The sequence below is a fragment of the Kribbella sp. NPDC104740 genome, from assembly GCF_055583505.1.
This window is the reverse complement of sequence record NZ_JBVJNV010000006.1, coordinates 462237-517391: the sequence shown is the minus strand read 5'-3', so window position 1 is coordinate 517391 and position 55155 is coordinate 462237. Positions and strand designations below refer to the sequence as shown.

The 55155-nt window shown below is 69.5% G+C and carries 54 protein-coding genes (2 of these 54 running past the window's edge); 27 read left to right on the top strand and 27 right to left on the bottom strand.

What is annotated here, in order from left to right; genetic code table 11:
• Positions 1-137, top strand: the 3' portion of a protein-coding gene (locus ACZ6Z4_RS30450) for a hypothetical protein (protein ID WP_465571816.1). The gene continues 433 nt to the left of window position 1, outside the view; the window shows 137 of its 570 coding nt (coding positions 434-570); its start codon lies off the left edge, out of view; it ends in the stop codon at positions 135-137.
• 85 nt (positions 138-222) lie between these two features.
• On the opposite strand, the gene ACZ6Z4_RS30445 is transcribed toward ACZ6Z4_RS30450, so the two are convergent.
• Together ACZ6Z4_RS30445 and ACZ6Z4_RS30440 are read right to left on the bottom strand one after the other, a co-directional pair.
• A complete protein-coding gene (locus ACZ6Z4_RS30445; protein ID WP_465571813.1) occupies positions 223-429 on the bottom strand; it encodes a hypothetical protein in 207 nt (68 codons plus the stop codon).
• A gap of 317 nt (positions 430-746) precedes the next feature.
• Positions 747-1508, bottom strand: coding sequence for a hypothetical protein (locus ACZ6Z4_RS30440; protein WP_465571810.1), 762 nt, complete (start codon positions 1506-1508; stop codon positions 747-749).
• Between the two features lie 7 nt (positions 1509-1515).
• Between ACZ6Z4_RS30440 and ACZ6Z4_RS30435 the strand changes: the two genes are divergently transcribed.
• The 5 genes from ACZ6Z4_RS30435 to ACZ6Z4_RS30415 all read left to right on the top strand — a co-directional run bounded on the left by ACZ6Z4_RS30435 (position 1516) and on the right by ACZ6Z4_RS30415 (position 7739).
• Positions 1516-3465, top strand: a complete 1950-nt coding sequence (locus ACZ6Z4_RS30435; RefSeq protein WP_465571806.1) for a DEAD/DEAH box helicase — start codon at positions 1516-1518, stop codon at positions 3463-3465.
• Positions 3466-3992: 527 nt separating this feature from the next.
• A complete protein-coding gene (locus ACZ6Z4_RS30430; protein ID WP_465571803.1) occupies positions 3993-5294 on the top strand; it encodes a globin domain-containing protein in 1302 nt (433 codons plus the stop codon).
• Entirely contained in the window at positions 5242-5745 is a 504-nt protein-coding gene (locus ACZ6Z4_RS30425; protein WP_465571800.1) for a DivIVA domain-containing protein, read from the top strand. Before ACZ6Z4_RS30430 ends, ACZ6Z4_RS30425 begins: the two co-directional genes overlap by 53 nt.
• Positions 5746-5748: 3 nt before the next feature.
• The gene (locus tag ACZ6Z4_RS30420) at positions 5749-7317 is read left to right on the top strand and encodes a nitric oxide synthase oxygenase (RefSeq protein ID WP_465571797.1); all 1569 of its coding nucleotides are present in this window, start codon (positions 5749-5751) and stop codon (positions 7315-7317) included.
• Between the two features lie 41 nt (positions 7318-7358).
• On the top strand, positions 7359-7739 hold the full coding sequence (locus ACZ6Z4_RS30415; protein WP_465571793.1) for a RidA family protein: 381 nt from the start codon (positions 7359-7361) through the stop codon (positions 7737-7739).
• A 3-nt stretch (positions 7740-7742) separates the two neighbouring features.
• Here ACZ6Z4_RS30415 and ACZ6Z4_RS30410 read toward each other — a convergent pair whose 3' ends face one another.
• Entirely contained in the window at positions 7743-8192 is a 450-nt protein-coding gene (locus tag ACZ6Z4_RS30410) for a DUF6326 family protein (RefSeq protein WP_465571790.1), read from the bottom strand.
• Between the two features lie 163 nt (positions 8193-8355).
• Between ACZ6Z4_RS30410 and ACZ6Z4_RS30405 the strand changes: the two genes are divergently transcribed.
• The 3 genes from ACZ6Z4_RS30405 to ACZ6Z4_RS30395 are packed head-to-tail and all read left to right on the top strand — an operon-like array spanning position 8356 to position 10950.
• Entirely contained in the window at positions 8356-9495 is a 1140-nt protein-coding gene (locus ACZ6Z4_RS30405; protein WP_465571787.1) for a sensor histidine kinase, read from the top strand.
• Complete coding sequence (locus ACZ6Z4_RS30400) at positions 9492-10148, top strand: response regulator (RefSeq protein WP_465571782.1); 657 nt, start codon at positions 9492-9494, stop codon at positions 10146-10148. Before ACZ6Z4_RS30405 ends, ACZ6Z4_RS30400 begins: the two co-directional genes overlap by 4 nt.
• A gap of 52 nt (positions 10149-10200) precedes the next feature.
• Positions 10201-10950, top strand: coding sequence for a DUF7669 domain-containing protein (locus tag ACZ6Z4_RS30395; RefSeq protein ID WP_465571776.1), 750 nt, complete (start codon positions 10201-10203; stop codon positions 10948-10950).
• A 127-nt stretch (positions 10951-11077) separates the two neighbouring features.
• Here the strand turns inward: ACZ6Z4_RS30395 and ACZ6Z4_RS30390 are convergent, their stop codons facing one another.
• Positions 11078-12400 (bottom strand): acyl-CoA dehydrogenase family protein, encoded by a 1323-nt coding sequence (locus ACZ6Z4_RS30390; RefSeq protein WP_465571773.1) that lies wholly within the window; start codon positions 12398-12400, stop codon positions 11078-11080.
• Positions 12401-12510: 110 nt separating this feature from the next.
• Between ACZ6Z4_RS30390 and ACZ6Z4_RS30385 the strand changes: the two genes are divergently transcribed.
• Genes ACZ6Z4_RS30385 through ACZ6Z4_RS30370 form a run of 4 tightly spaced genes read left to right on the top strand, consistent with a single transcriptional unit; the run spans position 12511 to position 16817 of the window.
• A complete protein-coding gene (locus ACZ6Z4_RS30385) occupies positions 12511-13323 on the top strand; it encodes a TetR/AcrR family transcriptional regulator (protein WP_465571771.1) in 813 nt (270 codons plus the stop codon).
• Entirely contained in the window at positions 13320-14597 is a 1278-nt protein-coding gene (locus tag ACZ6Z4_RS30380) for an acetyl-CoA C-acetyltransferase (RefSeq protein WP_465571768.1), read from the top strand. The genes ACZ6Z4_RS30385 and ACZ6Z4_RS30380 overlap by 4 nt, the downstream gene beginning before the upstream one ends.
• A 14-nt stretch (positions 14598-14611) precedes the next feature.
• Positions 14612-15958, top strand: a complete 1347-nt coding sequence (locus ACZ6Z4_RS30375) for a 3-oxoacyl-ACP reductase (protein ID WP_465571765.1) — start codon at positions 14612-14614, stop codon at positions 15956-15958.
• 1 nt (position 15959) lies between these two features.
• Positions 15960-16817 (top strand): MaoC/PaaZ C-terminal domain-containing protein, encoded by an 858-nt coding sequence (locus ACZ6Z4_RS30370; RefSeq protein WP_465571762.1) that lies wholly within the window; start codon positions 15960-15962, stop codon positions 16815-16817.
• Here the strand turns inward: ACZ6Z4_RS30370 and ACZ6Z4_RS30365 are convergent.
• The 5 genes from ACZ6Z4_RS30365 to ACZ6Z4_RS30345 form a co-directional block, all read right to left on the bottom strand.
• Positions 16804-17670 (bottom strand): DUF998 domain-containing protein, encoded by an 867-nt coding sequence (locus ACZ6Z4_RS30365; protein WP_465571759.1) that lies wholly within the window; start codon positions 17668-17670, stop codon positions 16804-16806. The two genes, ACZ6Z4_RS30370 and ACZ6Z4_RS30365, sit on opposite strands and share 14 nt — an antisense overlap.
• 66 nt (positions 17671-17736) lie before the next feature.
• Entirely contained in the window at positions 17737-18507 is a 771-nt protein-coding gene (locus ACZ6Z4_RS30360; RefSeq protein WP_465571755.1) for an energy-coupling factor ABC transporter ATP-binding protein, read from the bottom strand.
• Positions 18504-19262 (bottom strand): cobalt ECF transporter T component CbiQ, encoded by a 759-nt coding sequence (cbiQ, locus tag ACZ6Z4_RS30355; RefSeq protein ID WP_465571752.1) that lies wholly within the window; start codon positions 19260-19262, stop codon positions 18504-18506. The genes ACZ6Z4_RS30360 and cbiQ overlap by 4 nt, the downstream gene beginning before the upstream one ends.
• A gap of 28 nt (positions 19263-19290) precedes the next feature.
• Positions 19291-20325 (bottom strand): energy-coupling factor ABC transporter permease, encoded by a 1035-nt coding sequence (locus ACZ6Z4_RS30350; protein ID WP_465571749.1) that lies wholly within the window; start codon positions 20323-20325, stop codon positions 19291-19293.
• Between the two features lie 56 nt (positions 20326-20381).
• Positions 20382-21737 carry a dihydrolipoyl dehydrogenase family protein gene (locus tag ACZ6Z4_RS30345; RefSeq protein WP_465571746.1) on the bottom strand — a complete coding sequence of 452 codons (1356 nt, stop codon included), beginning with the start codon at positions 21735-21737 and terminating at the stop codon, positions 20382-20384.
• A 120-nt stretch (positions 21738-21857) separates the two neighbouring features.
• On the opposite strand from ACZ6Z4_RS30345, the gene ACZ6Z4_RS30340 reads away from it, so the two are divergent.
• From ACZ6Z4_RS30340 to ACZ6Z4_RS30325, 4 genes are all read left to right on the top strand, one after another.
• Entirely contained in the window at positions 21858-23363 is a 1506-nt protein-coding gene (locus tag ACZ6Z4_RS30340; RefSeq protein WP_465571741.1) for a PstS family phosphate ABC transporter substrate-binding protein, read from the top strand.
• A 30-nt stretch (positions 23364-23393) separates the two neighbouring features.
• Positions 23394-24152: a metallophosphoesterase gene (locus ACZ6Z4_RS30335; protein ID WP_465571735.1), complete on the top strand. Its 759-nt coding sequence runs from the start codon at positions 23394-23396 to the stop codon at positions 24150-24152.
• A complete protein-coding gene (gene tsaA / locus ACZ6Z4_RS30330; protein ID WP_465571733.1) occupies positions 24149-24553 on the top strand; it encodes a tRNA (N6-threonylcarbamoyladenosine(37)-N6)-methyltransferase TrmO in 405 nt (134 codons plus the stop codon). Before ACZ6Z4_RS30335 ends, tsaA begins: the two co-directional genes overlap by 4 nt.
• 84 nt (positions 24554-24637) lie before the next feature.
• Positions 24638-24910, top strand: coding sequence for a YggT family protein (locus tag ACZ6Z4_RS30325; RefSeq protein ID WP_465571729.1), 273 nt, complete (start codon positions 24638-24640; stop codon positions 24908-24910).
• Here the strand turns inward: ACZ6Z4_RS30325 and ACZ6Z4_RS30320 are convergent.
• Together ACZ6Z4_RS30320 and lpdA are read right to left on the bottom strand one after the other, a co-directional pair.
• Positions 24900-25346 (bottom strand): group II truncated hemoglobin, encoded by a 447-nt coding sequence (locus ACZ6Z4_RS30320; protein WP_465571726.1) that lies wholly within the window; start codon positions 25344-25346, stop codon positions 24900-24902. The two genes, ACZ6Z4_RS30325 and ACZ6Z4_RS30320, sit on opposite strands and share 11 nt — an antisense overlap.
• A 67-nt stretch (positions 25347-25413) precedes the next feature.
• On the bottom strand, positions 25414-26811 hold the full coding sequence (lpdA, locus tag ACZ6Z4_RS30315) for a dihydrolipoyl dehydrogenase (protein WP_465571723.1): 1398 nt from the start codon (positions 26809-26811) through the stop codon (positions 25414-25416).
• A 172-nt stretch (positions 26812-26983) separates the two neighbouring features.
• Here lpdA and ACZ6Z4_RS30310 point away from each other — a divergent pair, with 172 nt between their 5' ends.
• Both ACZ6Z4_RS30310 and ACZ6Z4_RS30305 read left to right on the top strand, forming a co-directional pair.
• Positions 26984-29110 carry a peptidoglycan DD-metalloendopeptidase family protein gene (locus tag ACZ6Z4_RS30310; RefSeq protein ID WP_465571719.1) on the top strand — a complete coding sequence of 709 codons (2127 nt, stop codon included), beginning with the start codon at positions 26984-26986 and terminating at the stop codon, positions 29108-29110.
• A gap of 150 nt (positions 29111-29260) precedes the next feature.
• The gene (locus tag ACZ6Z4_RS30305; protein WP_363677466.1) at positions 29261-29719 is read left to right on the top strand and encodes a PGPGW domain-containing protein; all 459 of its coding nucleotides are present in this window, start codon (positions 29261-29263) and stop codon (positions 29717-29719) included.
• Here the strand turns inward: ACZ6Z4_RS30305 and ACZ6Z4_RS30300 are convergent.
• Positions 29712-30290 (bottom strand): TetR/AcrR family transcriptional regulator, encoded by a 579-nt coding sequence (locus tag ACZ6Z4_RS30300; RefSeq protein WP_465571712.1) that lies wholly within the window; start codon positions 30288-30290, stop codon positions 29712-29714. The genes ACZ6Z4_RS30305 and ACZ6Z4_RS30300 overlap by 8 nt on opposite strands.
• A 74-nt stretch (positions 30291-30364) precedes the next feature.
• Here ACZ6Z4_RS30300 and ACZ6Z4_RS30295 point away from each other — a divergent pair, with 74 nt between their 5' ends.
• A complete protein-coding gene (locus ACZ6Z4_RS30295) occupies positions 30365-30979 on the top strand; it encodes a DUF2867 domain-containing protein (RefSeq protein ID WP_465571709.1) in 615 nt (204 codons plus the stop codon).
• Here the strand turns inward: ACZ6Z4_RS30295 and ACZ6Z4_RS30290 are convergent.
• Positions 30898-31833 (bottom strand): helix-turn-helix transcriptional regulator, encoded by a 936-nt coding sequence (locus tag ACZ6Z4_RS30290; protein ID WP_465571704.1) that lies wholly within the window; start codon positions 31831-31833, stop codon positions 30898-30900. The two genes, ACZ6Z4_RS30295 and ACZ6Z4_RS30290, sit on opposite strands and share 82 nt — an antisense overlap.
• Positions 31834-31957: 124 nt before the next feature.
• On the opposite strand from ACZ6Z4_RS30290, the gene ACZ6Z4_RS30285 reads away from it, so the two are divergent.
• The 4 genes from ACZ6Z4_RS30285 (at position 31958) to ACZ6Z4_RS30270 (ending at position 37995) form a co-directional block, all read left to right on the top strand.
• Positions 31958-34750 (top strand): family 78 glycoside hydrolase catalytic domain, encoded by a 2793-nt coding sequence (locus ACZ6Z4_RS30285; RefSeq protein WP_465571700.1) that lies wholly within the window; start codon positions 31958-31960, stop codon positions 34748-34750.
• A gap of 20 nt (positions 34751-34770) precedes the next feature.
• The gene (locus ACZ6Z4_RS30280; RefSeq protein WP_363677473.1) at positions 34771-36096 is read left to right on the top strand and encodes an ABC transporter substrate-binding protein; all 1326 of its coding nucleotides are present in this window, start codon (positions 34771-34773) and stop codon (positions 36094-36096) included.
• A gap of 5 nt (positions 36097-36101) precedes the next feature.
• Positions 36102-37028, top strand: a complete 927-nt coding sequence (locus tag ACZ6Z4_RS30275; protein ID WP_465571695.1) for a carbohydrate ABC transporter permease — start codon at positions 36102-36104, stop codon at positions 37026-37028.
• A gap of 118 nt (positions 37029-37146) precedes the next feature.
• Positions 37147-37995, top strand: a complete 849-nt coding sequence (locus tag ACZ6Z4_RS30270; protein ID WP_465571692.1) for a carbohydrate ABC transporter permease — start codon at positions 37147-37149, stop codon at positions 37993-37995.
• Here the strand turns inward: ACZ6Z4_RS30270 and ACZ6Z4_RS30265 are convergent.
• From ACZ6Z4_RS30265 to ACZ6Z4_RS30225, 9 genes are read right to left on the bottom strand one after another with little or no spacing between them, the layout of a single operon-like run.
• Positions 37992-38627 carry a class I SAM-dependent methyltransferase gene (locus ACZ6Z4_RS30265; RefSeq protein ID WP_465571689.1) on the bottom strand — a complete coding sequence of 212 codons (636 nt, stop codon included), beginning with the start codon at positions 38625-38627 and terminating at the stop codon, positions 37992-37994. The genes ACZ6Z4_RS30270 and ACZ6Z4_RS30265 overlap by 4 nt on opposite strands.
• A gap of 34 nt (positions 38628-38661) precedes the next feature.
• Complete coding sequence (locus tag ACZ6Z4_RS30260; RefSeq protein ID WP_363677481.1) at positions 38662-39405, bottom strand: RraA family protein; 744 nt, start codon at positions 39403-39405, stop codon at positions 38662-38664.
• Positions 39406-39417: 12 nt separating this feature from the next.
• Entirely contained in the window at positions 39418-40323 is a 906-nt protein-coding gene (locus ACZ6Z4_RS30255; protein ID WP_465571685.1) for an amidohydrolase family protein, read from the bottom strand.
• Complete coding sequence (locus ACZ6Z4_RS30250; protein WP_465571682.1) at positions 40320-41093, bottom strand: enoyl-CoA hydratase; 774 nt, start codon at positions 41091-41093, stop codon at positions 40320-40322. Before ACZ6Z4_RS30250 ends, ACZ6Z4_RS30255 begins: the two co-directional genes overlap by 4 nt.
• Positions 41090-42310 carry a CaiB/BaiF CoA transferase family protein gene (locus tag ACZ6Z4_RS30245; protein ID WP_465571677.1) on the bottom strand — a complete coding sequence of 407 codons (1221 nt, stop codon included), beginning with the start codon at positions 42308-42310 and terminating at the stop codon, positions 41090-41092. The genes ACZ6Z4_RS30250 and ACZ6Z4_RS30245 overlap by 4 nt, the downstream gene beginning before the upstream one ends.
• Before the next feature lie 44 nt (positions 42311-42354).
• Positions 42355-43689 carry an ABC transporter substrate-binding protein gene (locus ACZ6Z4_RS30240; protein WP_465571673.1) on the bottom strand — a complete coding sequence of 445 codons (1335 nt, stop codon included), beginning with the start codon at positions 43687-43689 and terminating at the stop codon, positions 42355-42357.
• Between the two features lie 13 nt (positions 43690-43702).
• On the bottom strand, positions 43703-44584 hold the full coding sequence (locus ACZ6Z4_RS30235) for a carbohydrate ABC transporter permease (RefSeq protein WP_363677487.1): 882 nt from the start codon (positions 44582-44584) through the stop codon (positions 43703-43705).
• Positions 44581-45477 carry a carbohydrate ABC transporter permease gene (locus ACZ6Z4_RS30230; RefSeq protein ID WP_465571669.1) on the bottom strand — a complete coding sequence of 299 codons (897 nt, stop codon included), beginning with the start codon at positions 45475-45477 and terminating at the stop codon, positions 44581-44583. The genes ACZ6Z4_RS30235 and ACZ6Z4_RS30230 overlap by 4 nt, the downstream gene beginning before the upstream one ends.
• Positions 45474-46322 carry an NAD(P)-dependent oxidoreductase gene (locus ACZ6Z4_RS30225; RefSeq protein WP_465571664.1) on the bottom strand — a complete coding sequence of 283 codons (849 nt, stop codon included), beginning with the start codon at positions 46320-46322 and terminating at the stop codon, positions 45474-45476. Before ACZ6Z4_RS30225 ends, ACZ6Z4_RS30230 begins: the two co-directional genes overlap by 4 nt.
• A gap of 94 nt (positions 46323-46416) precedes the next feature.
• On the opposite strand from ACZ6Z4_RS30225, the gene ACZ6Z4_RS30220 reads away from it, so the two are divergent.
• Positions 46417-47103, top strand: coding sequence for a GntR family transcriptional regulator (locus tag ACZ6Z4_RS30220; protein WP_465571661.1), 687 nt, complete (start codon positions 46417-46419; stop codon positions 47101-47103).
• On the opposite strand, the gene ACZ6Z4_RS30215 is transcribed toward ACZ6Z4_RS30220, so the two are convergent.
• Positions 47064-48197 carry an aminotransferase class V-fold PLP-dependent enzyme gene (locus ACZ6Z4_RS30215; RefSeq protein ID WP_465571658.1) on the bottom strand — a complete coding sequence of 378 codons (1134 nt, stop codon included), beginning with the start codon at positions 48195-48197 and terminating at the stop codon, positions 47064-47066. The two genes, ACZ6Z4_RS30220 and ACZ6Z4_RS30215, sit on opposite strands and share 40 nt — an antisense overlap.
• A gap of 26 nt (positions 48198-48223) precedes the next feature.
• Here ACZ6Z4_RS30215 and ACZ6Z4_RS30210 point away from each other — a divergent pair, with 26 nt between their 5' ends.
• Positions 48224-48976, top strand: a complete 753-nt coding sequence (locus tag ACZ6Z4_RS30210) for a glycerophosphodiester phosphodiesterase (RefSeq protein ID WP_465571655.1) — start codon at positions 48224-48226, stop codon at positions 48974-48976.
• 53 nt (positions 48977-49029) lie between these two features.
• Positions 49030-50403: an MFS transporter gene (locus ACZ6Z4_RS30205; protein ID WP_465571648.1), complete on the top strand. Its 1374-nt coding sequence runs from the start codon at positions 49030-49032 to the stop codon at positions 50401-50403.
• On the opposite strand, the gene ACZ6Z4_RS30200 is transcribed toward ACZ6Z4_RS30205, so the two are convergent.
• The 4 genes in view from ACZ6Z4_RS30200 to ACZ6Z4_RS30185 are tightly spaced (at most 12 nt apart) and all read right to left on the bottom strand, a layout consistent with a single transcriptional unit that may run on beyond the window.
• Positions 50400-51809: a polysaccharide lyase 6 family protein gene (locus ACZ6Z4_RS30200; RefSeq protein ID WP_465571644.1), complete on the bottom strand. Its 1410-nt coding sequence runs from the start codon at positions 51807-51809 to the stop codon at positions 50400-50402. The genes ACZ6Z4_RS30205 and ACZ6Z4_RS30200 overlap by 4 nt on opposite strands.
• Positions 51810-51820: 11 nt before the next feature.
• On the bottom strand, positions 51821-52663 hold the full coding sequence (locus ACZ6Z4_RS30195) for an AraC family transcriptional regulator (protein ID WP_465571639.1): 843 nt from the start codon (positions 52661-52663) through the stop codon (positions 51821-51823).
• The gene (locus tag ACZ6Z4_RS30190; protein ID WP_465571636.1) at positions 52660-54063 is read right to left on the bottom strand and encodes a polysaccharide lyase 6 family protein; all 1404 of its coding nucleotides are present in this window, start codon (positions 54061-54063) and stop codon (positions 52660-52662) included. Before ACZ6Z4_RS30190 ends, ACZ6Z4_RS30195 begins: the two co-directional genes overlap by 4 nt.
• A 12-nt stretch (positions 54064-54075) precedes the next feature.
• Positions 54076-55155, bottom strand: partial view of an alpha-L-fucosidase gene (locus tag ACZ6Z4_RS30185; protein ID WP_465571633.1) — the 3' portion only. 144 nt of this gene lie beyond the right edge of the window; the window shows 1080 of its 1224 coding nt (coding positions 145-1224); its start codon lies off the right edge, out of view; its stop codon occupies positions 54076-54078.

Below are 55155 nucleotides of genomic sequence, written 5' to 3'. Positions count from 1 at the left end.
TGGTCGCCAGCGCGGTCGGCGACGTCCCGCTGCTCGCGGCGCACGAGTTCGGCCACGACTGGTACGGGCACTCCGGCACCGGCTGCGCCAACTGGAACAGCCCCGCCGACGTGATGCGAACCTCCATCTGCGGCTAGCCCCCAGACCTGCGGTATCCGTCGGGCGCAGGGTCCCGACGGATACCGCAGCCTCACGTCGTACGGCGTACTCCAGCCGCCGGCCTCAGCCCGTCTGGTCGGGCGGCGTGGTGTCCACGTGCCGCGACTTCGTCCGCTCGTCGGTGTGCGCGGCCGTCTCACCGGTGGTCTCACCCTTGGCCGACTTCGCCGCCGCGGTGGCACCGAGCCCGGCGCCGAACAGCGCCCAGAGCACGCCGCCGATCGCGAGCAGCACGATCAGCATCACCGGGATCCACAGAACTGCACCCATCATCGCCTCCTGGCTCGAAGACCGCCCGGTACCCGGCCCGCGGCAGCGCAGACATGGACGGTTCAGCACAGATGTTGCAGCATCTGCCCGATCCCCGTTACAGGTTGTCCACAACCATCCACAGATTGTGCATCGAGCCTCCCGGGGCCTGTGGACAAAGCAACCGACAGGCCTCGGTGACCGGCCGGACAGATAACCTCTCTGTACCGGTGACACAGACCGGGGGCGGGGAACTAGTATTGAGGGTGTGGGCTTGACGCCCCCGCACCGCTGATCCCGCCGCGACCACTTCGCCCGGGGCTGGAACTCACGGCCATCTACCCGTCGTCCCGCACGACAGCCAGTTCCGCCGGAGGGTCCTCGGCCGCTCGACGAGTCGATGAACCGTGCTCGCACGCCGGTTCACCGGACCGCCGACGGCGTACGGCGTCGCTGTTGTGCCGCGGCACCGTGCCGCGGTGGCTCTGAGGAGGATTCTTGGCCAACCGAGGTCGTCGCCAGCCCGGCACCGACGCACCCAGCACCGACCGCGGCGCGTCCGCCGGAGACCCGCGCGGCAGCGCCGGTACGACGAGCAGCTCCGCTCGTGACGCGAGCGCCTCGCGCGGCAGCTCCGCCGGTACGGCGACGGCGAGCACCCGCGGCGGGTCGAGCACCGGCTCGCGCAGCGCGGCCGGCTCGCGCTCGGCGGCGGGCTCCGGCTCGCGTGGTACCGACGGTGGGTCGCGCGGTGGGTCCGGGGACTCCCGGGGCGGATCGGGCTCGCGCAGCGCCTCGGGCGGTGGCTCACGTGCCTCGGCCGCCGCGGGGTCGCGCGGCGGAGGCGGCGGTTCGCGCAGCGGGTCCGGCGGGGGCCGCGGCGGGTCCTCGCGCTCCGGCGGCTCGGGTGGATCGTCCCGCGGCAGCTCCGGCGGCTCTTCCCGGGGCGGCGCTTCGCGCGGCGGCTCCGGTGGCGGCGGGACGCGGCGGAAGCGGCGTACCGACGACGCGGACGGCCTGATCCCGGTCCTCGCGCGCGCCGTCCGGGAGGTCGAAGCCGCCGTCGAGCGTGGTGCGATCGCCCCCTCAATCCGGACCAAGTTCCAGGTGATCGGCCTGCTCGTTCGCCAGGAGCGCGCCCAGGTGAACGGCGACGCGACCGCGACCGACGCGTACCGCGCCGAGCAGCTCCGCCGGCTCGACGGGGTCGCGACCATCCTCGCCAAGACCGCCGCCCGCGAGCCCTCGCTGCTCGCCCTGCTCGCCGAGGACGCGGTGATGTCCGAAGCCGCCGTCGCGCTGCAGCGCGAGATGCTGCTCGCGGCCGGCCTCGAAGCGCCTGTGGAAAAGCCGAAGCCGGTCGAGCAGCCCACCGAGACCGCTCCCCCGCCGCGGCAGGTCGTGCCGCAGTCGGTCGTCTCGCGCCAGCTCGCGAACCCGTTCCTCGCGCCCGACTTCTCGGCCGCGCCGCAGAAGGAGGCCAAGCCGCGCCGCCTGGCCGGGTGGGAACTGATCGGTCCCCTGCTCCGCTCCTTCGAGCAGGCCGGCGCCTCGGCGAGCATGTCGCTCCCCGACCCGGCCTCGCTGCAGGCCGCCGGCGGCCGCGAGCTGATGCTGCACCAGGCGCAGCTGATCGCCTCGGCGTCCGACGGTCACCGCACGTTCCTGCTCGCCGACGAGCCCGGCCTCGGCAAGACCGCTCAGGCCCTGCTCGCCGCCCAGGCCGCGAACGCGTACCCGCTGCTGGTCGTCGTACCGAACGTCGTCAAGACGAACTGGGCCCGCGAGGCCGACCTGTGGACGCCGAAGCGCAAGGCGACCGTGATCCAGGGCGACGGCGACTCGATCGACGGCTTCGCCGACATCGTCGTGGTGAACTACGAGGTGCTCGACCGGCACGTCGGCTGGCTGGTCGACTTCGGCTTCCGCGGCATGGTGGTCGACGAGGCGCACTTCATCAAGAACAAGAAGTCGCACCGCTCCCGCAACGTGCTGCACCTGTCCGAGCGGATCCGCTCCCGGACGGCGCGACCGTTGCTGATGGCACTGACCGGTACGCCGCTGATCAACGACATCGAGGACTTCACCGCGATCTGGCAGTACCTGGGCTGGATCGAGGAGCGCTCCCCGGGCGCGGTCCTGATGGAGAAGCTGGAGGAGACCGACCTGACGCCGGCCGACCCGGCGTTCTACCCGGCGGCCCGGACCAGCGTGATCGACATGGGCATCGTGCGCCGCCGCAAGGTCGACGTCGCGGCCGACATCCCCGCCCGCCGGATCGCGAACCTGCCGGTCGAGCTGGACGGTTCGGTCGGCCGCTCGATCCGCGAGGCCGAGCGCGAGCTCGCCGCGCGGCTGGTCTCCCGGTACCACGCGGCGCTCGAGCTGCGGACGTCCGGAGTGGTTGTCGACGGCATCGACCACACGCTGGTCCGCCAGGTCGCGGAGTGGGAGCGTACCGAGACCTCGACCGCGAAGACCGGCGAGAACGTCTTCACGCTCGTACGCCGAATCGGCAAGGCCAAGGCGACGCTGGCCGCCGACTACGCGGCCCAGCTGGCGCACAACGTCGGCAAGGTCGTGTACTTCGCCCGCCACATCGAGGCGATGGACACCGCCGAGCAGCTGTTCGCCGACCGGGGCATCAGCTACGCCTCGATCCGCGGCGACCAGTCGCCGACCACGCGGCAGAAGAACATCGACGCGTTCGTCAACGACCCGGACGTCTCGATCGTCGTCTGCTCGCTGCTCACCGCAGGCGTCGGGCTGAACCTGCAGGTCGCGTCGAACGTCGTACTGGCCGAGCTGTCCTGGACGAACGCCGAGCAGACCCAGGCGATCGACCGGGTGCACCGGATCGGCCAGCAGGAGCCGGTCACGGCCTGGCGCGTGATCGCGGCCCAGACCATCGACACCCGGATCGCCGACCTGATCGACAGCAAGGCCGGCCTGGCCGCTGTCGCCCTGGACGGCGCCGACCCCGAGGACCAGGCGACCATCGACATCCAGGTCGAGGCCCTCGCGACGCTGCTGACGAACGCGCTCGAAGCCGGATAGATCCGGTTCGGCCGCCACGCCGCCGTCCTGCTCACCGCGACGCCGGGCACCTGCTTTACCAAAGCGGGCGGCCCGGCGTCAACGGCGGACGTCACAACCGATTAATCGAAGATTATATGGGCCGACGGCCCGTTAATTCCGGGACATACCAGAAGGCATTTCCCGGTGTAGACCAGTTGTGTTCCGGGCGGTGAATTCCGGCTCTGACCTGCGGATTTCCCTGTGGTTGCCTCAGGCCCCTTTCCGGCCGCTCGCCGGGGCGGCAAGTCGTCCACATCTCAACCACCCGTTGGGTTCCAGAATTTCGAGACCTTTGAGTCCTTTCAACGGTTTACCCTCGTCGAGCACGGGTAGATCGGGAAAGTCGAAGCACCGGAGACGACTCGGGGACTGGAATTGGGAGGGCACCCTTGTCCACGGAACACCTGCCGGCACGCGCCGCCGGCGAACGGGAACACGTGTGTCCCAGGAACGAAACGTTCGCTTTTCTCGACGACCTGACGAATCGAGACAGATAGCGATCTCCGATGGATGCACAGGCCCTGCAACGCAGTTGGGACCAGGTCACCGAGCACGGCGAACAGGTCCCGTTGTACTTCTACTCGCACCTGTTCGTGTCGTACCCCGAGGTGCGGTCGATGTTCCCGCTGTCGATGGCGAACCAGCGCGACAAGTTCGTCGGCGCCCTCGGCCGGATCGTCAGCCACGCCGACCAGATCGAGCACGACGCCGCGTTCCTGCAGCATCTGGGGCGCGACCACCGCAAGTACGCCGTACTGGCCGAGCACTACAACGCGGTCGGCGCCTCGCTGTGCGCGACCCTCGCCCACTTCCTGGGGCCGGAGTGGGACGAGGACCTGGCCGCGCACTGGACGGCGGCGTACCAGGTGGTGGCGCGGATCATGGTCGAGGCGGCGGAGGACGCGTCGGAGTCCACGCCGGACTGGTGGGACGCCGACGTGATGTCGGCCGAGCGACGCACGATGGATCTCACGCTGCTGACCGTGCGGCCGCGGCGCCCGTTCGCGTTCCGGCCCGGCCAGTCGATCTCGATGGAGATCCCGCAGCGCCCCCGCCAGTGGCGGTACTTCAGCCCGGCCAACGCGCCGCGGGCGGACGGCTCGATCGACCTGCACGTCCAGCAGATCGACGGCGGTCAGGTCAGCCCGAGCGTCGTCCGGTCGCTGAAGGCCGGCGACACCGTGAAGCTGGGCGCGCCGGTCGGTGAGCGGCTGACCCTGCGCGACACCTCTCCGCGGGAGCTGCTGCTGGTCGCCGGCGGGACCGGTCTGGCTCCGCTGCTCGCGCTGCTCGAGCAGATCGACGGCGCGTGGCACCGGTCGGGCAGCGGTCCCTCGGTGCACCTGCTGCACGGCGTACGGATGCCTTGGCATCTGTACGACCGGCCGCGGCTGCGGCAGCTCGCCGAGACGCGGTCGTGGTTCGAGTACACCGAGGTCGTGTCGGACGACCCGTCGTACCCGGGAACTCGCGGAAAGGTCGGCACCGTCGCCGCCCGCCAGGTGCAGCCCGGCCGGACGGCGATGGTCTGCGGCGGTCCGCAGATGGTCGCGCACACGCTCGAACGGCTCGCCGCCGCCGGCATGCCGCCCGAGCACATCAAGTACGAGCACTTCTACTACGCGGCCGCGGACGACCACACCGCCGGGCCACCGCTACTACGGCAGGAGACACCCAGTGAGGACCAGCAAGCACCGTCACGGTTCGCCACGGCAGACGGCTCGGTCGATCCGGGACGAGACCTTCCCGAAGCGGATGCGTGGACTCGACGCCGCCGAGGTCTACGCCTACCTCGATCGGCTCGCTGACCAGATGCACGCGATGGAGGGCGAGCTGGCCGCGAGCCGGTCGAACGGCGAGCGGCTCCAGGCCGAGCTGCAGCGCGTACAGGCCGAGCTCGACCAGTACGAGCAGGCCGGCGACCGCGTCAACGAGCAGGTCGTCCAGATGTTCAGCCAGGCCCAGCTGGTGGTCGAGGAGATGGTCAGCGACGTCAGCCGCGACGCGCGCGAGCGGATCGGCCAGGCGCGCGAGCACGAGCGCCGCATCGTCGCGGAGGCGATGGACACCGCCGGGCAGCAGGTCCGTTCGTACGCCGAGACCGCGCAGGCGCAGATGCAGTCGATCGTGAGCACGTTCGCCTCGGAGGTCGGGCACCTCGGCACGGTGACGCCGACCGAACCCGCGGCCGACGCGTTCTTCACCGACGACCCGCATCCCCGCTCCCGCAACGGGCACGCACCGGGCACTCCGGGATAGACCGTGGGACCCGCACAGCACCGCCCTGTTGTGATCGTCCTCGCCGCATCGGCCGCCGCCTTGATCGGCTGGACCGTGCCGACCAGCTTCCCGACGAGCGTCGTACTGATGCTCGTGCTGCTGTTCGCCGCCCTGCGGATCTGCACGCCGCAGCTGGTCGGTGGCGAGCAACTGCTCCAGATCGGCGACCGGCCGTGGCACAAGGCTCCGCGGGGTGGGCGGCGGGCGTCGCCCGGTCCTGGGAGAGTGCAGGCTCGGCCGACACATCCGGTACGGCGACCCGAGCTTGATCCGCCTCACACCGTACGGCGACCTGAGGTCGAGCAGCCACCGGAAGCTGGTCCAGCGCGTTATCCCGCGAACGGCTCAGCCGCTCCGGCGGGCTGCCCGGCTCACGGCGTATCGCCTCCCGCCCCGGTCGCGGCTCCGGCTTGGACCGGCCACGACACCGACGCCGTACGAGCCGCTGCCGAGGAGTTCCTCGAGCTCTACGCCGCCGAGAACCCCCGCTCCGGCCGCATCGGCCCCCGCATCGCCGCGGCCCACCGCGAGATCGAACTCACCGGCACCTACTGGCACACCCCCGAAGAGCTCGCGTTCGGCGCAAGAGTTGCCTGGCGCAACAACGCCCGCTGCATCGGCCGCCTCTACTGGCGCAGCCTCCAGGTTCGCGACCTACGCACCGTCGGCGACGCTTCCGGCGTAGCTGGTCACTGCTTCGACCACCTCCGCGCCGCCCACAACGGCGGCAAGATCCGCCCGATGATCAGCATCTTCGCCCCCGAGACCCCCACCAGACCGGCGCCGAGGATCTGGAACGAACAACTCATCCGGTACGCCGGCTACGCCCAGCCCGACGGCGGCATCCTCGGCGACCCCCGGTACCGCCCGTTCACCACCGAGCTCATCCGCCGCGGCTGGCAACCCCCGGCTCGCCGGAGCGCCTTCGACGTCCTCCCCCTCGTCGTGGAGACCGCCGACGAAGGCCCCCTGCTCTTCCAGCTGCCTCAGCACTCGATCCACGAGGTCCCCCTGGAACACCCCGACCTCCCCTGGTTCGCCGACCTGAACCTGCGCTGGCACGCCGTACCGGTGATCAGCAACAACCGCCTCGACATCGGCGGCGTCTCCTACCCCGCCGCCCCCTTCAACGGCTGGTACATGGGCACCGAGATCGGCGCCCGCAACCTGGCCGACGAGGACCGCTACGCCCTCGTCCCCGAGGTCGCCCAACGCCTCGGCCTCGACACCTCCACCGAAGCGTCTCTGTGGCGCGACCGGGCCCTCGTCGAGCTCAACCGAGCCGTCCTCCACTCCTTCAAGTCGCAGGGCGTCTCCATCACCGACCACCACACCGAGTCCCGCCGCTTCCTCGTCCACCTCGACCGCGAAGAACGCGCCGGCCGCCAGTGCCCCACCGACTGGACCTGGATCGTCCCACCCATGTCCGGCTCCCAGACCCCCGTCTTCCACCGCCTGTACGACGCCGAGGAGCAGTCCCCCAACTTCTTCACCGACCCCGAAACCACGTCCCGCGCCCTCCAGGGCACTCCCCCGGCTTTCCGCGTCTGACGCGTTGTGAAACGTCAGCCGCGAGAGTAGGAAGGTCGGCTATGGGACGACACATCATCACGACGGCGAACGCGCCGAGTTCGCCGTACTACAGCCAGGGCGTCAGGGCCGGATCCCAGCTGCTCGTCTCGGGGACCACCGGGGTCGACCCGCAGACCGGGAAGTTCGCGGGAGACAGCATCGAAGCCCAGACCAGGCAGGCGCTGCAGAACTGCCGTGCGATTCTCCGGGCCGGCGACGCCGACCTCGACGACGTCGTCGAGGTCGGCATCCTGCTCACCGACCCCGCCGACTTCGCCGGTCTCAACGCCGAGTACGCCCGCTGGTTCCCGGTCGATCCCCCGACCCGGTACGTCGCCAAGCTCGGCGTCGACGTACCGGGTCTGCTGGTCTCGATCCGCATGACCGCGTTCGTCGAGTGACGGTCACGCCTGCTGGTGCGCGCGCACGGCTTCGCGGCTCGCCGTGGTCGTCGACGGCCAGGTCCAGGCGCTGCGCAGGATGAAGGCGAGCAGGATCAGCTCCAGCGCGACGCCGAGGCCGTAGAAGTACCGCCAGTCCTCGCCCACCAGGTTGAAGGCCGTGACCGGGACGTAGAGCGCGGCCACGACGAGGTTCGTCGTACGGTTCGCCCTCGCGGGCAGCATCATCGAGAGCGCGATCATCAGGGCCGGGATGGACACGAGGGCCAGCGCCGAGGTCGAGAAGGTCTGGGACAGGTCGAACTCGAAGACCTTGCCGGCGAGAATGTCGCCGACGACGCCGGGGGTGAAGAAGTTGAGGATGTCGACGTAGGCGTAGAGGAACATGAAGCTCGTCCACGTCGCCGCGAGCTTGGCGCGGACCGGGATCGGCTGGTCTATCAGTGTTGTCATCGTGGGCTCCGTTGTCGTGGTGCGGATCAGTGGCTCCACGATCGCCTCGGGCCGGCGGTGAGCGCCTCCGCCCAGGGGCCGGAGTTCGGCTGGCCGATGGCACGACCTGTCTCTAGTTCTTTCGGCTGGTACGCCGACCTGCGCCGGACCCTAGTCTGGAGCCGTGGTCACTCTCCGGCGCAGCATCTGGCACGAGCCGCGGCCCGCTGACGCTCCGGCCGTCGGCCGGCTCGACTGGCTGGTGGCCGGAGTGCTCGCGGTCGCCGTACTGGTCGAGGGCATCGCTCGCCCGAGCCTCGCCTGGCGACCCGTGGTCACGCTGCTCGCCCTGGCGCTGATTCCTGCCGTACTCCTGCGGCGGAGCCGCCCGCTGGTCGCCGCCCTGATCGGGTGGGGCGTCGCCGGGCTGCTGACCGTCCTCCAACTGACCGTCCACACCGGCAATCTCGGCCTCGACTCCATGATCGCCACCTTGATCCTGCTCTACTCCCTCGTGCGGTGGGGCTCGGGCCGCGAGATCGTCGTCGGTACGGCATTCGTGGCATTCGTCGTCCTCCTGGGCATGTACGCCGCCTCAACGGGCTGGGCCGACACCTTCGGCGGGGGCGTCCTGGTCCTGCTCTGCGCCGCCCTCGCGGTGGTGTTCCGCTACCGCGCCGACCTCTGGCACCGCCGGCAGCGCGAGATCCGCAACCAGGAACGAGTGGCGCTGGCGCGCGAACTGCACGACACGGTGGCCCACCACGTCTCGGCCATCGCCGTACAGGCCCAGGCCGGCGGCGTCGTCGCCGGCCTCCAACCCGAGAAGGCCGCCGAGGTCCTGGCCGCGATCGAGAACGAAGCCTCACAAACCCTGGCGGAGATGCGATCCATGGTGCGGATGCTGCGCGACGACGAAGCCGTCGCCTACGCGCCGCCGATGGGCGTCGCGGACCTGCCCGCGCTGGCGCGCCCTAGTGCAACACCCACCGTCGAGGTCTCCCTGAACGGCTCGGTGACCCGGCTGCCCCGCCCCGTCGACGCCGCGCTCTACCGCCTCGCCCAGGAGTCCCTGACCAACGCCGTACGACACGCCCGGAGTGCGACCCGCGTAGAGATCGCCGTACGCCGCGAAGGCAACGCCGTACGGCTCCGCGTCACCGACAACGGCCGTACCGACTCAGGCCCCACCCCGGCCCCTGGCTTCGGCCTCCAGGGCATGGCCGAACGCGCCCACCTCCTCGGCGGATCGTTCTCCGCCGGTCCCAGCCCCGAGGGTGGCTGGGTGGTCGACGCCGTGCTGCCCGTGGAGGCTGCGAGATGACCATCCGCGTCCTCGTCGCCGACGACCAAGACCTGGTCCGAACCGGCCTGGTCATGATCCTCAACGCCCAGCCCGACATCGAGGTCATCGGCGAAGCACCAGATGGCCTGACAGCCCTAGATCTGGCCACCCGCCTACGCCCCGACGTCCTCCTCTGCGACATCCGCATGCCCGGCCTCGACGGCGTAGAAGTAACCCGCCGCCTAGCCGGCCCGGATGTCCAAGACCCGTTGGCGGTAGTCGTCATCACCACCTTCGACCTCGACGAGTACGTCCTAGGCGCCCTCCGAGCCGGCGCCCGAGGCTTCCTCCTCAAAGACGCCGGCCCCCAACTCCTGGTCCAAGCCATCCACGCAGCCGCCAACGGCGACGCCCTCATCGCCCCCAACATCACCAGCCGCCTCCTGGCAACCTTCGCCGCCCAGTCCCCCGCCGTACCGATCCAACCCCTGGACCCCCTCACCGACCGCGAGGAGGAAGTCCTAGCCCTCGTCGCCCGAGGCCGAACCAACGCAGAAATCGCCACCGACCTCTACGTAGGCCTGAGCACAGTCAAGTCCCACGTAGCCGCCCTGATGACCAAACTCAACGCCCGAAACCGCGTAGAAATAGCCATCTGGGCCCACGACACCAAACGCATCCGACCCAACTAACCGTCAACGCTATGGGCTCTGTGATGCCCGGAGCGTCTGGCAGTCTGGGCTCATGACCGAGTCGCTGACCGTCTGGGACCGATTGCGGGACTACGCAGCGATCCAGCATGGACCTTTCACGTCTCAAGAGGCGATCTCGTGGTTTCAACGTCACGCGCCTTCGCAAGCCAATGACCACACAGTGCGAACGCATATCCGGGGTGCATGCTGGAACGTTGTCAACCGTTCCCAGTTCTCGAAGAAGGAACCGTTCCTCACCCGGCTCGATCGCGGACTCTTTCGGCGCGCCACCTCCGACGAAATCGCGGACTGGCGCCGCAGCCACAGCAGCGAAGTTCGCACCCAGCAACCTCCACTGAGGACGACACCACCGGCAGACGAGTGGCACACGGAAGCCAACATTCAATCCCTGCTGGTCACTGCTCTCGCAACCGACGGCTGGCGCATTCTGTCCGTCGCCAACACTGCCTCGAAGGAGCACGGGATCGATGTGATCGCCACTCAACACGGACAGACTGTAGGTATCGAAGTGAAGGGATACCCCAGCCGCGCGTACGCGGACCCCGCCCGCGCAGGCGAGCAGAAGCGCACTACACCAAGCACCCAAGCTGGGCACTGGTATGCCCAAGCCGTGCTCGCCGCCATGCGACTGCGGGGCAAGGAGCCGTCTTGGCGCAGTGTGATTGCCCTCCCCGACTTCCCGCGATACCGGAACTTGCATTCCGAAACGGCTGGGTCTCTGGATGCTGCAGGAATCGAGGTGTGGTGGATCGACCGAACCGGCGCGCTCCACTGCCCGTAGTCTGACTCGCAGCAAAATCTCGGACAACCGAGCACCCAGCCGCACGTTCATGCCGGCAGCAACCAGGCAACTCCCATTCTGATCTTTCTCTTCTTTTGTTGTTTCTTTGACTTTGCCTGTAGCTCTTCTACCTGATGCGCATCCCCGAGATCGCGCGGGAGATGACCAGGCGCTGGATCTCGGAGGTCCCCTCGAAGATGGTGTAGATCTTCGCGTCGCGGTGCATGCGTTCGACCGGGTACTCGCGGGTGTAGCCGTTCCCCCCGAGGATCTGGATCGCTTCTTCCGTCACCTTGACGGCGACTTCGCCGGCCTTGAGTTTGGCCATGGAGCCTTCGCCGTGGCGGTAGTCGGGGGTTTCGCCTCGCATCAGGGCTGAGGACATGTTGGCGGCTCGCCAGACCAGTAGGCGGGCGGCGTCGATTTCCAAAGCCATGTCGGCGAGTTTGAAGGCGATGCCCTGGTTGTCGATGATCGGGCGGCCGAACTGTTCGCGGGTCTTGGCGTAGTCGAGGGCGACCTCGTACGCCGCGCGGGCGATGCCGATGGCCTGGGCGCCGACGATGTGGCGGGTCATCTCGAAGGTGGCCATGGAGGCGTTGCGGGCGCCGCCGGAGGTGGCTTCGCGGGCTTTGGCGAGGCGGGTGTCGAGTTTCTCCTTGCCGCCGAGGACGTTGGCGGCGGGGATGCGGACGTTGTCGAAGAAGACGTCGGCGGTGTGGGAGGCGCGGAGGCCGTGCTTCTTGAGTTTGGTGCCCTGCTCCAGGCCGACCACCTCGGACTTGGGTACGACGAAGGCTGCCTGGCCCTTGGTGCCCAGCGTCGGGTCGACCGTGGCGACGACGACGTGGACGTCGGCGATGCCGCCGTTGGTGGCCCAGGCCTTCTGGCCGTTGATGACCCACTCGTCCGTCTTCTCGTCGTACGTCGCCCGCGTGCGGATCGCGGAGACGTCGGAGCCGGCGCCGGGCTCGGAGGAGCAGAAGGCGGCGACCTGTACGTCGTCCGGCGTGCCGTAGCAGCGCGGGAGCCACTGGGCCCACTGTTCGGGGGTGCCGTTGGAGAAGATCGCGGACGACGCCAGGCCGGTGCCGACCAGGGACATGCCGATGCCGGCGTCACCCCAGAACAGTTCCTCCTGGACCAGCGGCATCAGCAGGCCGGACGGGTCGATGAACAGGTTGATGCTCGCCTCGAGCCCGTACAGGCCGATCTTCGCGGCCTCCTGGATCACCGGCCACGGGGTTTCCTCGCGCTCGTCCCACTCCGAGGCGGCGGGGCGGATCACGTCGGCGGCGAAGGTGTGCGCCCAGTCGCGCAGCTCGCGCTGGTCGTCGTTGATGGCCAGCGAGAACGCGCTCCAGCCCGGTTTCGCCCGCTCGGCGCCGAGCTCGCCGGCGAGGGCCATCACGTCGGCGGAGACGGCGGGCTTCGGGTCGGTCATGGTCATCGAGTCCTCCGGGCGAGCAGGGCAGGGGAAGAACGCATTCGGGAGCAATGTTACCCGCGAGTGTAACCGGCGTTTGCACCGGGCGGCACCCCTGTGACTAAGATCGGTGCATGAGCTCCGCGTTGCTCGCGATCGGACGCCGCCGCACCACGGCGGAGCGCCGTCGCGACCGGGAGCGGGACATCATCCGCTGCACTCGCGAACTGTTCGACGAGCGCGGCACGATCGACGCCCAGATCGACGAGGTCGCCAAGCGGGTCGGCATCAACAAGGCCCTGATCTACCGGCACTTCGCGGGCAAGGAGGAGCTGTTCGCGCTCACCCTGATCGACTACCTCGGCGAGCTGGACGAGCGGCTCGAAGCAGTCGACATGCCCCGCCGTACGCCGATGAACCGGCTGAAGGCGCTCAGCGAGGTCTTCGTCGACTTCTGCCTGGAGTACCCGGCCTTCGCCGACTGCGCGATGAGCCTGCTCCGGCGGACCGGCGACGAACTGTTCGGCGAGATCACCGAGCCGGTGATGGTCAAGCTCGGTACGGCGATGGGGAGCGCTCTCTCGAGGATCTCGACGATCCTCGAAGCCGGCCAGCGGACCGGGGTGTTCGACGAGGTCGACACCGACTACCTGGCCAACCACCTCTACACCCAGACGCTCGGCTCGCTGCACATGGCCCGGATGGGCCTGATCGTGTCGGCAACGCAACCGGGCCACCCGGTGGTGCACCAGGCCGACATCGCCACCGTCCGGGAGACTGCCATCACGGCGACGCTCGCGACCGCGGTCGGCCGCCGTGCCCTCGGCAACAACACCCGGGCCTCAGGCAACAAAACACCAGGCACCAAAACACCAGGCAGCAAGACCCCAGTCAGCAGGAAACCGACCAAGGCGCCCGCCGGCCGTAGTACAGGAGAATCCTCGTGACCGAACCCCGCAAGGTTGCCGTTGTCGCAGGCAACCGGATCCCGTTCGCCCGGCAGGACAAGAACTACCGGCACGCCTCGAACTCCGACATGCTCACCGCCGCCCTGAACGGTCTGGTCGACCGCACCGGCCTCGGCGGCGCCGAGCTCGGCGAGGTCGTCGCGGGCGCCGTCCTCAAGCACGCCCGGGACTGGAACATGGTCCGCGAGGTCGTGCTCGGTTCGAAGCTGGCCGCGACCACCCCGGCGTACGACCTGCAGCAGGCCTGCGGCACCGGGCTCGAGGCGGCGATCCTGGTCGGCAACAAGATCGCGCTCGGCCAGATCGACGCCGGGGTCGCCGGTGGTGTCGACACGGCCTCGGACGCGCCGATCGCGGTCAACGACAAGCTCCGCCAGATCCTGCTCGACCTCAACCGGGCCAAGAGCGCACCGGACCGGCTGAAGGTGCTCGCCCGGGTCCGCCCGAAGGACATCGTCCCGGAGATCCCGCGCAACGCCGAGCCGCGGACCCGCAAGTCGATGGGCGAGCACGCCGCGCTCACCGCGCTGGAGTGGGGTGTCACCCGTGAGGCGCAGGACGAGCTGGCCTACCGCTCGCACATCAACCTGGCGGCGTCGTACGACCGCGGATTCCACGACGACCTGATCACGCCGTACCTGGGCCTGGACAAGGACCAGAACCTGCGTCCCGACACCACGCTCGAGAAGCTGGCCAAGCTCAAGACCGTGTACGGCAAGGGCGAGACCGCGACGATGACCGCGGGCAACTCGACTCCGCTCACCGACGGCGCCTCGACCGTGCTGCTGTCGACCGACGAGTGGGCCGTCGAGCACGGCCTGCGCCCGCTGGCCTACCTCACCCACGCGCAGACCGCCGCGGTCGACTACGTGAAGGGCGCCGAGGGGCTGCTGATGGCCCCCGCGTACGCCGTACCGAAGATGCTCGCGCGGGCCGGCCTGACCCTGCAGGACTTCGACTACTACGAGATCCACGAGGCGTTCGCGTCCCAGGTGCTGGCGACGCTGAAGGCCTGGGAGGACCCGATCTTCTGCAAGGAACGGCTCGGCCTGGACGCACCGCTCGGCGAGGTCGACCGCGCCAAGCTGAACGTCAACGGCAGCTCGCTGGCCGCCGGTCACCCGTTCGCCGCGACCGGCGGGCGGATCGTGGCCGCGCTGGCCAAGCAGCTGGACGAGAACGGTGGCGGCCGCGGCCTGATCTCGATCTGCGCCGCCGGTGGCCAGGGCGTCGTCGCCATCCTCGAGAAGTAGTGGGAGCCTGACAGATGACGGATCGCTACCAGACCTTCACCCGGACGCCGCTCGGCCAGGCCCTGGTCAAGAACCTCGGCCTGCCCGACCCGACGCCGCTGCCGCGCTGGCGCGACGGCGCCAAGGTGATCGACGGCCCGGTCGTCTTCGGCTCGATCGGCGAGACCGACACCGGCAAGGCCATCCAGGCGCTGCTGCGCGACATCGGCGCGCAGTTCACCACGGCGGCCGAAGGCGTCTCGTCGAGCGAGCTGCGCCCGAAAGCACTCGTGTTCGACGCGACCGGCGCAGCCAGTACGGCGGAGCTCAGCTCGCTGCAGCGCTTCTTCTCCCCCGTGATCCGCCAGCTCGGCGCGGCCGGCCGCGTCATCGTCGTCGGCCGGACGCCCGAGCTCGCCGCGACGCCGGAGCAGCAGATCGCGCAGCGCGCGCTCGAGGGCTTCACCCGCTCGCTCGGCAAGGAGGTCAAGCGCGGCGCCACCGTCAACCTCGTGTACGTCGCCCCCGACGCGCACGACCAGCTCGAGTCGACGCTGCGCTTCTTCCTGTCGCCCAAGTCGGCGTACGTCGACGGCCAGGTCGCCCGGATCGGCACCGGCCCGCTGGTCGCCAACGACCCGGCCCGGCCGCTCGCCGGGAAGGTGGCGCTGGTCACCGGCGCCGCCCGCGGGATCGGTGCCGCGATTGCTGACACGCTGGCCCGCGACGGCGCCACCGTGATCGGCGTCGACGTACCGCAGAACGCCAACGACCTGCGCAAGGTGATCTCGGCGATCGGCGGCAGCGAACTGCTGCTCGACGTCACCGCGATCGACGCGCCGCAGCGGATCGCGGCGTACGCCGAAGAGCACCACGGCGGCCTCGACATCGTCGTCCACAACGCCGGGATCACCCGCGACAAGCGGCTCGCGAACATGCGCACCGACGCCTGGGAGGCCGTGCTCGACGTCAACCTGCGCGCGCCGGAGCGGATCACCGCGCACCTGCTCGAGTCCGGCGCGCTGCACGACGGCGGCTCGGTGATCGGCGTCTCGTCGATCGCCGGCATCGCGGGCAACAACGGGCAGACCAACTACGCGACCTCCAAGGCCGGCGTGATCGGGCTCGTCCAGGCGTACGCGCCCAAGCTCGCCGAGCGGCAGATCCGGATCAACGCGGTCGCGCCCGGGTTCATCGAGACCGAGATGACCGCGCGGGTGCCGTTCGCGATCCGCGAGGTCGGCCGCCGGATCAACTCGCTGCAGCAGGGCGGGCAGCCGGTCGACGTCGCCGAGACGATCGCGTGGTTCGCCGACCCGGCCTCCGCGGGCGTCACCGGGAACGTCGTCCGGGTCTGCGGCCAGAGCATGCTGGGCGCCTGAGATGCCGACACGCCGGTACGACGACTCGCCGGGACTCGGCTCGCTCTACGCGCGGACGGTGAAGGCGACGCTGCGGCGGGCGGAGTACGAGCCGGACGCCGACGGGCTCCGGCTGGAGCTGCCCGAGGTGGTGGTCGACCAGGACCACCTGGCGACGTACCGGGAAGTCACGGGATTCGCCGCGGCGCCGGTTCTGCCGGTCACGTACCCGCACGTGCTCGCGTTCCCGCTGCATCTGGACCTGATGTCGGACCCGTCGTTCCCGTACAAGCCGATGGGGATCGTGCACCTGTCGAACACGATCACCCAGTACCGGCCGATCCCGCTGCACGCCGATCTCGCGATCACCGTGCACAGCGGGCCGGAACGGGCGCACCCGAAGGGGACGGTGTTCGACGTCCTCAGCGAGGTGCGGGTGTTCGGCGAGCTGGTCTGGACGGACTCGACGACGCTGCTCAGTCGTTCGAGTGGCGATCCGTCGGCTCATGCTTCGCTGCTGGACGATCCGGGGCTGGACGGGGCCGCGTGGTGGGATCTGCGCGGGAACCTCGGACGGCGCTACGCGGCGGCGTCCGGGGACCGGAACCCGATCCACCTGTTCAAGCTGTCGGCGCAGGCGTTCGGCTTCCCCCGGCAGATCGCCCACGGGATGTGGGCGAAGGCTGCCGCTCTGGCGTCCATCGAGCGGGGCGCCGGGCTGTCGGAGGCGTTCGAGGTGCGGGTCGACTTCCGCAAACCGCTGCTGCTGCCGTCGCGGGTGCAGTTCGGGTACGAGTCGCGCGACGCCGGGGTCGATTTCGCGCTGTACGACGAACGGCACGAGCTGACGCACCTGGTCGGGCGGCTCACCGAGCGGTGAGCCGGAAGCGGTTCAGGGTGGCGGTCAGCCAGATCCAGGCGATGATGATCGCCGCCCAGAACGCGAGCGTCGTCGTCTCGCCGGCCGAGCCGGAGGCGATCCCCACGAACGCGGCGAGGAAGGCTGCGCCGGTCGCGTAGGAGGCTGCCGCCCACGCGCGGTTCGCGGTACGCCGGAAGTGGTTCCCGACGACGACGCAGCAGGCGATGAACGCGAGGAACCCGATCCCACCCGCCGCGAAGTGGGCTGCGCCGTGCCAGGACATGGTCGCGGTCTCGGGGGCGCCGGTCGGGAATCCGAGCGCCGGGTCAGGAAGGAAGAACCCACCGGCGGCCGTACCCAGCCCGAAGACGGTGAGCAGTCGGGCGGCGCGCTTTCCCACCACGCGGCCCAGCCCGACTGCGCCGAGAACGACCAGCAGGCCGGTGATCACGAAGTTCGCGCTCTGGATCCACCCGTGGTCGCCGAGCGTCAGCATGCTGCCCGCGTGCTTCCGGATGTCGAATCCGTCGCGGGTGAACGTCTGGGTCAGCACCAGCACGAGGTTGAACGGGCCGGCCAGGGCGCCCAGTCCTAACAACAGCTTGGTTGACCTGCGGCCGACCCGGCCGCCTGTGGCTGATGCCGCGGCGGCCAGAGAAATGCGGTGGGCGTTCGGTGCAGGCACAGCGTCGGCGGCGGTGGCCGGTGAGCGGAGCTCGAACGAGTCCGCCGGGGAGCTGAGGCGGGAAGAGGTGGCCGAGTCTGCCGACGGCCCTGCCTGTTTGTTCCCGGCCGGTGCTGCATCAGCCACAGGCTGCAGGGTCGGCCGCATGGGCGCCAGGCTGTTGTTCGGGGTCGGGTTCGTGCTCATGATCTGCGTCCTTCCGAAGCGGTTGATTACCAACGCGTCGGATGACGGACCCGCAGATCGACACCCCTAGTTTTCAGGCCCCGGGACGGACAGCGGGTTGAAGCCGTACGGGAGCTCCAGCCGGTGCGCCGACATCAGCGCAGGATCGGCGAGCAGGTCACGAGTCTTGCCGTCGGCGACGATGCGGCCCTTGTCCATCAGGAGGCTGCGTTCGCAGAGCTGGAGGGCGTACGGGAGGTCGTGGGTGATCATCAGCAGGGTGACGTCCAAGGCGGACAGGATGTCGGCGAGCTCGCGGCGGCTGGCGGGGTCGAGGTTGCTGGACGGCTCGTCCAGGACGAGGACTTCCGGGCGCATCGCGAGGACCGTGGCGACGGCGACTCGGCGGCGTTGGCCGTACGAGAGGTGGTGCGGCGCGACGTCGGCGTGGTCCTGCATGCCGACCTGGACGAGGGCTTCCTGGACGCGTTCGTCGAGGTCGGCGCCGCGGAGGCCGAGGTTGGCGGGGCCGAAGGCGACGTCGTCGCGGACGGTGGGCATGAAGAGCTGGTCGTCGGGGTCCTGGAAGACGAGGCCGACCTTACGGCGTACTTCGGGCAGGTGATCCCGGTGCAGATCCGTGCCGCCGATCTGAATGCGGCCGCTGCCGGTGCCGCCGGCGACCGAGCCGAGGATGCCGTTCAGGTGCAGCACCAGCGTGGTCTTGCCGGCGCCGTTCGGGCCGAGCAGGGCGACGCGTTCGCCGCGTTCGATGGTGAAGTCGACGCCGAACAACGCCTGCCGGCCGTCCGGGTAGGCGAACACCAGGCGCTCGACGTGGATCGAAGGGCTGCTCACAAGCCGACCACCCTAGCCGCCACCGCGACGGCGATCGCGGCCAGGGACACCGTGAGGCCGGTCAGCCACTGGCGGCGGTCGGCGCCGGTGACGGACAGCAGCGGCATCCTCCCGGTGTACCCGCGCGACTGCATCGCCAGGTGCACCCGCTCGCCGCGCTCGAAGCTTCGCACGAACAGCGCCCCTACTCCCCCGGCGACCGCCCGCAGATGCCCGGCCCGCCCACCGGCGTACCCCCGGGACTCGCGCGCGATCCGCATCCGGTGCAGGTCGTCCGACACGACGCTCAGGTAGCGAACCATGAACGACAAGATCGCCACCAACGTCGAGGGCAGCCGCAGCCGCTCCAGTCCAGCGAGCAGATCCCGCGGCCCGGTCGACGCCGACAACACGATCGCCGCGACGGCCCCGAGCGTCCCCTTGGCGAGCACGTTCCACGCCCCGAGCACCCCGGCCGACGACAGCGACACACCCAGTACGTCGACCCGCGGCCCGGTCGCTACGAACGGCAGCAGCAGCGCGAACACGATGAACGGCGTCTCCACCGCCAGCCGCTTCAGGACCGTTGCGGCAGGCAACTGAGCGAGTACGACGCAGCCGACGATCAGTACGGCGTACAGGCCGAACGCCCAGAACACCGCCGCCGGCGTCGACACCACGGCGAGCACGAACAGCAGCAGCCCGACGATCTTCACCTGCGCCGGGAGCCGGTGGATCAGGCTCCCGGTCGGGACCAGCAGCCCGTCGCCGCTCATCGACCGCCGGCCCGCGCGAGGACGGGCATCACGCGCTCGTGTCGGCGTTGGCCCGAGCCGACCGCAGCGACGCGATCTTGGCGACCAGCAGCCCGACGGCGATCGTCACCAGTACGCCGATGATACCGGCCAGCGCGCCCGAGACGTGACTGTTCCCGATGCCGCTCACGCCGTAGTCCGCGAGCGGGCTGCCCGCGACCGCCGAGTCCTTCGCGGCGCTCTCGAAGCCGAGCTTCGCGCCGACGAACTCCAGGCCGTCGGGGTGCGCACTCGCGAACAGGCTGACCACCCCGGCGACGACCAGCGTCACCGCGACGCCGACGCCGAGCGAGCGCCCGGCCGGGCGCGCGGCGATCGGCCGGTCCGGCGAGACCGTCGACGAGTTGCCGTCGGCATCGACCAGGACGAGGTCGGCCTGCAGGTGCCGAGCGGCGTAGACCAGATCGGGGCGGGTCGCGACGACCGCGCTCAGCACGGCGGCGGTGATCACCGCCTCGCCGAGCCCGACCAGGATGTGCCAGCCGACCATCGCCGTCGCGAGCTTGCCGAGCGGGATGTCGACGGCGCCGCCGACGGCGTACAGGCCGGTGAAGCAGAGCGCGGCGACCGGCACGGAGACCAGCGCACCGACCGTGGTCGCCGGGACGACGCTGCCGACGCGCTTCGGCAGCACCTGGAGCAGCGCGCGGGTGACGAAGAAGCCGACCAGGACCGTGATCAGGCCCATCAGCGTGATGTTGGTGCCGAGCGCGGTCAGCCCGCCGTCGGCGAACAGCAGCCCCTGCACGAGCAGCACCGTCGACATCACCAGCACCGCGCTCCACGGCCCGACCAGCGCCGCGGCGAGCGCGCCGCCGAGCAGGTGACCGCTGGTCCCGGCCCCGACCGGGAAGTTCACCATCTGGACGGCGAACACGAACGCCGCGGTCAGTCCGGCCAGCGCCGGACCGGTCTCGCGGATCTCGCGGCTGGCGCGCTGGAGGCTGATGCCGACGGCACCGGCCGCGATCAGTCCGGTCGCGATCGAGGTCGGGGCGTCGAAGAATCCGTCAGGGACATGCATAGATCCATTGTTGATCTAGTTGCGACCCGATCGCAACAAAGGTCACTCAGGGTTCGTCAGAGATTCTTCAGCGCCTCGCCGTACGCGCGGTGGAAGGTCGGGTAGGCGAGGATCATCTGCTGCAGCTCCTTGACCGGTACGCCGGCGTGCACGGCGACCGCGAGCCCGCTCAGCACCTCGCCACCGACCGGTCCGGCGCTGGTCGCGCCGACGAGCACTCCGCGTGAGACGTCCATCACGAGTTTCACGAACCCCTCGTTGCCCGCCTTGTGGATCCAGCCGCGGGTCGAGTACGGGATCTGCGTGATCGCGGTCCGGATGTCCAGCCCCTGCGCGACCGCCTGCTGCTCGGTCAGCCCGACCGCGCCGATCTCCGGGTCGGTGAAGGTGACCCGCGGCATCGCGTGGTACCGGGCCGGCGGAGCATCGGGGGTGCCGAGGATGTCGTGCACCGCGATGTTCGCCTGGTACATGGCGTTGTGCGTGAACACGCCCTCCCCGGTCACGTCGCCGACCGCCCAGACGTTGTCCGCGGCCCGCACATGCTCGTCGACGGCAACGAACCGCGTCGCCGGGTCGATGCCGACGGCATCCAGCCCGAGCGCCCGGATGTCGGTCCGGCGTCCTGTTGCCACGAGCAACTTCTCGCCGGTGACCGACGACCCGTCGCCCAGCCGTACCGTGAATCCGTTGTCATAGGCAACCGCTTCGGCGCGGACGCCGACCCGGAAGGTGACACCGTCGCGCTCCATCGCCTCCTGCGCCAGGGCGCTCGACTCCGGCTCCTCCAGCGCGAGAATCCGGTCGGTCGCCTCGACCACGGTCACCGCGACACCGAACCGGGCGAACACCTGGGCCAGCTCCAGCCCGATCGCACCACCGCCGAGGACCACGATCGTCTCCGGCAGCGTGTCCGCCTCGATCGCCTCGTGGTTCGTCCAGTACGGCGTACCGGCCAGCCCTTCGATCGGCGGCACCACCGGCACCGTCCCGGTCGCGACCACGATCCCGCGGGCGGCCTCGAACGTCCGGTCGCCCGCCTGGACCGTGCCCGGACCGGTGATCGTGCCGCGCTCGCGCAGGAACGTGACGCCCTTGCCGACCAGCCGGTCGACGGCGACCTGGTCGTTCCAGGTGTCGGTGGCCTCCTCGCGGATCCGCCGCGCGACCGGCGCCCAGTCCGGCTCGATCGTCGCGTGCCCGGCCATCCCGTCGACCCGCCGCGTCTCGGCGATCAGGTTCGCGGCCCGGATCATCATCTTGCTCGGGATGCAGCCCCAGTACGGGCACTCGCCACCGACCAGCCGCGGGTCCACACCGACGACGTTCAGCCCGGCCTGGGCCAGCCGCCCGGCGGTCTCCTCGCCACCCACGCCGAGCCCGATCACGACCACGTCCACCTGTTCAGCCATGCGGCCAAATCTCGCAGACCGCGGCAGCCCGGCCAAGCTCCCGCACCGCCGGGACAACGGTCACCGCAGTGTCAGCAACCGTTCACCAACGCTCCGTAGCCTGCAGGTCTTGGAGGGGGAATGGGACTGGCAGTGGATTTCTCCGGGCTCGGAGACATCAATCTCGAAACCGTGATCGCGGCGGTCGCCCTGATCAGTACGGCGGTCGCCTGGCTGGTCGACCGGTACTTCCTGCGCCGCAAACGCCTGGTCTACCGCGTCCAGGTCGACGCCCCGATCGGGGTGTTCCCGAGCTCGCACATGGTCGACGTCGAGGTCCGGCACCAGGGCGACGTGGTCGAGGAACCGAGCGTCGTGCTGCTGCGCGTCGACAACGCCGGCGGGATGGACATCGAACCGCACCACATGCACGAGAAGGTGTCGTTCGCGTTCCCGGACCGCACGATCGTCGGGCTGGAAGTGACCGAGGCCAAGCCGGAGGCGCTCGGCGAGATGCTGCAGCGGCAGCTCGACTCGGAGAACTTCGTCGACACCAGCCGGCTGGTGATCCCGCGGATGGCGATCAACCGCGGCGACAGCTTCAAGTTCCTGCTCGTGCTGAGCGGGCGCGGCGACGGGGTCACGCACTCGGGGTATCTCGCGGGTGGATCGGCGGGTGGTGGCGTCTACCACGAGCCGCGGCCGCGTGGGCCGGGTCGCCGTACGCTCATCTTTGGTGCGTTGTCGCTGGTGCTCGTCGGCGCGCTGGTCGCGCTGTTCCTGGTTGACGTACTGCAGCCGCCGGACAACTGCGCGGCCGGCCCGTTGCGCGTCGTCGGGTCGACGGCCGTGGAGCCGACGGTGATGGAGGTGCGCAGCGCGTACGTCGCCGAGTGCACGCAGGCCGACATCACGATCGCCGCCAGCGGCAGCCGGAGCGGCACGCGGCTGCTCGCCGACACCGGCAAGAAGGACCCGGCGGCCGCGGAGAAACTGATCGCGATGTCCGACGGACCCGCCGAAGAGGCGGCCGAGCTGCAGAGCCGGCCGATCGCGGTCGTCGTGTTCGCCGTCGTGGTGAACCGGACGAGCGACGTCAGCGCGCTCACCACGAATCAGCTGCGCGACATCTACGCGGGCCGGCTGACGAACTGGAAGCAGCTCGGCGGACGCGACCTGCCGATCCGGATGGTCAGCCGGGTCGGGCCGGACTCCGGATCGCGGCGGACGTTCCGCGAGAAGGTGCTGGCCGGAGACCAGGAGCTCGGCATCACCTCCGACGACTGCAAGACCAAGGACGACCCGGTCGCCAAGCAGCAGCGCTGCGAGGTCGGGACGACCGAGGAGCTGCTGAGTCGCGTGGCCGACATCGACGGCGCGATCGGGTACGCCGAGCTCGGCGGGTCGCGCAAGTACCCGACGATCACGCCGATCGCGATCGACGGGGTGGTGCCGGCGACCGAGAAGGTGAGCGACCGGACGTACCGGTTCTGGGAGGTCGAGCACGCCTACACGGCGGCGGTCCCGAAGCCGGACTCGCTGCAGGACGCGTTCCTCGACTACCTGACGTCGGACCAGGCCAAGCCGATCCTGGCCCGCGATGGGCTGGTGCCGTGCGGCGACCTCGCGGGGGACTTCTGCGGATAACCTGCTGACCTACGACGAGGAGGTCTGCTGGTGACAGTCATCGCGCACCTGAGTGATCCCCACCTGGACGGGACAGCGGAGGCGCGCGATCGCCTGCGCCGCGTCACGGCGTACCTGCTGGCGTTCAGCCGGCCCGTCGACGTCGTGCTGGTCACCGGCGATCTCGCCGACCACGGCACCGAGTACGCCGAGGTGGCGGCCGAGCTGGCCGCGTTCGGCGAGCTGCCGGTGCTCGTGCTGCCGGGCAACCACGACGTCCGCGCGAACTTCCGCGCCGGGCTGACGGCGTACGTCGAATCGGTGACCGGCGGGGAGGACCCCGTGCACCAGGTCCGTGACGTCGCCGGCGCGCGTTTCGTGCTGCTCGACACGACCGTGCCCGGCGAGGACCACGGACACCTCAGCTCCGACTCCCTCGACTGGCTCGACGCCGCGCTCGCCGAGCCGCACGACGGGCCGGTGTTCATCGCGTTCCACCACCCGCCGGTCGGCCTCGAGCACCCGACGATGGACCAGTGGCTGCTGCGCGAGCCGGGCCAGTTCGCGAGCCTGCTGCGCCGGCACCCGGTGAACGCGCTGTTCGCCGGTCACCTGCACAACGGCATCAGTACGTCGTACGCCGGACTGCCACTGTTACTTGCCCCCGGCATCCGTTCCACCGTCCCGCTGGTCGCCGAGCCCCCGTCCCCCACCGGCGGCCTGGTCGACCCGACCGCCCCTCCCGGCCTGGCCCTGCACGTCCACCACCCCGACGTGCCGCTGCTCACCAAATTCGTCCACCTCGCATGATCACCCTCGAGCCCATCGGCCACGTCAGCTCCACCCTGACCGACCTCTCGACCGCACCCCGCCAAGGCGACGAGGGCGCCCCCACCGCCTGGCTCGCCATCGACCCGGCGTACGCCGAAGCCCTCGCCGACCTCCACGTCGGCGACGACCTCATCCTCATCACCTGGCTCGACCGCGCCGACCGCACCGCACTGAAGGTCCACCCCCGCAACGACCCCACCCGCCCCACCACCGGCGTCTTCAGCACCCGCTCCCCCGACCGCCCAAATCCCCTGGGTCTCCACCGAGTCACCCTCCTGGCCATCGAGCCCTTCCTGCTACAGGTCAACAACCTCGAAGCCCTCGACGGCACGCCGCTACTCGACATCAAACCGGTCCTCGGCGACGTCACCGAACGCTGAGAGTCGGCTAAGAAGGTGGCGCCGGCGACATCTCCGGGGAGGTTCGGCCGTTGATACTGGCAAGACGTTCTACGGAGGAAGCTCATGAGCCTGATCGGGACCCTGTTGGGGTACGCGCTGACGTTGTTCATCCTGGTGCTGATCGTGCGCATGGTGCTCGACTGGACGGGGATGGCGAGCGGGGCCGCCCGTGGTGGGCGGGCGCGGGAGTTGTCGCACGCGTGGACGGAGCCGGTGATCGCGCCGGTACGGCGGAAGCTGCCGCCGTTGCGGGCCGGTGGGATCGGGATCGACCTGGCGTTCACCGTGGTGTTCGTGGCTGCGCTGATCCTGCGGGCGGTCGCGTTCAGTCTGTGACGAGGCCGTTCCAGGACCACTTGGGCACGGCGAGCCCGGCCGGTACGTCGCTCGCCGAGCCCGTGTACTGCGTCAGCGACACGGTCGTCGCCCAGGCGAAGTAGTCGTACAGCACCGTCCTCAACGGCTCCCCCACACCGACATCGTCCAGCGCCGCCGCGAAGCACGCGATCGCGCGGCGGTCCATCTCCTCGTGCGGCCCGTTGCCGCTGTGCATCCGGACGACGAGCGTCTCCCCGCCGTACGACGCCGAGTACGTCGCCGGCCCGCCGAGCGCCTCCGCCCAGTACGCCGCGAGCCGCTCGGTGTGCTTCGGATGGAAGCCGTGGCTGAACGCATGGCTCACCACCTCGTCGGCGAGCACCCGCTCGTGCCACGCGTGCGCCAGCCGCCGGCACCCCTCGTCCCCACCCATCGCGTCGTACAGACTCTCCATGCCCAAGAGAGTGCCACAAAAGCAAGGACCCCCGGCATGACGCCGGGGGTCCTGTGGACAGAGCCGATCAGAAGTTGATCATGTGCCCTTCGAGGCCGTGGAAGGCCTCCTGCAGGGCCTCGCTCAGCGTCGGGTGGGCGTGCACGTTGCGGGCCAGCTCCTTGGTGGTCAGGTCCCACTTCTGGGCCAGCGTCAGTTCCGGCAGCAGCTCGGTGACCTCGGGGCCGATCAGGTGCGCGCCGAGCAGCTCGCCGTACTTGGCGTCGCTGATCACCTTGACGAAACCGGTCGGGTCGCCGAGGCCGTGGGCCTTGCCGTTCGCGGTGAACGGGAACTTCGCGACCTTGACGTCGAAGCCCTCCAGCCGGGCCTGCTCCTCGGTCCAGCCGAAGCTGGCGATCTGCGGCTGGCAGAACGTCGCCCGCGGGATCATCACGTGGTCGAGCTCCATCGTCTCGACCCCGGCGATGGTCTCGGCAGCCACGATCGCCTGCGCCTCGGCGGCGTGCGCCAGCATCAGCTTGGCGTTGACGTCACCGATCGCGAAGATGTTCGGCACGTTGGTGCGCAGGAAGCCGTCGGCCTTGATCGCGCCGCGCTCGGTCAGCTCGACACCGATCTTGTCCAGGCCGTAGCCGTCGACGCGCGGCTGGAAGCCGATCGCCTGCATCACCTTGTCGGTCTCCAGCACCTGCTGGTTGCCGTCCTTGCCGGTGACGGTGACCTTGACCTTCTCGCCGGAGTCGTCGATCGAGTCGACCCGCGTCCCGGTCAGGACGTCGACGCCGAGCTTCTTGTACGCCTTGGCGAGCTCCTTGGAGACGTCGATGTCCTCCAGCGGCATCATCCGGTCCAGGAACTCGACGATCGTCACCTTGACGCCGTAGTTCGACAGCACGTAGGCGAACTCGACACCGATCGCGCCGGCACCGGCGATCACGATGCTGCCCGGCAGCTCCTCGGTGAGGATCTGCTCCTCGTAGGTGACGACCCGCTCGCTCAGCTGGGTGCCCGGCAGCAGCTTGGTGGTCGCGCCGGTGGCGATGATGCAGTTGTCGAAGGTGACGGTCTCGGACGAGCCGTCGTTCAGCGACACGTCCAGGGTGTTCGCGTCGACGAACGAGCCCCAGCCGTCGTACTCCTTGATGTCGTTCTTCTTCATCAGGAAGTGCACGCCCTTGACGCGGCCGTCGGCCACCTTGCGGCTGCGCTGCACGGCCGTCGGGAAGTCGAAGGTCACCTCGCCGCTGATGCCGAAGGTCTTCGCCTCCTTGCGGAAGATGTGCGCCAGCTCGGCGTTGCGCAGCAGCGCCTTGGACGGGATGCAGCCCACGTTCAGGCAGACACCGCCCCAGTACTTCTTCTCGATGATGGCGGTCTTGAGCCCGAGCTGGGCGGCGCGGATCGCCGCGACGTACCCACCCGGGCCGGCGCCGAGGACAACAACGTCAAAGTGCGAGGCCATACAGTGAACTTTAGTGCCTCGCACCAGCGGATCCCGCCGTGGGCCCCGTGGTGGTGGTCACGATCGGTGAGCCGGGGTTTCGCGTCACCCGGTCGCCGCCTAGGCTGGGGTCGCACGGGGGCCGTCTCTACCTCTCGTGCGCGCGTGAGGCGACGGTCGATGGGGGCTTCGGATGACGAACAGGCGGGGGCTGCGGTTCGCCGCGCTCGGCACGCTGCTGGCCGTCTTCGCCGTGCCCGCCTGGTCGGCGTACGCCGACGACCCGACTCCCCCGCCGCCGGCCTCCGTCACCGACGTCAACCGGTCCCTGGAGCAGCTCCGGGCCGAGGCGGCCGCCGTCCAGGCCGAGTTCGCCAAGGCGACGATCGCGTACACGAACGCGCTGAAGGCCGCGCAGACCACCGAGGCCGCCGCGAAGCGGGCCGAGGCGTACGCCGCGACGAAGCGGGCCAGCTCGGAGGTGGAGCGCCGCAAGCTCGGCCTGCTCACCGCCCAGGCGTACCAGCTCGGCATCCCGACCGTGATCGGCACCGAGTCGATGCTGTGGTCGCTGGCCCCGATCGCGGAGAACCTGCAGGAGATCGCCGACCGGCAGGCCGCGATCAAGCAGCTCGGCAGCACCCAGGTCGCCCAGTACAACGCCGCCAGCGCCGCCGAGAACGCGGCCGGTACGGCGGACAACGACGCGAAGAACAAGCGCAAGGCCGCTGACGAGGCGTCGGCCAAGGCCGCGCAGCTGAGCCAGGAGGTCCAGCAGAAGGCTGCGAACGCCTCCATGACCATGGAGGGCCAGCTGGCCGACCTGGCCGGCGCTACCCAGCTGTCCGAGCAGCTGCAGGCCAGCCGGAACCAGCAGGCCAAGTCGCGCTGGCAGACGTACCTGGCTGAGTTGACTGCCGCTGGCGTGAAGCCGCCGGGCGCTAGTGCGCTGCGGAACCCTTCGAAGCTCCCGGCCGGCTACAAGCCGCTGACTGCTGCTGGGAAGGCTGTGGCGGGTGCGGCGACGTTCACCGCGGCCGGCCGGACGGTGAAGGTGCTGCCGGCGGAGACGATCCGGGCGGTCAACCAGGCGTTCGCGCTGCTCGGCAAGCCGTACGGCGTCTCGGCGACCGGTCCGGCCAAGTACGGGTGCCTGGGAGCGGCGCGGACCAGCTGGGCGCCGTACACGAATCTGCCGGCGCTGATCAGCAAGGTCTACTCGAACTACCACACGGTCCCCGGAGCGTCGGTGCAGCCGGGCGACGTGCTGGTGATGGGGAGCCGGTCGGTCGGGCTCTACCACGTCGGGATCGCGCTGGGTGACGGCGAGATGATCGCCGCCGACGAGCCGAAGGGCGCCGTCGTCGTCACGACCGTCCCCGAGAGCCTGTACGCCGCCCTGCGGCCGACGCTGGGGACTCCCGCCAAGCTGAACAACCCGCCCGCGACGACGACCCAGGCGGCACAGTTCCGCTGCGGCAACACGCCGACGTCGTACGACGTGGGCACGGGCGCCTGGACCTGGCCGCTGGCTGACGGGACCTACGAGATCGGGACGCCGTTCGGGCAGTCCGGGTCGCTGTGGGCGAGCGGGATCCACACCGGGCAGGACTTCCCCGCCGCGATCGGTACGCCGGTGCGCGCGGTGACCGCCGGTACGGTCCGGGTCGAGCATCCGGCGTGGGCCGGGAACCTGGTCCGGATCGACCACGGGAACGGGCTGGAGACGCTGTACGCGCACCTGAGCTCGATCGACGTACCGGACGGGGCACGGGTGCAGGCCGGCCAGCGGATCGGTGCCGTGGGCACCGAAGGGAACTCGACGGGCGCCCACCTGCACTTCGAGGTCCGCCTCGGCGGGGACCCGGTCAACCCGATGCCGTTCCTGGCGACGGGTGGGACGAGCCTCGGTTGGGGTGGCTACAGCAACGGCATGATCCCCGCGAACAAGCTCTGCAACATCACAAGCGCCCACTCGCTGCGCTGCGACGCCGCCACGGCGTACCTGGGTCTGTCGTCGGCGTACCAGAAGCGCTTCGGCAAGCCGCTCTGCATCACCGACTCCTACCGCTCCTACAGCTCCCAGGTCTCCCTCTACGGCCGCAAACCGTCCCTGGCCGCCCTCCCCGGCACGTCCAACCACGGCTGGGGCCTCGCCGTCGACCTCTGCGGCGGCATCGAGAACTTCGGCACCACCCAGCACCAGTGGATGCTCCAGAACGCCCCGCGCTTCGGCTGGATCCACCCCGACTGGGCCAAACAGGGCGGCAACCGCGAGGAACCCTGGCACTGGGAGTACGGCAACTCCACCAGCGCGTGACGGCCTGTGGACAAGCTGATCACTGTCCGATGTCCCGCTTGTAAACTCAACTAGGAAAGGGCAGGCGGGCGGGCTGGCGGCGAGGATTTCAGGGGCGGATCAGGGTCACAGATCCCCGGAACGAGCCTGAGCAGGACGTACATTTGGGGTGTGGCCGAGCAGACCAGTCCGGACCGCACGGACGACAACATCACGCTGGACGCCCAGGACGATCGGTGGGAGTGGCGGCGGAAGATCCGTGCGAATCCGCGTAAGCACCTGATCTACCGGATCGGGGTGGGTGTCGTGGGTGGCATCCTGATCATCGCGGCGCCGTTGACCGGGTGGTTGCCGGGGCCGGGTGGGATTCCCTTGTTCATCGCGGGTCTCGCGGTGCTGGCCAGCGAGTTCGAGTGGGCGCAGCGGTTGCTCTACCGGGTGAAGGAGTGGGTGCAGCAGCTCACCGCCTGGACCGGGAAGCAGCCGGCCTGGTTGAAGGCGCTGGGGACGCTCGCGCTGTTCGTCTGCGTGCTCGTTGCCATCTGGCTCTACATGGCCGTTCTCGGCGTGCCGGGCTGGCTCCCGGACTCGTGGGAGTCCTTCCTGCACACGCTTCCGCTGCTCAAGTAAGCAGCCACCGGCGGGTGTGCTCGAGTACATCCTTCCGGGTACGGCCGGCGTGCTCGGCCGCGATCAGCGGACTGCCGATGCGCAGCGAGAACAGCAACAGGCTGCGCACCTCCACGTCCTCGGGATCGGGGCAGAACTCGCCGAACAGCTCGCGCAGATAGGCGATCCGCCGGTTGTCGACGCGTTTGAGCTGTACGGCGACCCGCTCGTCGCGGCGCGCCCACTCGCGGATCGCCAGGTCGACGGCGGTGCCGGTCATCACACCGTCGCCGGCGGCAACGAGTGTGATCAGGCGGTTGAGTTTCGCCCGGCCGTCGCCGCCGGCTTTCTCGACCTGGTCGATCAGCGCCTCGGTGGTCTCGCGCTCCCAGGTGTCGAGGATCTCGGTGAGCAGCGCGTCGCGATTCTTGAAGTAGCCGTAGAAGCCGCCCTTGGTCACGCCCAGCAGCTGCGCCAGCGGCTCGATCCGTACGGCGTCCGGACCACCGGACGACAGCAGCCGCAGCCCCTCCTCGACCCACCGCGTCCGCGGCGTACGGGTCACGCCCACCGTGTGGCTCCCCTCACGCACCCGAGATCTATACGGCACCGTACACATCGGTCTACGTTGCTCATATACGGCATCGTATAGAAGGGATCAGCACGATGAGACTCCCGACCGCGGCGCACGCCGACCGGCCCTGGCGGATCCACGAGATCACCGCCGACTTCCAGATCGAGGACGTCTGGGCGCTGCCCACCCCGGGCGGCCCCGACGACTTCCAGCGCCTGATCGCCCAGTTCTCCGAAGCGAACGCCGACACCCCGGAGCTGATGTCGTCGACCATCGGCAAGTTCCTGATGGCCGCCCGCTGGAAGCTCGGCGAGCTGTTCGGCTGGGACAAGGACGGCGAGGGCCTCGGTCGACGCGTCCCCAGCCTGAAGGACCGCCTCCCGGCCGACCTGCGCGACGGCCCGACCGGCCCCGACCTCGACGGCGTTCCGTTCCGCCCGGTGTTCCTGACCGACAACGAGTGGGCCGCCGAGATCGCGAACAGCACGATGCACGGCGTCCTTCACCTCGGCTGGGTCGAGGACGGCGACCACTACCGCGGCCAGATGGCCGTGCTGGTCAAGCCGAACGGCCCGCGCGGTACGGCGTACATGGCGCTGATCAAGCCGTTCCGCTACCTCTGGGTCTACCCCGACCTGCTGCGCACGGTCGGGCGCGGCTGGGAGGCCGGCCGCGGGAACGCCGCGTGGGTGAACCGGGCCCGGTAGTTCGACGCGGTCAGCCCGTAGTGCAGCTTGAAGCGCCGGGCGAAGTAGTTCTGGTCGGGCCAGCCGACCGACTCGGCGATCCGGCTGATCGAGTGGTCGGTGTGCAGCAACAGGTCCGCGGCCAGCTCGACGCGATGCCGTGACAGATAGGCCATCGGCGGCAGTCCCGTCGACGACTTGAACAGCCTGACCAGGTACCCCGGCACCAGGTGCAGCTCCTCCGCGAGCTCGGTCAGCGTCCACTGATGGGCGGGCGCCGCCTCCAGCATCCGCATCGCGGTCAGCACCGCCGGATGGATCTGCGTCTCGCGCCCGACCACGCCGGTCGCGGCGACCGCCCGGGCCAGACAGCTGAGGAACAGCGAGAGTCGCCCGACGATGTCGCCGCGGTGCAGGTGAACCGATTCATGTCGGAGCTCGCCGAGGCCCTGCAGATGCCCGATCGCCTCGGCCAGGGTGACCTCGTCCAGATGCGTGGTCAGGATCCCGCGCCGCTGGGCCGAGAACGGGCCGGTCCAGAGCAGGAACCCGAGCAGCGGGTCCTCGCGCATCCAGGCCAGCTCGCGCTGGATCAGGTCGGCGGAGAAGCAGCAGTTGTAGAGCTCGAGGTCGACGCAGTCGTCGTACGCGTGCCAGACGCCGGGGCGGAGCAGGATCACGTCGCCCACGGTCAGCTCCTGCCGTCCGGACAGGCTCTCGTGGTACCCGGTGCCGCCGGTGATGACGGCGACCTCGAAGAAGCTGTGGGTGTGCACCGGGTGCCCGGTCGGGTGCACGTACGGGCCGGCGTACGCGACGGCACCGTCGACGAAGTGCAGCAGCGTGCGCGTGTTGCCGACCGGCGGATCCTCCATGCCTCAACCTAGGCGGCAAAGTGCGTTTTGTGCTAGGTCCGGTGCACTCCGTTCTAGCGCGCGGACGGCGGCGGCCCCAAGATCGGACCTACCCAATGAATCGTTTCATCCCGCTAGGAGTGCCATGTCGCGATCCGCCGCACCGACACACCTCCGCTTCGACCATCACACCGGCGCCGGCCCGGTCCTCGGGATCAACACCGGCGCACCGCGCCTGTCCTGGCAGGTGCCCTCCGCCGACGCGGACTGGGCGCAGACGGCGTACGAGCTGGAGATCGTCCGGGGCAGCGCGGCCCCGCAGACCCACCTGGTCGAGGCCGCTGATCAGGTCCTGGTCGCGTGGCCCGACGACCCGCTCGGGTCGCGCGAGCAGGCGTCGGTCCGGGTCCGCGTCCGTGGTGTCGAGTGGAGCGACTGGAGCGAGCCCGCGGTGGTCGAGGCCGGGCTGTTGAGCACCGGCGACTGGTCCGCACGGTTCGTCAGCCCGCGCGAGATCGGCGCCCCCGACTCCCCCGCGCCGGTCGTCACCGGCGACTTCGAGCTACCCGAAGGCATCGTCAGCGCCCGCCTGTACGCCACGGCGCACGGCACCTACGTGCCGACGCTGAACGGCAGCCGGGTCGGCGACCACGAGCTCGCGCCGGGCTGGACGGCGTACCAGTTCCGGCTGCGCTACCAGACCTACGACGTCACCGACCTCGTCCGCCCGGGCGCCAACCAGCTCGAGTTCCTGCTCGGCAACGGCTGGTACCGCGGCCGCCTCGGCTTCAAGAACCAGCGCGCCGTGTACGGCGACCGCCTGGCCGTGCTCGCCCAACTGGAGGTGACCACCGGCTCCGGCGAGACGCTCGTGATCGGCTCGGACGGCAGCTGGAGAGCACAAGAGAGCGCGATCACCGCCGACGACCTGTACGACGGCCAGTCGACCGACCTTCGCCGGGCCCCCGGCGCGAGCAGCCCGGTCGACGTGGTCGACGCCGATCTCGGGCTGCTGGTGGCGCCCGACGGTCCGCCGGTCCGGATCACCGACGTGCTGCCGGCCGTGGAGGTCACCACCTCCCCCGCGGGCAAGACCCTGGTCGACTTCGGCCAGAACGTCGTCGGCCGGGTCCGGCTCAAGGTCCGCGGTGGCGCGGCCGGTGACGAGGTCGTGCTCCGGCACGCCGAGGTCCTGGAGAACGGCGAGCTCGGCGTCCGCCCGCTGCGGACGGCGAAGGCGACCGACACCTACCTGCTGGCCGGCCCCGACGAGGTGACCCTCGAGTCCGAGCTGACCTTCCACGGCTTCCGGTACGCCGAGGTGACCGGTGTCAACGATCTCGTTGCCGAGGACATCGAAGCCGTTGTCGTCGGCTCCGATCTCACCCGCACCGGCTGGTTCGAGTCGTCGAACGAGACGCTCGACCGGTTCCACGAGAACGTGGTCTGGGGGATGCGCGGCAACTTCCTCGACGTCCCGACGGACTGCCCGCAGCGTGACGAGCGGCTCGGCTGGACCGGTGACATCCAGGTGTTCTCACCGTCGGCGAGCTTCCTGTTCGACAGCGCCGGGTTCCTCACCAACTGGCTCGCCGACCTGGCCGCCGAGCAGCACGAGGACGGTTCGGTGCCGTACGTGATCCCGGACGTGCTGCGCGACCCCGGTCCGGCGACCGCCGCTTGGGGTGACGCGGCAACGATCGTCCCGTGGGTCGTGTACGAGCGGACCGGCGACGCTGCCCTGCTCGCGCGGCAGCTGCCGAGCATGCGCGCCTGGGTCGACCGGATGGCAGACCTCGCTGGGGACAACCTGTTGTGGACCGGCGGGTTCCAGTTCGGCGACTGGCTCGACCCGACGGCGCCGCCGGACAACGCGTTCGCGGCCAAGGCCGACGCGGACGTGATCGCGACCGCGCACCTGGCTCGCTCCGCCGAGGTGGTCGCCCGGGCGGCCGAGGTCGTCGGCGAGGCCGACATCGCGAGCCGGTACGGCGAGCTGGCCGCCCGCGTCCGGCAGGCATTCGCCGCAGAGTACACGACCGAGGGCGGCCGGGTGCTGAGCGACGCGACGACGACGTACGCGCTGGCCCTGCAGTGGGCGCTGCTGCCGACCACGGAGCAGCGGCAGGGCGCGGCGGCACGGCTCGCCGACCTGGTCCGGACGTCGGGCTTCCGGATCAGCACCGGCTTCGTCGGTACGCCGCTGATGGCCGACGCGCTGGCCGATACCGGACATCCGGACCTCGCGTACCGGCTCCTGCTGCAGACAGGATGCCCGTCCTGGCTGTACGCAGTGACCATGGGCGCGACGACGGTCTGGGAGCGCTGGGACAGCATGCTCCCCGACGGCAGCATCAACCCGGGGCAGATGACCTCGTTCAACCACTACGCCCTCGGCGCGGTGGCCGACTGGATGCACCGCCGGGTCGCCGGCCTCGCACCGGGCGATCCCGGCTACCGCACGATCGTCGTCCACCCGCTCCCGACCGAACGCCTCACCAAGGCGTCGGCGAAGCACCTCACGCCGTACGGCGAAGCGGCGGTCTCCTGGACCCGCGCCGACGGGCAGCTCACCCTCGCCGTCACCGTGCCCGTGGGGTCGACGGCAACGGTTCACGTGCCGGGGGCAACCTCCCCGGAGACCGTTGGACACGGCAACCACGAGTGGACGGTCGCCGACCCGGCCGCCCAGACCCCGGCGCTGCCCGCGAACGCGAGCATCCGGCAGCTGATGGACCATGAGCCGACCTGGGACGCGCTGGTCCGCGCCGCGGTCGACAAGGACGTCGTCGCCGACGACGCCGCGTTCGCCACCCGGCTCACCCGCTACCTCGACCAACCCGCCACCCAGCTCGTCGACGCCGTCAGCCCGCGGGGCTTCTCCCCGTCGGCCGAGGCGCTGCAGGCCGAGCTCGACCGTCTGCTCAACCGCCGATGAAGATCCCCTGGAGGTCACAGATGACGTTCCGCCGCCGTACCTCAGGACTGGCCGTGGTCGCGGCCGCCTCCCTCGCCCTGACCGCCTGCAGTGCGGGCAGTCTCGGCTCCAGCGACGACACGGGCGGCTCCGGCTCGGTCTCCATCACCTACCTCGCCGGCAACCAGGAGCAGGACGTCAAGGAGGCCCAGCAGCTGATCTCGGACTTCACCGCGAAGAACCCCGACGTCACGGTCAAGCTGGAGAGCCGCCCCGGCGGCACCGAGGGCGACAACATCATCAAGACCCGGCTGTCCACCGGCGACATGACGGATGTGTTCAGCTACAACACCGGGTCGCTGTTCCAGGCGATCGCGCCGCAGAAGAACCTGGTGCCGATCGGCGACCAGCCCTACATCAACGACATCGACGAGAACTTCAAGAAGACCGTCACCGCGGGCGACCAGGTGTACGGCGTACCGGCCGGTGGGTTCATGGCCGGCGCGGTGCTCTACAACATCCCGATCTACACCAAGCTCGGGCTGAAGGTGCCGAAGACCTGGGCCGAGTTCATGGCCAACAACGCCAAGATCAAGGCCGCCGGGATCGCGCCGGTGATCCAGACCTACGGCGAGACCTGGACCTCGCAGCTGTTCGTGCTCGGCGACTTCCACAACGTCGCGGCGACCGAGACCGACTTCGCCGAGAAGTACACGAACAACCAGGCCAAGTACGCCACCTCGGCGGCGGCCAAGAAGGGCTTCGAGCACACCGAAGCCGTGCACGACGCCGGGTACCAGAACAAGGACTTCGCCTCGGCGAAGCTGCCCGACGGCCTCCGGATGCTTGCCCAGGGCAAGGGTGCGCACTACCCGATCCTGACCGGTGTGGTGAACGACATGGTCGACACCTACCCGGCCGGCGCCAAGGACGTCGGACTGTTCGCGCTGCCTGGTGACGACGCGAGCACCAACGGCCTGACCGTCTGGACCCCGAACGGCGTCTACATCCCGACCACCACCACCGGCGACAAGCTGGAGGCGGCCAAGAAGTTCCTCGCCTTCGTCGCCAGCCCGGACGGCTGCGCGTCGCTGGCCAAGTCCGGCACCCCGACCGGCCCGTACGCCGTCAAGGGCTGCACGCTGCCTGCCGACGTACCGCAGTCGATCAAGGACATGCAGCCGTACCTGGACAAGCAGGGCGGGTCCAGCCTGGCGCTGGAGTTCCTGTCGCCGGTGAAGGGTCCCTCGCTGGAGCAGATCACCGTCGAGGTCGGCTCGGGCATCCGCAAGGCCCAGGACGGCGCCGCCCGGTACGACGAAGACGTGAAGAAGCAGGCCCAGCAGCTGGGTCTGGCGGGCTGGTGAGCTAGGTGGCGACCACCTCGGTCCGACCACGCGTCAAGGACACTGTCTCCCCGGCCGCTCCGGCGGCCGGGGGGAAGGTCTACTCGCCGTACTCGAACTGGTTCTACCTGCCGGCCGCCGTGATCTACGGCGTGCTGTTCGTCGTCCCGACCTTCGCCTCGCTGTACTTCAGCCTGACCCGGTGGAGCCTGTTCGAGTCCAAGTTCATCGGGCTGGAGAACTTCCAGCTGTTCTTCCAGGAGCCGCAGCTGATCAAGGGCTTCACCAACACGCTGATCTTCGCGGTCGTCACGTCCGGGTCGAAGGTGGTGCTCGGGCTGCTGCTCGCCGTACTGCTGACCTCGCGGATCATCGGCCGCGGGTACCTGCGGTCGGTGGTGTTCTTCCCGGTGCTGGTCAGCACGATCGGCGTCGGGCTGACCTTCACCGTGCTGATGAACCCCGAGCGCGGCCTGATCAACGGCGCGCTCGAGGTGATCGGGATCAGCGGGCCCGGCTGGCTGACCGACCCGAAGTGGGCGCTGCTGTCGGTCGCGCTGGTCGACGTCTGGAAGGGCGTCGGGCTGGCGACGCTGATCTACATCGCCGGGATCGTGTCGATCCCGCGCGAGTACATGGAGGCCGCGCGGGTCGACGGCGCGAGCGCGTTCGAGACGTTCCGGCGGATCGTGCTGCCGCTGTCGCGACCGGCGACGGTGACCGTGATCATCCTGTCGCTGATCGGCGGGCTGCGGTCGTTCGACCTGATCTGGGCGATGACCCGCGGCGGGCCCGGCTTCACCTCCGACGTGATCGCGTCGGTGATCTACAAGCAGTACCAGGCCGGCTTCTACGGGCTGTCGACCGCGGGCAACGTCGTCCTGTTCATCGTGGTGACCGCGGTGGTGCTGCCGCTGTTCTGGTTCCTGAACCGCAAGGAGGTGGAGATGTGAGCACTCTACGAATGCCGTGCCTCCGGCACGGCGCGTCATGGGGCTGTAACTCCCGTCCTTCCCTCGTCGCTCCGGTCGCTTCGCTCCCTCCACTCCTCAGTCCAGGACGGGAGGCCCCATGACGAGCGAGCTGGTCAACCACAAACCCGGCCGCAACTACCTGCTCAGCGCGGTCGCGATCGTCGCGTCGTTCGTGGTGTTCGTGATCCCGTTCGTGTTCATCGTGCTGACCGCGGTCAAGGACCGGCAGCAGTCCGCGCTGCTGGACTTCTCCTGGCCGCACCAGTTCCAGTTCGTCGAGAACTTCGTCGCCGTGGTCAAGGCCCGCGACTACATGCTGGTGATCGCGTTCATCAACTCGACCGTGCTGACCGTGGTCAGCGTCACCGGCATGGTGGTGCTGGCCGCGATGGTCGGGTTCGTGCTGCAACGCCGGCGGTCGCGGTGGAACCCGTTCATCAACTTCATCGTGCTGTCCGGCCTGATCATCCCGCCGGCCGTCGTACCGACGATCTGGGTGCTGCAGGGCCTGCAGCTGTTCCGCACGATGACCGGGCTGATCCTGATCGAGATCGCCTTCGGGCTGTCGTTCTGCATCCTGCTGTTCCGGGCCTTCGTCGCGACCATCCCGCGTGAGCTGGACGAGGCCGCGGTGATCGACGGCGCCGGGCCGCTGCGGCTGTTCTTCCGGGTGATCTTCCCGCTGCTGCGCTCGGTGATCGTGACGGTGGTCGTCGTGCAGTCGGTGAACGTGTTCAACGACTTCGTGAACCCGCTCTACTTCCTGCCCGGCGACCAGAACGCCACCGTCCAGCTGACCCTGTTCAACTTCCAGAGCCAGTTCACCACGCAGTACAACCTGCTGTTCATGAACATCCTGCTGATCACCATCCCGCCGCTGGTGATGTTCCTGTTCTTCAACCGCCAGATCGTCGCGGGGATGACCTCGGGGGCGGTGAAGGGCTAGCTCTTGCGGTAGATGAGGAAGGCCTGGTCCGTCTTCTCGGCCTCCATCGCCGGGCGGGTCAGCCGGGTCACCTCGACGAAGCCGGCCGCGACCAGCAGTTCGTGGATCGCGGCCGGCTCGTACGCGTAGACGTTCAGCTCGATCGGGTGCCCGTAGCCCTGGGTGAGGTGGTACGTGGCGGTGCCCGCCTTGAAGCCGTAGAGGAAGAGGCCGCCCGGCATCAGGACGCGGTGGATCTCGGCGAACGCCTTCGGGAGATCCTCCAGCGGGGTGTGCACGAGCGAGTAGAAGGACAGCGCGCCGGCCAGCTCGTTGGCGGGCAGCGGCAGGTCGAGCAGCGAGCCGACCTCGAAGCGCAGGTCGGAGTACTCGTTCTTCGCGAAGTCGACCATCGCCGGGGACAGATCCATCCCGAAGGCGTCCATGCCGAGCTCAGCCAGGTACGCCGTGACGTGGCCCGGGCCGCAGCCCAGGTCGCCGACCAGCCCGGCGTCACCGGCGGCCAGCAGGTCGCCGTACAGGGTGAGCACGGCGCGATGGTGCGGGTCGTCGAACCGCGGTGCCACGAGCTTGTGGTAGTCGGCGGCGACGGTGTCGTAGGAGTTCCGGGTGTTCTCCAGGTACGAGGTCATGGCCCGGGACCCTAACCGTCACCGCCGACAGTTCTCACACCCCGTCGTAGTACGCCTCGATCGCCGCGTGGTCGACCGAGCTGTCGGGCTTCATCCCCAGCGACTCGTACTTCTTCCGCCGCGCCCGCATGTCGGCCAGCAGGATGGCCCGGGCGTGCACCGCGACCTCCTCGGCGACCTCCGCCGGGACCACGATCACCCCGTCGTCGTCACACCCGATCATGTCGCCGGGGCTGACCTGCGTCCCGCCGCACGCGATCGTCGCCTGCGTCTCGACGACCTTGATCCGCCCCGGGATGATCGTCCGCCCACGCGCCCGCGAGCAGATCGGCGTCCGCTGCGCGGCGATCTCCGCGGTGTCGCGGCAGTACCCGTCGGTGACGATCCCGGCCGCGCCGTTCTGCACCGCGCCCATCCCGTTCTCCGAGCCCCAGAACCCGACCTCCTTCCCGCCGCCGGCGTCCATCACCACCACGTGCCCCGGCGCGAGGTCGCCCGGCAGCTTCACATTGCCGGTCTCCTCGAACCAGATCCGGTGCGCCTCGACGATGTCCTGGGTGCTGTCCAGCTTCCACATCGGCCGGTTCGACGGCACCGCGCGGATGGTCGCCGCCGGCCCCCAGAACTTCATCCCCAGCCACAGCGGCCGGACGTCCGGCGACATCAGCCCGATGTCGAAGTACCCGATCCCGTCCAGCGCGTCGGCGACGTCCACCACCCGCAGATGCCGGTACAAGCTGCTCAGATCGTCGGCCCTGGCTGTCTCGGTCACTGTCATCTGGATGACCTTTCAGTTGATCCGGTAGTAGTCGGCGGCCGTACCTCCGAGCACGGCCGCGAGTTCGTCCCCGTCCTGCAGCACCTGTTCGAGCGCGCCCCGCAGGCTTCGCCACGCTTCTCCGTACGACGCCCGCAGCAGCACCACGGGCCAGTTGCTCGCCACCATCAGCCGCCGAGCCCCGAAGCACTCGACGACCCACGCCAGATACCGCCCGATGTCCGGCCACTCGTCCAGCTCGGTCAACAGGTCGATCCCCAGCGAAACCTTCATCCCCACTTGCGGACAGGCGGCCAACTCCCGCACCTGCCCCGCCCACGGCTCCCATCCCCCGCTGTCGATCGGAGGCCGGCCCAGGTGGTCGACCACAATCCGCAGCTCAGGCACGGCGTCGGCAAGCTGAAGCACCGCCTTGGTCTGCTCGGCGGTCACGGGCACCACATCCCAGGCGATCCCCGCGGAGGCCAGCTCCCGAAAGAGGCCGACCGACTCCCCCAGCCACTCCATCGGGTCACGCCCCACCAGACACCGCACCCCGCTGAACACCCCAGCGAATCCCTGCAACTCAGCGGGCAGACTGAGGGGGGAGGAGCCGCCGCCCCCGGCTTCGCTTCGCTCGCCGGAGATGGTCGCCGCCACCCGTGCGATCTCCTCGCGTGCTGCCTTCGGGTCGGACAGCGGCAGCCAGCCCACCACCGCACCCACGTACGGTGTACGCGCGTACTCCAGCAGGCGATCGTTCTCGGCTGGTTCGTCGACCGACTGGATCAGGACCGTGCGGTCGACTCCCGCTGCGGTCAGCTCCACCGACAGGTCCTCAGGCGTGTAGTCGCGGGCGATCGCGCCGTGGCGGTCGTCTCGCCAGGGCTGCTCTTGCGCGGCCAGGTGCCAGAAGTGGTGATGGGCGTCGACGATCATCGGCCCTCCCACTCGATGTCCTCATGGGCCAGGAACGCCTTCACCCCGGCCTGGAAGTCTCGGCTGGCGTAGACCTCGGCCAGGACGTCCTCGCCGTCGGTGAAAGCACCGTCGCGGAGGATTCGGCGGTCGAACTCCTTCATCGAGGCGAGGGTCAGCGGGGCGTTCGCGCAGATCACCGCGAGGAGCTTCTCGACGCGGTCGTCGAGATCCTCGCGTTCGATGACCTCCGCGACGAAGCCTGCGATGGCGCCCTCCGACGCGGGCATCAGCCCGGCGGTGAGGAGCAGAGCCATCGTGCGTCCGGCGCCGAGGCGTTGCTGGAGGCGGGCGATGACCAACGGCGGGAGCGTGTTGCCGAGCGTCCGGGCGACCGGCGCACCGAAGACCGCGTCGGGGGTGGCGACGACCAGGTCGCAGCAGGCGGCCAGCGCCAGGCCGGCGCCGACCGCTGGGCCCTGGACGACGCCGACGACCGGGACGCGGACGCGCAGGAAGCTCGTCAGGACCGACGCGATGCGGCGCTCGTACTCGACGCCCTGCTCCCCCGTCGTGAAGTCGGCGAACTGCCGGATGTCGGTGCCCGCCGCGAAGGCCTTGCCGCCCGCGCCGCGCAGTACGACCACCCGGATCCCGCGGTCCTTCTCGACCAGCGACTCGATGGTCGAGAGACCGTCGTACATCTCCCACGTGATCGCGTTCCGGCGCTCGATGTTGGCCAGCGTGAGCCGGAGAATCGCGCCGTCGCGGTCGATCTCGAGCGCGCTCATGCGCCGGTCCCCTCGTCGAGGCGCGGCGACAGCTCGCCCAGCACCTCGTCGGTGTGCTCGCCGAGCAGCGGTGGGTGCCGCCTGATCCGCGCCGGCGTCCCGCTCAGCTTCACCGGCGAGCCCAGCACCCGCACCTTCCCCTCGACCGGGTGGTCGATCTCCTGCACCATCTCGCGGGCCCGCACGTGCGGGTCCTCGTCCAGCACGTACCGGTAGTCCCTGATCGGACCAGCCGGTACGCCGGCCGCCAGCAACCGCGTGACCCACTCGTCGGTGGTCGCGGTGGCCAGCCTTTCCTCCAGTACGCCGGCCAGCTGGTCGCGGTGCGCCATCCGGTCGGTGTTGGTCGCGAAGCGTTCGTCGGTGAGCAAGTCGGTGACCTCCAGAGCGGTACAGAGTCGTTGCCAAAGGCGCTCGTTGTTCGCCCCCAGCGTGAGGTGACCGTCCTTCGTCCGCAACGCCTGGTACGGCGCCGACATCCGGTTCGCCGAGCCGAGCGGCTGCGGAACGGTCCCGGTGGCCCAGTACTCGGTCGACTCCCAGACCGACATCGCGAGCGCCGCCTCGAACAACGACGTCTCGACGTACTGACCCTCGCCGGTGCGTTCCCGCGCGTGCACGGCGGCGACGATGCCGAATGCGCAGAACAGCCCAGCGCCCAGGTCGCCGACCGGCAGGCCCGATTTCACCGGCGGACCGCCGGGCTCGCCCGTGATGCTCATCACGCCGGACATCGCCTGGGCGATCAGGTCGTAGCCGGGGCGGTCGGCGTACGGGCCGGTCTGGCCGAAGCCGGAGACGCTGGCGTAGATCAGCCGCGGGTTGAGCGCGGCGAGCGTCGGGTAGTCGACGCCGAGCCGCGCGGTCACGCCGGGGCGGAAGTTCTCCACCACCACGTCGGCGCTCAGCACGAGCCGCCGGAACGACGCGAGATCGTCGGCCGATTTCAGGTCCAGTACGACGCTGCGCTTGTTGCGGTTGAGCGCGAGGAAGGCGCGGCTGTCCTCGCCGTGCACCGCGTAGCCCCAGGACCGGCGGGTCTGGTCGCCGGTCGCCGGGTTCTCGATCTTGATCACGTCCGCGCCCAGGTCGGCGAGCAGCATCGTGCAGAACGGCCCGGCCATCACCTGCGTCAGGTCGAGCACCCGCAACCCGTCGAGCGCACCCGGCGGCCCGGCGGCCGCAGCGGGCTCGCCGCCAACCGGCGCAGCTCCCACGGCCGCAGCGTCCGGCCTCCCAGCGTCCCCCGCAGCGAAGCTCATCAGCCGCCCAGTCCGGCGTTCGCCTCGGTGAAGAACGAGTCGGCCGCCTGCTGCACGGTCTTCTTCCCGAACGCGATCTCCTCGTACGCCCGCGTGTAGGCCTTCTCGAACGTCGCCTGGTACCCCGGCGGGTACAGGATCGTCGGCGGCTTCTTGGCCACGATCTGCGCGTACAGCTCCAGCTCGTGCTTCTTCAGCGCCGGCAGCGCCGGATCGTCGATCTGTGCCTGCAGCACCTTCTGGTTCGTCGCCGCACCGTTGTCCGACTTGAACGACTTGCCGGCCTCGAGGTCGTTGGTGAAGAAGTCGATGAACGCCGCCGCCGTCGGCACGTTGTCGCAGTTCGTCGGAATCGCGAACCCGGAGGTGAAGATCGCGTTGCCCGACCCGCTCGGACCGGACGGCATCGGCAGCGTGTTCAGCTTCTGCCCGCCGGCCTTGCCCGCGAGCGTCGCCGACGCCGGCGTCAGCGCGTTGCCCGGCATGCTGTCGGTCATCACGCGCCCCTGCGCGATGAAGTTCTGCTCGGCGCCCTCCGGCTCGTCGGCCTGCGCGTCCGCGCCCATCGTGACGCCGTCCTTGCGCAGCTTCTCCCACATGGTCCAGTACTCGACCAGCGACTCCTTGGTGAAGCCGAGCTTGCCGTCGTCGGTGAACAGCTGCTTGCCGTTGGCCAGCTGGTAGGCGATGAAGTAGTTCGGTACGCCGCCGCGCGAGCCCGACGCGAACACGCCCTCGGGCAGCTTGCCCTTGGCCGACGCGATCCAGTCGGTGTACTGCTGCCAGTCGTACCCCTCCTTGGGCAGCCCGATCCCGGCCTGCTGCGCGAGCGTCTCGTTGACGCCGACCGCGTCGTACGCCGCGCCGTACGGCAGGAAGTAGAGCTTCCCGTCCGGCCCGCGTCCGGTGTCGATGACCTCCTTCGGGATGTCGTCGACCTTGATCGCGCCGGACTCGATCATCGGGTCGAGCGGCAGCAGCACCTTGCGCTTGGTGTAGTCGTTGAGCTGCCGGCCCTGCAGCTGCATCACGCAGGGCAGCGTCTTGCTGGAGGCCTGGATGTTCAGCTTGTTGAAGTAGTTCCCGAAGTCGGCGTTCTGCCGGTCGATGCTGACGCCGGGGTGCGCCTTGACGAACATGTCCGCGACCGCGTTCGTCTTCGCCGCCCGGCTGGCGCCGCCCCAGAAGGTCAGCTGCAGGCTGCCGGTCACCTCGCCCTTGCCGTCCTGGCCGCCGCTCGCGCCGCCGCCGGTGTCACCGACCGACGTACCGTTGCAGCCCGCAACCACCATCAGGGCGGCCGAGGCCAGCGCCGCCGTACTCAGTCTTCTCATCGCAGATCTCCAGTCACTTGAGGCCGGTGGTGGCGACGCCCTCGATCAGCAGCTTTTGCGCCCCCAGGAAGAAGCCGACGATCGGGGCCAGGGCGAGCGTGGACATCGCGAACAGCGAGCCGTACGCCGATTCGCCGGTGACGTCCAGGAACGAGTTGAGTCCGAGCGAGACCGTCCACAGCTCGGGCCGGTTCAGGTAGAGCAGCGGGCCGAGGAAGTCGTTCCAGCTGTTGATGAAGGTGAACAGCGCGGTGGTGCCGAGCGCCGGCAACGCCAGCGGCAGGATGATCCGGCTGAACGTGCGCCAGTGCCCGCAGCCGTCGATCCGGGCCGCGTCGTCGAGCTCGCGCGGCAGCGTCCGGATGAACTGGACCATCAGGAAGATGAAGAACGCCTCGACGCCGAGCCACTTGGGCACCACCAGCGGCAGGTAGGTGTTCATCCAGGCCAGCTCGTTGAACAGGATGTACTGCGGCACCAAAGTAACGTGGTAGGGCAACAACATCGTTGCCAGCAGCACCCCGAACAGGGTCCGCTTCAACGGGAAGTCCAGCCGCGCGAACGCGTACGCCGTCAGCGAGCAGGAGAACAGGTTGCCCGCGATCGACAGCCCGGTGATCGCGACCGAGTTCAGGAAGTACCGGGAGAAGTCGAGCTGCCCGGCGCTCCAGCCGTGCTTGTAGTTGTCCAGCGTGTAGTTCTTCGAGAACAGCCCGAGGCTGTTCATCACCTCGGCCGACGGCCGGAACGACGCCGCGACCATCCAGACCACCGGGTACAGCATCACGATCAGGACGCCGATCAGCAGCGCGTGCCGGAGCAGCCCGATCACCAGCGGGTTCCGCGTCGTGCGCCGGCCGAAGAACGGCCGGGCGCCGACCGACACGGCGGTCATCGCTCGTCCCCGTAGTACACCCACCGCTTGGCGGTCAGGAACAGGAACCCGGTGAACAGCCCCAGGACGACGACCAGCACCCACGCCATCGCCGACGCGTAGCCCATCTTCAGCTCCGCGAAGCCCTGCTGGTACAGGTACAGCGTGTAGAACAGCGTGGAGTCGGCCGGCCCACCAGAGCCCCGGCTGACCACGAACGCGCCGGTGAAGACCTGGAACGCGTGGATCGTGTCGAGCAGCAGGTTGAAGAAGATCAGCGGTGTCATCAGCGGCAGCGTGACGCTGAAGAACCGGCGGACCGGCCCGGCACCGTCGACCGCGGCCGCTTCGTGCAGCTCGGCCGGGACCTGCCGCAGCCCGGCCAGGAAGATGATCATCGTCGCGCCGAACGCCCAGAGGTTCAGCGTCACGATCGTCCACAACGCCGTACCGGGACTGCCGACCCAGCTGCCGTGGGTGATGCCGAACAGGCTGAGCACCTGGTTCACCAGCCCGGTGCTGCCGAACATCTGCCGCCAGAGCACCGCGATCGCGACGCTCGCGCCCATCAGCGACGGCAGGTAGAACAGCGCCCGGTAGCCCGACAGGAACTTGATGCCCTTGTTGAGCAGCAGCGCCAGGACCATCGAGACGATCAGCAGCAGCGGCACCGAGACGACGACGTAGATCAGCGTGACCTTCACCGACGACAGGTAGCGCGGGTCGGCGGTGAACATCCGCTGGAAGTTGTCGAGGCCGATCCAGCGCGGCGCGCTGAGCAGGTCGTAGCTGGTGAACGCCAGGTACGCCGAGTACAGCATCGGCCCCAGCGTGAGCAGCACGATGCCGACCAGCCACGGGCTCAGGAACAGGTACGCCGTCAGCCCTTCGCGGCCGGTCCGCGTGTTCTTCATCGGTCGCTCTTCCGCGCGTGGGCCTCGACCTCGTCGGCCAGGTGCTGCGCGAGCAGACCGGCCACCGGCACCTGTACGTCGGACTCGCGCGCTGCCGCGACGATGTCCCAGAGGTCCTTGCTCCACGGCCGGTTCCGCACCGGCGTTCCCGCCGCGTCGTACGCGGCGGCGACCCGGTCGAAGAAGCCCCAGTTCCGGGTGATCCAGGAGTCGCCGGTGCTCGTGGACACCGCGTCGAGCACAGCCTGCTCCGGTACGCCGTACGCACCGGCCAGTGCGAGGCCTTCCTGCACGCCGGCGAGCGCCGCGAACATCATCAGCTGGTTCGCGAGCTTCACCGCCGCGCCCGCGCCCGCGGGCCCGACGTGAAGGATGCTGTCGGCAACGGACTCGAGGACCGGGCGGGCTTGGTCGAGCACCTCGGCGCGGCCGCCGGCCATCACCGTGAGAGAACCAGACAGCGCTCTCTCCGCTCCCCCGCTGACCGGTACGTCGAGCAGCCCGACGCCGCGGGCCTCCGCCTGCAGCGCCAGCTGCTTAGCCGTCGCCGGGAGAATCGTGCTGTGGATCAGCACGACCGATCCCGCGGCCAGCAGCGGGATCAGTTCGGTCAGGATCTCGGTGACCGCCTCGTCGTCAGGAACAGCCAGTGCGACCGCCGCACACTCACTCAAGTCAGCGGGTCCATCGGCCAGTTCCGCGTCCAGATCGGCAGCACGCGCGGAATCCTGGTCGTACACCTTCAGCGACCATCCCGCCCGCCGCAAGGACTCCGCCATCGGCCGGCCCAGATTGCCCAGTCCCACGAAGCCGATCGGGTGTTCTCGGTTGATGTCTTGGGCCACGAACGCGCCTCCAGTTCGTCCCGGCATCCGTCTATGAACTATTGTCTACAATAGATAGTCGACGCCCACAAGACTTCGGGGAACAATGACGCCCATGACAGAGCACCAACTCGAATCGCCCAGCCTGGTCCAGCTCGCCGCCAACGCGATCCGGCGGATGATCCTGGCCGGGGAGCTGGCCGAGGGCGAGCGGCTGATCGAGGAGCGACTGACCGAGCAGCTCGGGATCAGCCGCCCTCCCCTGCGTGAGGCGCTGCGCGTGCTGGAGCAGGAAGGCCTGATCGTCACCAAGCCGCGGCGCGGTTCGACGGTCGCGACCCTGACCGATCAGGACGTCTTCGAGATCCTCACCCTGCGCTCAGCCCTGGAGCGGCTGGCGGTCGAGCTCGGCGTACCGGTGCAGGTCCCCGAGCGGCTGAAGGTCGCGCAGGACGCGCTCCTGGAGATGGAACGCTGCGCGTCCGCCGAAGACCGCGGCAGCCTCGTCCAAGCGGGCTACCGCTTCCACTCCTCACTCGTCGCGCTGGCCGGTCACCGCCGGCTCGAGGAGGCGTACGCGTCGGTGCAGCAGCAGTTGCTGCTCTGCATGGCCCGCAACCTGTACGCCCGGGAGCACTTCTACGAGGACCTGCACGAGCACGTCGCCCGGCACCGCAAGCTGCTCGACCTGGTCGAGGCCGGTGACCCGGCCGCGGTCCTGGCCGAGCTGGCGGTGCACGGGGAGCGCTCGTTCAGCGAGATTCAGAGCAACGTCGGCAGCCGCGAGGCCAGCAGCTCGTAGTCGCGCAGGCTGTTGTAGGCGTGCGCCGACAGCCGCACGAAGACCCGGTCGTCGAACCCGGTCAGCGTGATCTCGGCCTTCAGCTCGCGCGACACCTTGATCTTGAACTCCTCGGCCGCGTTCGGCGACCGGGTGACGTCGAACGGGATCCCGACCAGCCGCATCGTCGCCGCCGGGTGGGCGACGTCGGGCAGGTCGGAGCCGAGCGCCTTGGCCAGGATCTGCGCGCCCTCCTCGACCAGCGTGGTCAGCTGCGGACGCCGGACCGGCCAGTCGAGCTCGGCCAGCACCCGCAGCGACTCCGGCGCCGCGATCCAGGTCGCGTAGTCGTAGGTGCCCTGCATGTCGAAGCGTTCCGGCAGGCGTTCTTCGTACTCCGACCAGGAAACGATCAGCGGCATCGTCGCCGCCCGCCACTTCTCGGCGACGACCAGGCCCGCGGTACCGCGGGGCGTGGCCGGCCACTTGTGGAAGTTGCCGGTCCAGAAGTCGGCGCCGTCCTCGGCCGGCTCGTCGATCAGCGCCGGAGCGTGCGCGCCGTCGACGATCAGCGGGATGTCCCCGCACGCCTCGGCGAGCCGCCGGATCGGGAACACCATCGCGGTGCCCGAGCTGATCTGGTCGACGATCAGCGCCGCGGTCCGCTCGTCCAGCGCGGCGCCGACGGCCGCGACGATCGTGTCGTCGTCGGCCTCCAGCGGCACGTGGACGATCACCACCTCGGCCTGGCGGGCCCGGGCGATCCGCTCGGCGGCGTACCGGACGGCGCCGTAGATGTGGTCGGTCAGGACGATCCGGCTGCCGGGCGGGATCGGGATCGCGGCCAGTGCGGCGGTGACGCCGGCGCTGGCGTTCGGGACCAGCGCGAAGCCGGCCGGGTCGGTGCCGAGGAACGCGGCGAGCTCCAGGCGGCTCGTGGTCAGCCGGTCGGCGACCGAGCGGAACCAGAGCATCGTGTTGGCCTCGGTCTCGGTCCGCAGCCTGGCCAGCAGCTCCTGGGTCCGGCGCGGGACCGCACCGTAGGAGCCGTGGTTCAGGTGCAGGACCTCGGGGTCGAGGGACCACAGGTCGGGGCGGGGGCTGAGATCCGTCACCGTCACCACGGTACATAATCTGGCCCGTGTACCCCTACCTCGACCACGAGGGGCCGATCGCGATGGCCCACCGCGGCGGTGCGTTGCACCCGGACAACGTCGGCTACGAGAACTCCCTGCGCGCCTTCGCGCAGGCGGTGGCGCTCGGTTACCGGTACGTCGAGACCGACCTGCACGCGACCAGCGACGGTGTCGTCGTCGCCTTCCACGACCACCGGCTGGACCGGGTCACCGACCGGACCGGCCTGATCGCGGAGCTGCCCTGGTCGGAGGTCGGCAAGGCGCGGATCAACGGGCACGAGCCGATCCCGCTGCTCACCGACGTGCTCGAGGAGTTCCCCGACATCCGGCTCAACCTCGACATCAAGGCCGACAACGGCGTCGGCCCGGCGGCCGCCGTGCTGCGGGACGCGGGCGCCATCGACCGGGTCTGCGTGTCGTCGTTCTCGCAGGCCCGGGTGCAGCGGATCCGGCGCGAGCTCGGGCCGCGGCTGGCGACCGGGTTCGGCCAGAACGAGATCGCCCGGCTCCGGTTCGCGCCGTTCCGGCTGTCGTCGCCGGGCGCGTGCCTGCAGATCCCCGAGGTGTACGGCCGGATCCGCGTGCTGACGCCCGGGCTGCTCCGGCGGGCGCATGCCCTCGGCAAGCAGGTGCACGTCTGGACGGTCGACGACCCGGCGGACATGCACCGGCTGCTCGACGCCGGCGTCGACGGGATCATCACCGACCGCACCGACCTGCTGCGCGACGTACTGGTCGAACGGGGCGAGTGGCGCTGAAGTGTTACCGGCAGGTCCTGCGAACGACGCCTTGACCTGACACACTCCTGCGCATGGGATTCCTGTCGGCCCCGGCGGCCGTCGACAAGCGTGAGTACTGGGGCTTCAGCCTCTACGACTGGGCCAACTCGGGCTACGTGACGACCACCGGCACGGTGCTGTTCGCGCCGTACCTGACCTCGGTCGCCGAGACCGCCGCCTGCGGTGCCGCCGGTACGACGGACAACCCGTGCCGCACCAACCTGGAGGTGCTCGGCCTCGGCATCTCGCCGGGCTCGCTGGCCTTCTACGTCGTCACGGTCGCGACGCTGTTCTCGGCCCTGTTCCTGCCGATCGTCGGCGCGATCGCGGACCGGTCGCCGCGCAAGAAGCTGCTGATGTGCGGCTTCGCCTGGACCGGCGCGATCGCCGCGAGCTCGATGGTCTTCGTCAGCGGCGGGAACTGGCAGCTCGGCGCGTTCCTGCTGTTCGTCGGCAACCTGTGTCTGGGCTCGTCGATGGTGGTCTACGACTCCATCCTGATCGACATCGCGCCACCGGACGCCCGCGACGACGTGTCCTCGCGGGCCTGGGCCTTCGGGTACCTCGGCGGGTTCATCCTGCTCGCGATCAACCTCGGCGTGGTCACCGCGCACGACGCGCTCGGGATGAGTCAGGGCACCGCGGTCCGGCTGAGTCTGCTCAGCGCCGGGCTGTGGTGGGGGCTGTTCACGTTCATACCGTTCGTCAAGCTGCGGAACCGGCCGCCGGTCGCCGTCGTGCAGGTGCGCAGCGGGTCGCTGGTCCGGCAGAGCTTCGGCCAGCTCGGCGCGACGCTGCAGCACCTGCGCGCGTACCCGATGACGCTGCTGTTCCTGGTCGCGTACCTGTTCTTCAACGACGGGATCCAGACCGTCATCTCGGTCTCCTCGACGTACGGCGAGAAGCAACTCGGGTTCGAGACCCAGGTGCTGATCATGACCATCCTGCTGGTCCAGTTCGTCGCGTTCTTCGGGGCGATCGGGTTCGGGCGGTTCGCGCGGAAGTACGGGTCGCACCGCACGATCATGGGCGGGCTGGTGGTCTGGATGGTGATCGTGATCGCCGGGTTCACGCTGCCGGAGAAGCAGATCGTGCCGTTCCTGGCGATGGGCGTGGCGATCGGCATCGTGCTCGGCGGGACGCAGGCGCTGTCCCGGTCGGCGTTCAGCCAGCTGATCCCGAAGGGCCGCGAGGCCGAGTACTTCAGCCTGTACCAGGCCGGAGAGCGGGGCACCTCGTGGCTCGGCACCCTCGTCTTCGGCCTGGTCCACCAGGTGACCGGCTCCTACCGGCCGGCCATCGTGGCGCTCGGGCTGTTCTTCCTGATCGGGCTGGTGCTGCTCAGCCGCGTCGACATGCGCCGCGGGATCACGGAAGCCGGCAACACCCAGCCGACGCTGGTCTAAGCAGCTCCCGGTCCGACGTCAGCGGCGGTCAGCGGACGGCGTACCGGCTGGGCAGTCGAATACTCGTCGGCACCTACATCGAATGGTGCTGTTCTCGTCTGTCCGTCGACGTCGTCCGTCACTCTGCTCGACTCACTCGCCGCATTGATCGCCGCGCTCCCCGAGCCGAGCCTGTGAATGCCGTCGGAGCCGGCGGTCAGCTTCGGATCGGCCCGCGTGAACCCACCGGCCGGGATGTTCCCGTTCGCCGCGCTCCCCCACAGCACGTTGTTCTTCCAGGTGATCCCCTGCTGGTACGGCATCTCCACCAGCGCGTCCCCGTCGCCGACGACCAGGTTGTCGGCGACGCGGCACGCCAGCGGCGGCAGTGTCCGCTGGCTCTCGCCGACGATCCCCTGCCCGTTGTTCCGCAGCGTGTTCAGCACGATCGTCACCCGGTCCGGCGCGTCGTTGCCCTTGCGCGAGTCCGACGACTCGCCGCTGAAGTGGTCCCGCACCGACCCACTCCCAAGCACGATCCCCGCACCGTCGATCCCGTCCAAGTAGTTGTTGACGATCAGATGATCGTTGCCGTAGACCCGGATCCCGTTGCCTCCGGCCAGCACATGGTTGCCCTCGACCCGGTTGTCGTTGCCGTGCCGCAGCACGATCCCGCCCACGCTGTCCCGGATCGTGTTGTACCGGATCGTGTTCCCGGACGCCTTCACCGAGATCCCCTCCGGGTCGCCGTTCACGCGCTCGAACAGGTTGTACTCGACCGTCGCCCCGGCGTCGCCGAGCGCCCGGCTGCTGACACCGAGCCGGATCGGCTCGCCGCCGTTGTCGCCGCTGAAGCTGTGGTCGCGGAAGTGGTTGCGCAGGATGTGCGTGCCCTGCGCCATCGCCGTACCGGACGGGCCGTCGACGACCAGGTAACAGCCCTTGGTGGACTTGTCGTGGAAGACGTTGCGGTCGACCTTCGCGCCGTCACCGCGGACGACGACCCAGTGCTCGGCGGCCGCGGCCAGGTTGAAGTCGTTGCGAGTCAGCCGGATCCCCGGTGAGTTCGCGGGCAGGTCGAGCGTCGAGCTCTGCTTGAAGACGAACCCGCTGATCACGATGTCGGACGAGTTCGACACCACGAAGCTGTGCGGCCCGGTCAGCGTGACGCCGCCGCGGGTCTCGGCGGTGATCGTGATCGGCGAGGCGCTGGTGCCGTGCCGGCCGCTGATCGTGATCGGCGAGCCGGACGGCACGGCGTACGAGCCGTTCTTGAGCACGATCCGCGCGCCGGCGGTGGCGCTGTTGATCGCCTGCTGGAGCTGGGCGAGCGAGGTGACGGTCGCGGTGGTGCCCGCGAAGGCCGTTCCGGTTCTGGAGAGTACGAGGGCGGCGACGCCGCCGGCCAAGAAGGTACGACGATCCATGAGTAGAACTCCTAGCTGTGGGGGCGGTACAGCCTTCGGTACTCGCTCGGGGTGACCGAGCTGACCTGGCGGAAGACCTTCGAGAAGTACGACTGGTCCATGCCGACGGCCGCGGCGATCTCCTCCATCGGGCGCGCGGTGGACGCCAGCTCGCGCTGCGCCCACTCGATCCGGGCCCGCTTGAGGTACTGCTTGGGTGACAACCCGAACTCCGCCCGGAAGTACCGGATGAAGCTCGGCTGGTCCTGCCCGAACCGGGCAGCCAGGCTCTCCACGGTCAGCGGGCTGCCGAGGTTGGCCTGGATGTACTGGACGACGTCCGACTCGCTCGTCTGCTGCGGCGAGAGCTGGACGGTCCCGGGCGGCGCACTGTCCAGGTAGTGCGCGAACAGCGCGGTCAGTGCCGAGCGCAGCCGAAGCGGAGTCGCGAGACCGGGCGGATCCCGGTCGGCGGCGCCGACCTGCTCGAACAGCGCGCCCGCTTCTTCGGGCGACTTGCTGCGTACGACGTACGGCAGGCTGAGCACCTCGCCGATGTCCTTGTCGCCGATCAGCGCGGAGAAGTGCAGCCAGTGCTTGCGATACGTGTTGTCGCTGATCGCCTCGTACGAGACCGGGACTTCGGCGGGCAGGTAGCACAGGTCGCCGGGCTTCGGGTCGAGGACCTCGTCGCCGACGACGAGCCGGCCCTCGCCCTCGAGGATCAGGTAGAGCCGCGAGAACGGGTCGGGCTGCAGCGGGCGCGCCCACTCGCGGTGCACCTTGGTGATCCGGGCGGCGACCACGAGGTCGAGGCGCAGACGATCCAAGTGGGTCCGAATCAGTTCGTCCTGCTGAGTGATCGTCGTGTTCATGCGCTGTACGGCCCGACCTCGGCCGCGGTCAGCGGGCCCCAGACCGGCCGGTGCCGCGAGTACTCGTCGGCGCCGACGTCGACGCGGCCGTGCCGCTGGTCGCCGTCGAGGTCGCACTCGACGCCCGGGTACCAGCGCGTCGACGCGTCCCGCGCCGGGCTGTGCTCGGTCAGCCGCCGTACGCCGTCCGGCCCGGGCGCGAGCAGCGGGTCCTTGCGCGTGCCGGGCACGTTGCCGTCGGCGGCGGCTCCCCAGGTGAGGTTGCCCGCGAAGTCGATCCCGTCCGGGTACGGCATGTCGATCAGCTGTCCTGTGTCGCCCACGAGGAGATTGTCCGTGATCGCGCAATCCAGCGGCGGGAGGGTCCGGTGGCTCTCGCCGACGATCCCGTCTCCGCAGTCGAGAACGGTGTTTAGGCCGATCCGCACTCGATCGGGCGCGTCGTTCCCCCGGCGGGACTCCGCGGACTCCCCCGCGAAGTGGTCCCGCACCGACCCGCTCCCGAGCACCACCCCGGCACCCTCGATCCCCTCCAGGTAGTTGTTGGCGACAAGATGATCGTTGCCGTAGATCCGGATCCCGTTGCCACCGGCGAGCAGGTAGTTGCCCTCGACCCGGTTGTCGTTGCCGTGCCGCAGCACGATCCCCCCGATGCTGTCCCGGATCGTGTTGCGCCGGATCACGTTCCCCGACGACTTCACCGAGATCGCCTCCGGATCCCCGTTCACCCGCTCGAACAGGTTCAGCTCGATCACCGCACCGGCCCGGGACAGCGCTCGCGGGCTGACGCCGAGCCGGATCGGCTCGCCGCCGTTGTCGCCGGGGAAGGTGTGGTCGCGGAAGTGGTTGCGGGCGACGTACACGCCCTGGGCCATCGCGCTGGTCCCCGCGCCCTCGATGCCGAGGTAGATGCCGAGCGTGGACTTGCCGTGCCAGACGTTCCGGACCAGCGTCGAGTGGTCGGCCCGGACCATCACCCAGTGCAGACCCTCGAGGTCGGCGAGCTGGAACTCGTTGTGGCTCAACCGGATCCGCCGGCAGTCCGGCGGCAGGTCGAGGGTCGTTCGCTGCTTGAAGACGAACCCGCTGATCGTGAGGTCGGACGAACCGGTCAGCACGAAGCTCTGCTCGCCGGTCAGCACGACGCCACCGACGGATTCGGCGCGGATGGTGATCGGGCGACGCCGGCTCCCCCGCTTCCCGGTGATCGCGATCGGGGTGGTGACGTCGTAGGTGCCGTTGGCAAGCGTGATGGTGCTCCCGGCCACTGCTTGGTTGATCGCTCGCTGGAGTTCCTCCAGTGAACGAACAGGTGGTCTTCGCGCGGCCACAGCTTCAGAAGGCATGGCGAGACCAGCTGCTGTCACACCGGTGGCGGTGAGGAACGTTCGTCGTTTCATGGGTCCTCCTGTTCACAGGAACAGTTCGATGACGGGGACCGCGACCTCGGGGCGGCGGACGGGGAGTTCGAGCGTGAGCGTGCCGGGCGGCTGAGCACCGGGGCGGGTGTTCTCGGCCTCGCGGTCCGCGTCGTGATCGACGAGCTGCACCTCGGAGCCGTCCGACAGCAGCTGGGCGTAGCGGACCTTGCCTGCGAGCCCGGGGAGGTGGACGTGCTTGAACGGCCAGCTGAACAGATGCACGTAGAGCCGATCGCCGTTCTGCGTGTACCGGCAGTCGGCCGGCGCCTGGTACTCCGAAGCACCGCAACCGCGGATCGACCGCTCGTGCAGCCGCATCCACTCACCGATCGCCGCCAGCCGGGTCTCGGCCTCGGGATCGATCAGCCCGCGACCGGTCGGCCCGACGTTGAGCAACAGGTTGCCGTCTTTGGACACACCGTCGATCAGCATCCGGACCAGCAGCTCCGGCGACTTGTAGTCGGCGTTGTCCCGGTCGTACCCCCAGCTCCCGTTGAGCGTCTGGCACGCCTCCCACGCAACCGGCAGCGGCCCGGACGGCTGGTACTGCTCGGGGGTCACGAAGTCACCGGGGAGCCCGGTCCGGTCGTTGACCAGGATCTCCGGCTGCAACTCGCGAACCATCGCGAGCAGCTCAGCCGCAGCCCAGTCCTCGGCGCCCTTCCCCTCCGCCCTCCCCGCGTACGAGAAGTCGAAGAACAAGTAGTCGATCGTCCCGAACCCGGTCAGCAGCTCCCGCACCTGCCCGTGCAGGTACTCCCGGTACACACTCATGTCCCGAGGCCGCTTTCGCGCCTCCTCGTCGTCGCGCTGCGGATGCAGCCCGTCGATCGGAAACTCGGGGTGATGCCAGTCGATCAGCGAGTGGTAGAACCCGACCTTCAGCCCCGCCTCCCGGCACGCGGCCACGAACGGCCCGACGAGATCCCGCCCGTACGGCGTACCGGTGACCTTGTAGTCAGTCAGCGCGCTGTCCCACAGGCAGAACCCGTCGTGGTGCTTCGTCGTCAGGACGACGTACCGCATCCCGGCCGCCTTCGCCGAGCGGGCCCACGCGCGCGGGTCGTACAG

Bases quoted from the DNA above. Each gene is read 5' to 3' on its own strand.
- ACZ6Z4_RS30445 (WP_465571813.1), bottom strand. From the start codon at position 429: ATGGGTGCAGTTCTGTGGATCCCGGTGATGCTGATCGTGCTGCTCGCG.
- ACZ6Z4_RS30430 (WP_465571803.1), top strand. From the start codon at position 3,993: ATGGATGCACAGGCCCTGCAACGCAGTTGGGACCAGGTCACCGAGCAC.
- ACZ6Z4_RS30425 (WP_465571800.1), top strand. From the start codon at position 5,242: ATGCGTGGACTCGACGCCGCCGAGGTCTACGCCTACCTCGATCGGCTC.
- ACZ6Z4_RS30415 (WP_465571793.1), top strand. From the start codon at position 7,359: ATGGGACGACACATCATCACGACGGCGAACGCGCCGAGTTCGCCGTAC.
- ACZ6Z4_RS30410 (WP_465571790.1), bottom strand. From the start codon at position 8,192: ATGACAACACTGATAGACCAGCCGATCCCGGTCCGCGCCAAGCTCGCG.
- ACZ6Z4_RS30400 (WP_465571782.1), top strand. From the start codon at position 9,492: ATGACCATCCGCGTCCTCGTCGCCGACGACCAAGACCTGGTCCGAACC.
- ACZ6Z4_RS30395 (WP_465571776.1), top strand. From the start codon at position 10,201: ATGACCGAGTCGCTGACCGTCTGGGACCGATTGCGGGACTACGCAGCG.
- ACZ6Z4_RS30390 (WP_465571773.1), bottom strand. From the start codon at position 12,400: ATGACCATGACCGACCCGAAGCCCGCCGTCTCCGCCGACGTGATGGCC.
- ACZ6Z4_RS30385 (WP_465571771.1), top strand. From the start codon at position 12,511: ATGAGCTCCGCGTTGCTCGCGATCGGACGCCGCCGCACCACGGCGGAG.
- ACZ6Z4_RS30375 (WP_465571765.1), top strand. From the start codon at position 14,612: ATGACGGATCGCTACCAGACCTTCACCCGGACGCCGCTCGGCCAGGCC.
- ACZ6Z4_RS30370 (WP_465571762.1), top strand. From the start codon at position 15,960: ATGCCGACACGCCGGTACGACGACTCGCCGGGACTCGGCTCGCTCTAC.
- ACZ6Z4_RS30365 (WP_465571759.1), bottom strand. From the start codon at position 17,670: ATGAGCACGAACCCGACCCCGAACAACAGCCTGGCGCCCATGCGGCCG.
- cbiQ (WP_465571752.1), bottom strand. From the start codon at position 19,262: ATGAGCGGCGACGGGCTGCTGGTCCCGACCGGGAGCCTGATCCACCGG.
- ACZ6Z4_RS30350 (WP_465571749.1), bottom strand. From the start codon at position 20,325: ATGCATGTCCCTGACGGATTCTTCGACGCCCCGACCTCGATCGCGACC.
- ACZ6Z4_RS30345 (WP_465571746.1), bottom strand. From the start codon at position 21,737: ATGGCTGAACAGGTGGACGTGGTCGTGATCGGGCTCGGCGTGGGTGGC.
- ACZ6Z4_RS30340 (WP_465571741.1), top strand. From the start codon at position 21,858: ATGGGACTGGCAGTGGATTTCTCCGGGCTCGGAGACATCAATCTCGAA.
- tsaA (WP_465571733.1), top strand. From the start codon at position 24,149: ATGATCACCCTCGAGCCCATCGGCCACGTCAGCTCCACCCTGACCGAC.
- ACZ6Z4_RS30325 (WP_465571729.1), top strand. From the start codon at position 24,638: ATGAGCCTGATCGGGACCCTGTTGGGGTACGCGCTGACGTTGTTCATC.
- ACZ6Z4_RS30320 (WP_465571726.1), bottom strand. From the start codon at position 25,346: ATGGAGAGTCTGTACGACGCGATGGGTGGGGACGAGGGGTGCCGGCGG.
- lpdA (WP_465571723.1), bottom strand. From the start codon at position 26,811: ATGGCCTCGCACTTTGACGTTGTTGTCCTCGGCGCCGGCCCGGGTGGG.
- ACZ6Z4_RS30310 (WP_465571719.1), top strand. From the start codon at position 26,984: ATGACGAACAGGCGGGGGCTGCGGTTCGCCGCGCTCGGCACGCTGCTG.
- ACZ6Z4_RS30295 (WP_465571709.1), top strand. From the start codon at position 30,365: ATGAGACTCCCGACCGCGGCGCACGCCGACCGGCCCTGGCGGATCCAC.
- ACZ6Z4_RS30290 (WP_465571704.1), bottom strand. From the start codon at position 31,833: ATGGAGGATCCGCCGGTCGGCAACACGCGCACGCTGCTGCACTTCGTC.
- ACZ6Z4_RS30285 (WP_465571700.1), top strand. From the start codon at position 31,958: ATGTCGCGATCCGCCGCACCGACACACCTCCGCTTCGACCATCACACC.
- ACZ6Z4_RS30280 (WP_363677473.1), top strand. From the start codon at position 34,771: ATGACGTTCCGCCGCCGTACCTCAGGACTGGCCGTGGTCGCGGCCGCC.
- ACZ6Z4_RS30270 (WP_465571692.1), top strand. From the start codon at position 37,147: ATGACGAGCGAGCTGGTCAACCACAAACCCGGCCGCAACTACCTGCTC.
- ACZ6Z4_RS30265 (WP_465571689.1), bottom strand. From the start codon at position 38,627: ATGACCTCGTACCTGGAGAACACCCGGAACTCCTACGACACCGTCGCC.
- ACZ6Z4_RS30260 (WP_363677481.1), bottom strand. From the start codon at position 39,405: ATGACAGTGACCGAGACAGCCAGGGCCGACGATCTGAGCAGCTTGTAC.
- ACZ6Z4_RS30255 (WP_465571685.1), bottom strand. From the start codon at position 40,323: ATGATCGTCGACGCCCATCACCACTTCTGGCACCTGGCCGCGCAAGAG.
- ACZ6Z4_RS30250 (WP_465571682.1), bottom strand. From the start codon at position 41,093: ATGAGCGCGCTCGAGATCGACCGCGACGGCGCGATTCTCCGGCTCACG.
- ACZ6Z4_RS30240 (WP_465571673.1), bottom strand. From the start codon at position 43,689: ATGAGAAGACTGAGTACGGCGGCGCTGGCCTCGGCCGCCCTGATGGTG.
- ACZ6Z4_RS30235 (WP_363677487.1), bottom strand. From the start codon at position 44,584: ATGACCGCCGTGTCGGTCGGCGCCCGGCCGTTCTTCGGCCGGCGCACG.
- ACZ6Z4_RS30230 (WP_465571669.1), bottom strand. From the start codon at position 45,477: ATGAAGAACACGCGGACCGGCCGCGAAGGGCTGACGGCGTACCTGTTC.
- ACZ6Z4_RS30220 (WP_465571661.1), top strand. From the start codon at position 46,417: ATGACAGAGCACCAACTCGAATCGCCCAGCCTGGTCCAGCTCGCCGCC.
- ACZ6Z4_RS30205 (WP_465571648.1), top strand. From the start codon at position 49,030: ATGGGATTCCTGTCGGCCCCGGCGGCCGTCGACAAGCGTGAGTACTGG.
- ACZ6Z4_RS30200 (WP_465571644.1), bottom strand. From the start codon at position 51,809: ATGGATCGTCGTACCTTCTTGGCCGGCGGCGTCGCCGCCCTCGTACTC.
- ACZ6Z4_RS30195 (WP_465571639.1), bottom strand. From the start codon at position 52,663: ATGAACACGACGATCACTCAGCAGGACGAACTGATTCGGACCCACTTG.
- ACZ6Z4_RS30190 (WP_465571636.1), bottom strand. From the start codon at position 54,063: ATGAAACGACGAACGTTCCTCACCGCCACCGGTGTGACAGCAGCTGGT.